The organism is Microbispora bryophytorum, from assembly GCF_043197435.1.
GTDB classification, from domain to species: domain Bacteria; phylum Actinomycetota; class Actinomycetes; order Streptosporangiales; family Streptosporangiaceae; genus Microbispora; species Microbispora bryophytorum.
This window is the reverse complement of sequence record NZ_JBICTF010000013.1, coordinates 115344-160527: the sequence shown is the minus strand read 5'-3', so window position 1 is coordinate 160527 and position 45184 is coordinate 115344. Positions and strand designations below refer to the sequence as shown.

Below are 45184 nucleotides of genomic sequence, written 5' to 3'. Positions count from 1 at the left end.
CAAAGGCGCGGTCACCGCCCACCACGCCACCGATGAACCCGACCCGGTCACCTACTCGGGCAGAGGTCGCCCGCCCCGGCCGCACCGCTACCCGAACAGGCCGATCAGCCTGCGCGAGCACGTGCTGGCCGCCGGACGGCAGACGGCGATCACCGTGACCTGGCGCACCGGCTCCAAAGGAGCCATGACCTCCCAATTCGTCATCCTGCCCGTTCGCGTCGCCGGACGTCGGCCCCACCCGGCAGGTGACGGCACACTGCCCGTCAATGTCCTGATCGCGCAATGGCCCGCCGGCGAGACCGAGCCGATCAAGTACTGGCTGACCGACCTGCCCGCCGACACCCCGCCCGCCACGCTGATCGCCCTGGCAAAGATCCGCTGGCGGATCGAGCACGACTACCGCGAGCTGAAGACCGGCCTGGGCCTGGACCACTTCGAGGGCCGCTCCTGGATCGGCTGGCACCGCCACGTCACCTTGGTCACCGCCGCTCATTTGTTCTGCACCGAACTGCGCTTACACGACCCAAAAGCCGCGGCCTGACCCTCTACACGATCCTCAAAGAACTCCAGCTGCTTCTGGCTACCTGGACCGGCCGCTGTCCGACATGCTCACAGCGACCACCCTGATCACCTAACAAAGCACTACTAGCGGATCGACCCCCGAAGAAGGCGGTGGGCGTGCACTGGCATGCACGCCCACCTGCGGGGCCGGTCCGATTCGGCATCACACCCAACCCTCCAGCGCATCCTCCCATCGCCAGCGGATGTGAAGAACAGGAGTGCGGCAATGAACGCCGTCAATCCGCGCAGGTGGCAGGCGCTGATCGTGCTCGCCGCGGCGCAGTTCATGGTCATCATGGACACCTCGATCATCGGTGTCGCCTTACCCGACATGCAGCGCGACCTGGGTTTCTCCCCGGACGCGCTGCAGTGGGTCTTCAACGCCTACGTCATCGCCTTCGGCGGCCTGCTGTTGCTCGGAGGTCGTCTGTCCGACCTGTTCGGCGCCCGGAGGATCTTCACCGTCGTTGCTGCTCATGCGCAAACGCGCGTCGTCGGCGCCCGTCGCCGCGGACGCCCAGGCAGCGCAGGTCCAGGTCACTCCGAGCGGGCCCATCCCCGGGTAAGACGGGCCCGCGAAATACCCTAGGGGGGTAAGGTGTTAGATACAGAGAGGACGGAACTCAGCAGAGCAGGGCGGGGAGATGGCCGGATACACGGGGACCAAGGAAGACCACCTCAGGCGGCTGCGCCGGATCGAGGGGCAGGTCCGCGGACTGCAGCGGATGGTCGACGAGGACAAGTACTGCATCGACATCCTCACACAGGTCTCGGCCGCCAACAGAGCGCTCCAGGCGTTCGCCCTGCAACTGCTGGGCGAGCACATGGCGCACTGCGTGGCCGAGGCCGTCGCCAAGGGCGGCACCGAAGCCGACGTAAAGATCAAGGAAGCCTCCGAGGCCGTCGCCCGTCTCGTCCGTTCCTGATCGGCTATCACAAAGGAGAAGCGTCATGACCACCGCCACCTACACCGTCACCGGTATGACCTGCGGACACTGCGTCAGCTCGGTGAAGGAGGAGATCGGCGAGGTCCCCGGCGTCACCGGCGTCGAGGTGGATCTCGCCACCGGGATCGTCACCGTCGAAAGCGACAGCCCCCTCGACACGGCCACGATCAGGGCCGCCGTCGAGGAGGCTGGATATGAAGTGGTGGACAAGCAATGAACACACCGGCCCGCCTGGGCACATATGTCCTCGGTCTCGCCGTGGTCTTCGCAGGGGCGTTCGGCGTCGGCGGCGCCGTGGGCGCGACCGGACGGGCGCCCGCGAACAACAGCCATGGAGATCACGCGACCCCTCCACCGGCCGCGCGGAAGACGGAACACGTGCCGGGAGGACTCCAGGTGTCCCAGAGTGGCTACACCCTCACCCCGCAGACCACGATCGTCACCCCCGGGACTCAGACCGAGTTCCGGTTCACCGTGGACGGCCCCGACGGCCGCCCGGTGACCGCCTACGAGACCCAGCACGACAAGAAGCTGCACCTCATCGTGGTCAGCCGGGATGGAGTCGTCTTCCGGCACCTGCACCCCGAGCTGTCGGGCGACGGGATCTGGTCGGTGCCGCTGACGCTGCCCGACGCCGGCGCCTATCGGGTGTTCGCCGACTTCGTCCCCCAGGGCGGGGAAGGCCTGACCCTCGGCGCGGACCTGTACGCTCCCGGCGACTACGCACCCCGGGCCCTGCCGGCGCCCAGCCGTACGGCTACGGTCGAGGGATACACCGTCCGGCTCGACGGCACCCTCACACCGGGTGCGGCGAGCAGGCTCACCGCCGAGATCACCAGGGACGGCAAGCCCGTGACCGACCTGCAGCCCTACCTCGGGGCGTACGGACATCTGGTCGCGCTGCGCGTGGGCGACCTCGCCTACCTGCATGTGCACCCCGACGGCGCTCCGGGTGACGGCGTCACCCCCGCAGGCCCCGGCATCACCTTCTACGCCGAGGTTCCCAGCCCCGGCGACTACCGGCTCTTCCTCGACTTCCAGCACGACGGAACCGTGCACACCGCCGCCTTCACCGTACGGGCGGAGAGACCCTCAGGGGCAGTCCCCACCGCCACGGCGGACCACGGATCCGAACACGCCCACTCCGGCCACTGACAGCGAGTATGACGCGGAAAGGAGGAGCGATGGCCTCCATAACCGGTGACCGGCCGTCCGGCGCGGTCGAGCTTTCGATAGGCGGCATGACCTGCGCGTCGTGCGCCAACCGGATCGAGCGCAAGCTCAACAAGCTGGACGGTGTCACGGCCACGGTGAACTACGCCACGGAGAAGGCCAAGGTCACCTTCCCCGCTGATGTGGATCCACTCCTGCTGGTGGCGGAGGTGGAGAAGGCCGGCTACACGGCCAGGCTGCCCGAGCCGCCCGCACCCGAGCAGGCGGCTGAGGAACCGGGAGACGAGCTCGCTCCCCTGCGGACCCGCCTGCTGGTGTCGGTGGTGCTCGCGGTGCCGGTGATCGCGCTGGCGATGATCCCCGCCCTGCAGTTCACCTACTGGCAGTGGCTGTCGCTGACGCTCGCCGCCCCCGTCGTGGTCTACGGCGGCCTGCCGTTCCACAAGGCCGCCTGGACCAACCTGCGACACGGCGCCGCCACCATGGACACCCTCGTCTCGCTCGGCACGATCGCCGCGCTGGGCTGGTCGCTGTGGGCGCTGTTCCTGGGTGATGCGGGCGTGCCCGGGATGACCCACGGGTTCGACCTGACCATCACCCGCAGCGACGGCTCGGGCAACATCTATCTGGAGGCCGCCGCCGGGGTGACCGCGTTCATCCTCGCCGGACGCTACTTCGAGGCGAGGTCCAAGCGGCGGGCTGGAGCGGCGCTACGCGCCCTGCTTGAAATGGGCGCCAAGGATGTGGCGGTGCTGCGCGACGGCCGCGAGGTGCGCATCCCCGTCGACGAGCTGAAGGCCGGAGACCACTTCGTCGTACGGCCCGGCGAGAAGATCGCCACGGACGGCATCGTCGAGGAAGGCGCCTCGGCCGTCGACGCCTCGATGCTCACCGGCGAGTCGGTCCCGGTCGAGGTCCGGCCGGGCGATTCGGTCACCGGGGCGACGGTCAACGCCGGCGGGCGGCTGGTCGTGCGAGCCACCCGGGTCGGCTCCGACACCCAGCTCGCCCAGATGGCCCGTCTGGTGGAAGACGCCCAGACCGGTAAGGCGCAGGTGCAGCGCCTGGCCGACCGCATCTCCGGGATCTTCGTCCCGATCGTCATCGCCCTGGCCGTGGCGACCCTGGGCTACTGGCTCGGCACCGGCGAAGGGGCCGGGGCGGCCTTCACCGCCGCGGTCGCCGTGCTGATCATCGCCTGCCCGTGCGCGCTGGGCCTGGCCACGCCGACCGCGCTGCTGGTCGGCACCGGCCGGGGCGCCCAGCTCGGCATCCTGATCAAGGGCCCGGAGGTGCTGGAGTCGACCCGCGCGATCGACACGATCGTGCTGGACAAGACCGGCACCGTCACCGAAGGAAGGATGACCCTCGTCGAGGTCCACCTGGCCGACGGGCAGGACCGTGACGAGGTGCTCCGCCTGGCCGGGGCCCTGGAACACGCCTCCGAACACCCCATCGCCCAGGCCGTCGCCCGGGGCGCCGCCGAACGCGTCGGCGACCTGCCTGCCCCGGAGGACTTCGCCAACGTCGAGGGCCTGGGGGTGCAGGGCATCGTGGACGGCCACGCCGTGCTGGTCGGCCGGCCCCGCCTGCTGGAGGACTGGTCCCAGCACCTGCCCGCCGGCCTCGCGCGGGCGCTGGAGCAGGCGCAGGCCGCCGGCCGTACGGCGGTGGCGGTCGGCTGGGACGGCCAGGCCCGCGCGGTGCTGGTGGTGGCCGACGTCGTCAAGCCCACCAGCGCCCAGGCCATCGCCGATCTGCGGGCGCTGGGGTTGACGCCGGTGCTGCTGACCGGTGACAACCGGGCGGTCGCCCAGGCGGTCGCCGCCCAGGTGGGCATCGATGAGGTGATCGCCGACGTGCTGCCGGCCGGCAAGGTCGATGTGGTCAAGCGGTTGCAGGCCGACGGCAAGACCGTGGCGATGGTCGGCGACGGGGTCAACGACGCCGCGGCGCTGGCCCAGGCCGATCTCGGGCTGGCCATGGGCACGGGCACCGACGTGGCGATCGAGGCGGCCGATCTGACGCTGGTGCGGGGTGATCTGCGGGTGGCGGCCGACGCGATCCGGCTGTCGCGGCGCACGCTGCGCACGATCAAGGGCAACCTGTTCTGGGCGTTCGCCTACAACGTCGCGGCCCTGCCGCTGGCCGCCGCGGGACTGCTCAACCCCATGATCGCCGGAGCGGCGATGGCCTTCTCCAGCGTCTTCGTCGTCAGCAACAGCCTCAGACTGCGCCGCTTCCGTTAGGTCGACCGCCGCGCCTACGCCGGCTCCGGGCCGGAGGGATGAGCGGGAAAGACCCCGTGGCGGCCGGCGCCGGCGGCGAAGCGGGCGGCGCCGGCCACGCCCTCGCGCTCCACGATCGGAACGCCCGCCGCCCCCTCGGCGCGCAACGCCTCGGCCAGGGGCAGGTCCAGCGCGGCGTAGGTGGAGGCCCGGTCGGTCAGGACGCATTCGAAGGGGAACGCCGCGATCTGCCCGGCCAGCTCACGGGCCGCCTCGACCGCCCGGCCCGGCTCGACGACCCGGTTGGCCAAGCCGATCGCGAGGGCTTCGTCGGCCCCCACCGGGCGGCCGGTGAGGATCAGGTCGAGGGCGCGGCCCAGGCCGACGATCCGCGGCAGCCGGACCGTGCCGCCGTCGATGAGCGGCACCCCCCAGCGACGGCAGAACACCCCGAGCACCGCGTCGGACTCGACGACCCGCAGGTCGGCCAGCAGCGCCAGCTCAAGGCCACCCGCGACCGCGTATCCGCCGATCGCGGCGATCAGCGGCTTGCCCAGTCGCATCCGGGTCGGCCCCATCGGACCGCTGCCGCCTCCCTCGGGATCCAGTTCGTTGCGCCGCTCGGGGTCCCCGGCCGCGGTCAGATCGGCGCCCGCGCAGAAGGTGCCGCCGCTGCCGGCCAGGATCGCCACCCGCTGGTCCTGGTCGGCCTCGAACTCCGCGAACGCCGCCCGCAGTTCCCCGGCCATGACCCGGTCGACAGCGTTGCGCCGGTCGGGCCGGTCCATCCAGATCGTGGTGATCGGTCCCTCGACCTCCACCCGCACGTCACCCATCGCTACTCCCGTCCCGTCACGGCCTGCGCGGCCCAGCAGTGGAAACGAGACCACGGTAGAACGCCTGACGGGAGCTCAGGGCTGGCGCAGCGGGTGTGGGGGGCGGACACCGTCGAGCGCGGGCAGACGTCGTCGACGAGGGCGACCGAGGAGAGGACAGCGCCCTGTGGTCAGGCCGACGTCAGGCCGACGTCCGGACCGGGCCGGTCCACTTGAGCTCGGGCAGGTTGACCACGATCGCCTCCTGGGAGCTCCGCGCGATGACGACGACGGCCTCCAGGTCGGGGTCGGGGTTCTCCTCTCGATGCGGCACGAACGGCGGCACGAATATGTAGTCGCCCGGTTTCGTATCGATGCGCACCTCGTGCGGCTCGTCGGCGTCGACGTCGAGGAACACGAACGACGGTGTGCCGCTGACCACGTAGATCGCGGTCTCGGAGTCACCGTGGTGGTGGTTGGCGGAGACGGTCGCCGGCGCCACCTGGGTCTGGCCCATCCACAGCCGTGTCGCACCGACGGTGGCGCCGCTGATGGCGGCCTGGCGTCGCATGCCGCCCGTCTGCGCCGTGTCGGATGTCAGGCCGGCCGGTGCCACGTGGTGCAGCCTCCGGTGGAACGGATCCTCGGGAAGGATGATGCTCACCGTCTGTCCTCCTATGTCGGCAGGCGCCCCTGCATGCACTCGGGGCACGGGCGTGGCGCCGGTCGTCTTCCGTTGCCGCCGTCGCCCCCGCCCGAGCCGCTCACTCCCTCTCGCCGACGCCCCTGGCCAGGGGCGCACGCCAGCGGTACCGCATGGCGAGCATACGGAACGCGAAGGCGAGCACCGCCGAGGACAGAGTGGCGACGAACCCCTGCACCCCCAGCGTGAACAGCAGGGCCATCGACGCCGAGCCGAGCATCGCCGGCACGGCGTAGAGCTCCCGGTCGTAGAGCAGGGTCGGTCTCTCGCCGGACAGGACGTCTCTGATGACGCCGCCGCCGACCGCCGTGCAGACCCCGAGGAACACGGCGTGCATCGGCGCGAGGCCGTAGTGCAGCGCCTTGGAGGTCCCGACGGCGCAGAACAGGCCGAGGCCCGCCGCGTCGAAGACCAGCACCCCGGGCATCGCCCGCTCGACCTGGGGATGCCAGAAGAACGCGATGACGGCGGCCACGATCGGCACGAGGAGATATGCCGTGTCCCGCAGCGCGGCGGGCTGCACACCGATGAACAGGTCGCGCACGATGCCGCCGCCGACGGCCGTGAAGAACGCGAGCACCGCGATGCCGACCGCGTCGAGCCGTTTGCGTACGCCCGCCAGCGCGCCGGACAGGGCGAATACGAAGGTTCCGGCGAGGTCGAGCACGGGGGTCACAAGTGCACAGTCTCCCACAAACCGGGCGAATCACTGCGTCAAGATCAGAAAGCCGAGGACCCGAGGCGCCCGCCGGGAAGGCCGGAACCCGTGCGGGCGGCGACCGCGCCGCTGACGAGCGCGGCGGACACGGAGATGCCGCTCCGCGCGATCCCCGGGGGCCGGCCCCGATCCTGCCGCGGTTCTGCCGCGGTCCGGTTCCGGAACCGGTTCTGCTGTGGTCCGGCCCCGGTTCTGCCGCGGTTCTGCCGTTGTCCGGCCCTGGTCGGGCGTGCGCGTTCCGACGAAGCTCAGTCGCGGGCGAGCAGCTCCAGCGTGTCGACGACACGGTTGGAGAAACCCCACTCGTTGTCGTACCAGGCCACCACCTTGACGTGCCTGCCCTCGACGCGGGTGAGGGCGGCGTCGAAGATCGCCGACGCCGGCTGGCCGGTGATGTCGCTGGAGACCAGCGGCTCGTCGGCGTACTCGAGGATGCCCTTGAGCCTGCCGTCCGCGGCGGCACGGTAGGCCGCGAGCACCTCGTCGCGGGTGACCTCGCGGGAGACGGCCGTGTTCAGCTCGACGATCGACCCCACCGGGACCGGCACGCGGATCGAGTCGCCCGACAGCTTGCCGTCGAGGTTCGGCAGCACCAGGCCGATGGCCTTGGCGGCCCCCGTGGTGGTGGGCACGATGTTGACGCCGGCCGCGCGGGCGCGGCGCAGGTCGCGGTGCGGGCCGTCCTGCAGGTTCTGCTCCTGCGTGTAGGCGTGCACCGTGGTCATGAAGCCGTGCTCGATGCCGGCCAGGTCGTCCAGCACGGACGCCAGCGGAGCCAGCGCGTTCGTGGTGCACGAGGCGTTCGAGACGATCACGTGCCGGGCGGGGTCGTAGACCTCGGTGTTCACGCCGTAGGCGAGCGTGACGTCGGCGCCGTCGGAGGGGGCGCTCACCAGCACGCGCCTGGCGCCCGCGTCGATGTGCGCGCGAGCGGCACGCGCCGCGGTGAAGCGGCCGGTGGCCTCCAGCACGATGTCGACGCCGAGCTCGGCCCACGGCAGCTTGGCGGGCTCGCGTTCGGCGAGCACCGTGATGCGACGGCCGTCGACAACGAGGTCGGTGCCGTCGACCTCGACGGAGCGGCCGAGGCGGCCGAGCGCGCTGTCGTACCTGAGCAGGTGCGCGAGGGTCTCCGGGGCGGTGAGGTCGTTGACGGCGACCACTTCGAGGTCGCTGTCACGTTCGAGCAGAGCGCGGAGGGTGTTGCGTCCGATGCGGCCGAATCCGTTGACGGCGATGCGAGTCATGGGCGTTCCTTTCGTTCGCGCTCCATGATCGGCTTTCGGATGCCGGGCCGACAGTGGCCTGAACGACAGCGCACGCAAGGATCCAGCCAGAAGTTTCGCCACCGATCGCAAGGATCTCGCCATGTCCTCCCCGCGCGCGCCAGGGCCGCGAGCCTCAGGCCGAGAAGGTGTGGCGATACTCGGTGGGAGAGGTGCCGAGGATGCGCTGGAAGTGCAGGCGCAGGTTGGCGCCGGTGCCGAGCCCCACCCGGTCGGCGATCTGCTCCACGCCCAGGTCGGTGCGTTCGAGCAGCTCGCGTGCCAGGTCCACGCGCGCCCTGAGCACCCACTGCATCGGCGTGTAGCCGGTGTCCTCCGCGAACCGCCGGGAGAAGGTGCGCGCCGACACCCGCGCGTGGCGGGCGAGGGTCTCCAGGGTCAGCCGTTCGGACAGGTGCGCCAGGGCCCACTCGCGGGTGTTCGCGAACAGGTCGCCGAGCGGCTCGGGGACGCTGCGGGGAACGTACTGCGCCTGACCCCCGCTGCGATAGGGCGCGGCCACCAGCCGTCTCGCCACATGGTTGGACAGCCCGACGCCGTGGTCGCGCCGCACCAGGTGCAGGCACAGGTCGATGCCGGACGCCGCGCCCGCCGACGTCAGCACGTCGCCCTCGTCCACGAACAGCACGTTCTCGTCCACCCGAACGAGCGGGTGCTTGCCGGCGAGGGCCTTTGTGTAGTGCCAGTGGGTCGTCGCCCGCTTTCCGTCGAGCAGGCCCGTCGCCGCCAGCGCGAACGCCCCCGTCGAGATGGCCGCGAGCCGGGTTCCGCGCTCGTGGGCGGTCATGAGCGCGCCGACGACCGCGACCGGTGGTTCCGTGGTCGCCGGCTCCCGATAGCCGGGGATGAACACGGTGTCGGCCTGCTCCAAGGCGCCGAGGCCCTCGGCCACGTGATAGGAGAGGCCGTCGCCGCCGGTCACCAGTCCGGGCGCGGCGCCGCAGACCCGCACCTCGTACGGCATGCTCGGCCGGTTGGAGAACACCTGCGCGGGGATGCCGACGTCGAGCGGCTTCGCGCCCTCCAGCACGAGCACGGCGATGCGGTGGTTCTTCCGGCTCATCGGCCTCCTCCGGCTCTCCCTCGGTCCGGCGGCCATCCCTCACGCCGTGACCGCCACGGCACCTGTCGCAAGCATCCTGCCATCGGCCCGCATCCTGACGTCAGACAGGCGTGGTCAGGCAGCCGTGGCCGGGCAGGCGTGACGTCAGACTGGCGCGGCGGCAGGACGTGGAGACGGCCAGACGTGGAGAGGCCAGACGTGGCGACGGGGCGGGGACGGCGGGGCGCGGTGGCGGGTGTCGTGGCGTGGTAGGTGGCGTGGTGGGCGTGACGGGGCGTGGTGGGCGTGACGGGGCGTGGTGACGGGCGGATTTCTTCGCGGCCGTTGACATAGCCTGCTTTTCCTACATAGTTAGTGGGTAAAGCGTAAAGCCCCTCTTCGAGAGGTATGCGACCACGTGAAATTCCTCGCCATCACCCTCATCGCGCACGGGCCCGACCCGCTGACCGGCGAGACCAGGTCCACCACCGAGCGGTTCCGCGACGTGGTGGACACCGCCGTACTCGCCGAGGAGCTGGGCTTCGACGGCTTCGGAGTGGGGGAGCGGCACGAGCGGCCCTTCATCTCCTCCTCGCCGCCGGTCGTGCTCAGCCACATCGCCGCCCGGACCTCCCGCATCCGGCTGTTCACCGCCGTCACCACGCTCAGCCTGCTCGACCCGGTACGGGCGTACGAGGACTACGCGACGCTCGACCACCTGTCGGGCGGACGCCTTGAGTTGATCATCGGCAAGGGGAACGGGTCGGCCCAGGCGCGGCTCTTCCACGTCACATCGGAGGACCAGTGGGACCGCAACCGGGAGGCGTACGAACTGTTCCGCAGGCTCTGGCGGGAGGACAGGGTCACCTGGGAGGGCCGGTTCCGGCCGTCCCTCACCGACGCGGAGACGTGGCCGCGCCCGTTGCAGCGGCCGATCCGGGTCTGGCACGGCAGCGCCACCAGCAAGGAGTCGGTCGACCTGGCCGCCCGCTACGGTGACCCGCTGTTCTCGGCGAACGTCACCAACCCCATCGAGCCGTACGCCGAGCTGGTCGACCACTACCGCGAACGGTGGGCGCACCACGGGCACGACCCCGCCGACGCGCTGGTGGGCGCGGGCAGCGCCGGCTTCTACGCGGCGCGCACCTCGCAGGAGGCGATCGCGACCTACCGCCCGATCTACGACGCCCGCGTCGCGCTGTTCCGCCGATCGGGCGTGGAACCGGTCTTCCACTCGCTGGAGGACGCCGTCGAGCGCGGCTCGATCCTCGTCGGCAGCCCCCAGCAGATCATCGACAAGGTTCTCCGCTACCACGAGCGGCTGGGCCACGAGGTCATGCACATCAGCGCGGACGCCGACGGTCTGACCCGGGCGCAGCACCGGGAGGCGCTGGAGCTGTTCCAAGGCGACATCGCCCCCGTCCTGCGCGCGGAGATCCCGAGCCGGCCGTTCCCCGCCGTGCCGGTGGTTCCGCAGAGCGCCGGCGCGACCCGGCAGGAAGGCGCCGTTACCCGCAGGAGCACCGTGACTCATCAGAACACCGCCGTGACCAACCAGAGCGCCGTGACCAACCAGAGCGCCGGGACCCGTCAGAGCACCGTCACGAGCACCGGAGCCCCGGCATGAGCGTCCCCGAGCCGACAGCACAGTCCACAGCGCAGCCAGTGAGCACAGCGCAGCCAGTGAGCACAGCGCAGCCAGTGAGCACAGCGCGGCCGGTCAGGCGGCCGGTTCCCCTGTCGATCCTCGACCTGTCCCCGATCCCGTCCGGCAGCGGAGCGGGAGACGCGTTGCGCAACAGCATCGACCTCGCGCGCCACGCGGAGCGTCTCGGGTACCTCCGCTACTGGGTGGCCGAGCACCACTTCGCGGCCGGTGTCGCGAGCTCGGCCCCGGCGGTGCTCATCGGCCTCATCGCGGCCGCGACGAACCACATCAGGGTGGGTTCGGGCGCGGTGCAGCTCGGCCACCAGACGCCTGTCGCGGTGGTCGAGCAGTTCGGCCTCGTCGACGCGCTCCACCCCGGCCGGATCGACCTCGGGCTCGGCCGTTCCGGGCAGCGCAGGGCGGAGATCGTGGCTGAGGCTCCCCAGGCTCCTCAATCCGCGCAGGCGCCCCAAGCCGCGCAGGTTCCTCACGCCGCGCGGGCTCCGCAGGCCGCCCGGGCCGCGGCGCCCAGCGAGTCCCGCGTGGTGGACGGGCTGCTGATCCCGCCCGCGTTCTCCTTCGCCGAGCTGGCCCGCTCTCCGCAGCTCGCCCTCCAGGCCGCGCTGCTGCAGCAGCCGGGCGCGCGCACCCCCGACTTCGCCGAGCAGGTCGACGAGGTCGTCGCCTTCTTGGAGGGCACCTACCGGTCGCCCGACGGGATCGCGGCGCACGCCGTGCCGGGTAAGGGCGCCGAGGTGGAGCTGTGGATCCTCGGCAGCAGCGGCGGACAGAGCGCGAAGGTGGCGGGGGAGCGCGGGCTTCCGTTCGCCGCCAACTATCACGTCAGCCCGGCGTCGGTGCTGGAGGCCGTGGAGGCCTACCGCGAGGCGTTCACCCCCTCCAAGGTGCTGTCCGAGCCGTACGTCGTCGTCTCCGCGGACGTGGTCGTGGCCGAGGACGACGCGACGGCCAGGGAGCTGGCCAAACCGTACGGCCTCTGGGTGCGCGCCATCCGTACGGGCCAGGGGGCGATCCCCTACCCGACGCCGGGTGAGGCGGACGCGCATGTCTGGAGCGAGGCGGACAGGGAACTGGTGGCCGACCGCGTGGACACCCAGTTCGCGGGTTCGCCGGAGACGGTCGCGGAGCGGCTGCGCGTGCTCCAGCGGGTCACGGGTGCCGACGAGTTACTGGTCACCACCATCACACACGGGCACGCCGACCGCGTTCGCTCGTACGAGCTGCTCGCCGAGGCGTGGCATGGAAGACGCACGCCAGGGGCGGGGTCGTGACCGTCTCCGGCGTCCGCGCGGCGCGGTCCGGCCCGCCCGCTGCGCAGGCCGGGGCGTTCCACGCGGGCACGGCAGGAGGAGCCGGCGCCGTACGGCGCTGGATTGCAACCAGAGCTGCAACCAGAAAAAATCATGACGCGCGCGGATGCAATAGCCTCTCCGTTCGATCATCCTGGAGCCGAGTGCCCCAACGGAGGCATGACTTTGCCGGCATCGGCTCGCCCAGGCTTGTCATCCTCAGGGCACCCACGTGAGCCTGGGACCGGAGGCGGCTTGTGACGAGGCAGACAGCGGCCGAGCACGACGATGAGGTCGCGGCGCCGGAGGGCGGGCGTTTCCTCTACTCGATATGCCGGTGGACCACCGCGGTGATCCTGCTGCAGTACGGCTTCGCCAAGCTCTTCGGTTCCCAGTTCACCGTGCTCGACTCCGAGCTCGACAAGCCGATGGGCGCGGTGAGTGGATTCTGGCTGACCTGGTACTACTTCGGTTACTCACCGCTCTTCGGCAACCTGATCGCGCTTTTGCAGATCGGCTTGGGCATAGCGTTGGCGTTCCGTCGCACCACGCTGCTTGGTGCCGCGGGCGCCGCACCGTTGCTCGCCGGGATCACCGTGCTCAACGTCTCCTACAGGATCGCCCTCGACGCCCTGCTCGTCGCCCTGGTCGGGGCCGGCTGCGCGGGCTATCTGTTGTGGAAGCACCATCGTGAACTGCTTGCGGTGTTCTGGAACGACCAGAATCGGATCGCGCCCCGTCCGCGACGCATACGCCCTCGGTGGGCACACGCTGTGCTCGTGACGCTCCTGCTCGCGGTTCCGGCTTCGTGCTCGTACTACGTCGCCAACTACAACAACCGGTCGCCCACTCCGCTCGACGGCACATGGAACGTGACGGCGGGCACCTTCCAGCCCCCTGGGCTGCCCGGTCCGGCCGAGCGCGTCTACTTCGAGCACAACCGCGCCTACCAGGTCGTCCTGCGTAGCGGACAGACATGGCAGACCCACCACTTCGAGGTTGATCCGGCCACCGCCACGATCAGGATCTGGCAGACGTGGCTCTACAAGGGCGAACAGCTGCTGTCCGGCCGGTACGACCTCACCGATGACCGGCTGGTGGTCACCGCCACGGATCTGACCTCCGGACGATCGTTGCTCTGGGAACTGCGCCGTATGCCTCCCGAGCAGCTCCGCCGCGGCCCGTAATCGGTGGCGTGACTCCGGGGGACCGAACCATGGCCCCGCGGTTGATCGGCACGAATACCCGTAGCCCTCCGGCGACAGCGCGCTGTGCGAGATTCGAACCTGCGACCGTCGGATCAGAAGTGGATCACCGCTTCTTGCTGCGAGACCACGCTGACCTGTGGATGGCTCTCAGGTAGTTGAGGCGCGGAAAAGAGCACGCCAGCGCGCGAAGGAGACACTCGGCGTGGTCGGCGAGCCGGGGTCGGGCAAGACGACGCTCGCGCGGCTGGCCCTCGGGCGGCCAGCGGCAGCGCGTGGCCATCGCCCGCGCGCGGCGAGGGTCAGTCTTCGGGGATCGTGATGCCCTCCAGCACCAGCCGCAGGAATCGCGGGCTGCTGTCTCTGCCGGAGGCGGCCTGCTCGCGCACCCAGGCCGCGCCGCTGAGGAGGTCGAACAGCTCCTCGGGCGTGAGGTCGGGCCGCACCCTGCCGGCCGCCTGGGCGGCGCGCAGCAGGTCGGTGCCGCCGCGGCGCATCGCGGCGCACATGGCGTGGGAGGGGGTGCCCTCGTCGTACATGCTCCGGGCGAGGATGCCGACCAGGCCGCGGAAGGTGCTGAAGTGCACGACGGCCTCGCGCATCCACTCGATCAGCGAGTCGAGCGGATCCGGTCCGCCGGCCAGCCGTTCGGCGTGCGCGACGAGGCTCTCCAGGCCGTCGCGGGTGGCGGCCTCCACGAGTGAGGCCCGGGTGGGGAAGTGCCGATACAGGGTGCCGATGGCGACGCCCGCCTGGCTCGCGACGTCCTCCAGCGAGGTGTCGGCGCCCGAGGTCTCGAACGCCTTGCGCGCCGCGGCGAGGATGGCGTCGTAGTTGCGCCGGCCGTCCGCGCGCTTCGGGCGCTGGGCGATGTAGGGCTTCGCGTCCATCGGTACCTCCCGCTTAACTTCCTGAGGCTACCTCATCTTGAATCTTGACCATCAACCTGAGGAGTCCTCAGGAAATTCCGTCGCCTGACCTGAGGAGGCCTCTCGGCATCTGGCGGACCGTGGAACTCCGCGGTTCGTCGGAGTCGCCGCCCTGCTCGTCGTGGCCGCCTCCTGGTATCGCCCCCGGGCGCGGGCCTGACGGGGGCCGTCCCGGTGATCCCGCGTGAGGGGCGAGCGGTCCGCGCCGGCTCGCCCCCCGCGGATTCATGCCGCGTAGCGGCTGGCGGGACGGGCCAGGCCGAGCCGTCCGCGCAGGTCCACCGTCTCGTACGCCGTCCGGAACGCGCCCGCGTTCTGCAGGGCGGGCACGAGACCCCTGGTGATCGCCACCAGGTCGTGAGGGAGCTGTCCCGGCCGGAGCCGGAATCCCTCCAGCCCCGCCTCCCGCCACTCCAGCAGCAGCCCGGCGAGCTCCTCGGGGGTGCCGGTGAAGACGTGGGCGTCCCAATCGAGTTCGGCGCTCTTGAGTTCGGCGCCGTCGAGGTCGTCCAGCCGGGCCTTCCGGCCGTACGCGTCGCGGGAGTCGAGGAAGACCACCAGGTCGGCGAAGATCCGCAACGGCGGCTCGGTGCGTCCGACGGCCGCCTCCGCCGCCCGGACGCTCTCGACGATCGCGGCGGCGTCCTCCCGGTCGCGTGGCGTGACGTACACGACGTCGCTAGACCGGGCCGCGAACTCGTACGACAGCGTGTCGTGGGCCAGGGAGGTGACCGGCGGCTGGCCCTGCGGGGAGCGCGGCGTGATCGAAGGACCCTTCACGCTGAACCACTCGCCGCGGAAGTCGATGTGGTGGAGCTTGTCGCGGTCGACGAACCGGCCGGTCGCGACGTCGCGGATCTCGGCGTCGTCCTCCCAGCTGTCCCACAGGCGGCGGACCACCTCGACCGCGTCGGCGGCCTCGGCGAACAGGCCCAGCACGTGCTCGCCGAAGACGGGATCCCGGTCGCCGGAGTAGTCCTGCGGCGGGAACGGCGGGCGGCGGCCGAAGTGTGCCACGTGGTCGGGGCGACCGGAGATCTGGGGCCGCCAGCCGGCCCTGCCGCGGCTGACGTGGTCGAGCGAGGCGATGCCGATCGCGACGTGGAAGGGCTCGGTGTGGGTCATGCCGGTGGTCGGCACGAGGCCGATCCGTGAGGTCAGCGGGGCGACGCGTGAGGCGATCAGCACCGCGTCGAGCCGCCCGCGCACCTGGTCGAGTCGCCCGTCGGGCTCGTTGAGGCGGGAGGACTGGAGCCCGAGCGCGTCTTCGAAGGTGACGAAGTCGAGCAGGCCGCGCTCGGCTTCCGCGACGAGTCCGGCCCAGTAGCCGGGGGTGAACAGGCGGTCGGGCCGCGCGCCTTCGGCCCGCCACGCGGCCGGGTGCCAGCCCGCGCCGTCCAGCGCGACGGCGAGATGCAGGGTCATGAGGTCTCCTCGATGCGGTCCTGGGTGCGGGGGGCGAGGCCGAGGTGGTCGCGGAGGGTGGGCCCGGTGTAGTCGGCCCGGAACACGCCCTTCTCCTGAAGCAGGGGGACGACCTTGTCGACCAGGTCGTCCAGCCCGCCGGGAGTCAGATGGGGCACGAAGATGAAGCCGTCGGCCGCGTCGGCCTGCACGAAGCGATCGATCTCGTCGGCGACCGACCGCGGGGTGCCGATGAAGGTCTGCGGCGCGGAGACCTCGATGGCGAGCTCCCGGATCGACAGGTTCTTCTCCTCGGCGAGGGCGCGCCACTTGGCCACCAGCTCGCCACGGTCTCGGCGGAACGCCGCGTGGCCCTTGGACACCCCCTCGTCGAGGTCCGGCTCGACGTCGGGCAGGGGGCCGTCCGGGTCGTATCCCGAAAGGTCGCGGCCCCACACGGCCTCCAGGAAATAGAGCGCCGTCTGCGGGCCGACCTGCGCGCGGCGGATCTCGACGGCCCGTTCCGCGGCCTCGGCCTCGGTGTCGCCGAGCACGTACGTCACCGCGGGAAGGATCTTCAGCTCCTCCGGCCGCCGGCCGTAGGAGGCGAGCCTGCGCTTGACGTCACGGTAGAAGGCGCGGCCCTCCTCCAGCTTGCTGTGCCTGCTGAAGATCACGTCAGCCGACGACGCGGCGAACTCACGGCCCTTGTCCGAGTCCCCGGCCTGGATGATCACGGGGTGGCCCTGCGGGCCCCGCGGCACGTTGAACAGTCCCGAAATGTCGAAGTGCCGTCCCCGGTGCCGGAAAGGGGTGACGCCGCCGGGCCGCAGGAACCGTCCCGCCTCCGGATCCGCGGCCACCGCGTCCGACGCCCACGAGTCCCACAACTCCCTGGCGGTCTGCAGGAACTCCTTGGCCCGGGTGTACCGGTCGGCCTCGGCCAGGAAGCCGCCCCGGCGGAAGTTCTCCCCGGTGAAGGCGTCGAAGCTGGTCACCACGTTCCACGCGGCCCGGCCGCCGCTCAGGTGGTCGAGCGTGGCCAGCCGCCGCGCCACCTCGTACGGTTCGTTGAAGGTGGAGTTCACCGTCGCGGCGAGCCCCAGGTGGGTGGTGACGGCGGCCAGGGCGGACAGGACCGTGAGCGACTCCGGGCGTCCCATGACGTCCAGGTCGTGGATGCGTCCCTTCGCCTCGCGCAGCCGCAGTCCTTCCGCCAGGAAGAAGAAGTCGAACTTCCCGCGTTCGGCCGTCTGGGCGAGGTGGCGGAACGAGTCGAAGTCGATCTGACTGCCCGACGCGGGGTCGGACCAGACCGTGGTGTTGTTCACGCCGGGGAAGTGCGCGGCGAGATGGATCTGCTTGGTCACGGGGGACTCCTGACGTCTCGGCCGGCGTGCAGCTAAACCAACTAATACAGTAGGTATATAGGGTTTTGCCGTCAATCAATCGGCCTCGTGCTCATGCGACCGGCACGTCGGCAGGCGCCCGGAGGGTGGCGAACGTGGTCCGCCGGCGGAGGCGGAAGCCGAGCTTCTCGTACACCCGGATCGCCGTGGTGTTGTTCGCGGCGGCGTGCAGGAACGGGGTCTCGCCGCGGGCGCGGATGGCGGCGGCGACGGCCGGCACCAGCCGTGACGCCAGCCCCTGGCGGCGGAAGGCCGGGTCGGTGCAGACCGCGCTGATCTCCGTCCAGCCGGGTGGGTGCAGCCGCTCCCCGGCCATCGCGACCAGCGCGCCGCCGCGGCGGATGCCCAGGTAGACGCCCATCTCGATGGTGCGCGGCCGGAACGGTCCCGGCTGCGCGCGTGCGACGAGGTCCAGCATCTCCGGCACGTCCGACGCCCGCAGGCGGACCGCCTCGTCGTCGGGCACGGGGACCACGTCGTCGCCGACCAGTTGCACGCCCCCGCCGTGCGCGACCACCTCCCACCCGTCCGGCGCCGCGGCGGCCTCGCCGGTGACCGGGACCGTCGCGCCGGGCCCCGCGAGCGCGGCGAGGTCGCTCCAGTCCGCCGGTCCGGGGTCGTCGGGCAGCGCGAAGAACGGCGAGACGTCATCCGGGTAGCGCAACGCGCTGCCGTGCCGTTCGGCGAAGCGCGCGTGCGGGCCGGTCAGCGACGCCCACACGGGATTGTCCAGGAGGTGCCGGTCGCTCATCGCGGCTCTCCTCGGGACGCGTCGTGGCCGGTGCTCACGCGCTCGCCTCCATGGTCATCTCGTCGCGGGGCGCGGCCGCCGGCGCCGCCAGATGCGGGGAACACGGATTCCTTCGGCATCGGGCCTCCTGTCACTCGTCCTCATCCGGGAGGCATCCTACGCAATTACCTACTAAACAAGTAGGTCTTGACGGTATTGCGTACCTGTGCCGAAGATGGAGGCACGTCGGACGTCCGCGATCAGCGCGGTCGCCGGGAGGGTTGATCCATGACTGCCGAGCTCTTCGCGCTCAATCACGACCACTCACCGCACGCCACGGAGGCACGATGACCGCGCCCGCCGTGCTGGAGGAGGCGGCGGCGGAGACCGCCGGCTCGCTGACCGTGCTCAAGGCGCGTCACCCGGGACGCTGGATCGCCGGCGCCGCGGTGGCGGTGCTGCTGGCGATGGCGGTCAACGCGCTGGTCACCAATCCGGCCTGGGACTGGCCGGTCGTCGGCGCATACCTGTTCCATCCCTCGGTGGTGCACGCGGTGCTGTTCACCGTGGAGCTGACCGCGCTCGGCATCGTGCTGGGTTTCCTGCTGGGCACCGCGCTCGCGCTGATGCGGCTGTCCCGCGTCCCGCTGCTCGCGTCGGCGGCCTGGGGCTACGTGTGGCTGTTCCGCTCGGTGCCGCTCATCCTGCAGCTGCTGTTCTGGTACAACCTCGCCGCCCTGTACAAGCAGATCTCGTTCGGGGTGCCGTTCGGGCCCGCGTTCTTCTCCGTCGACTCGATGGACCTGATCGGGCCGGTGACGGCCGCCGCGCTCGGCCTGGCGCTGCACCAGGCGGCGTACGCCGCGGAGATCGTCCGCGGAGGCCTCCTGTCGGTGGACCCGGGCCAGCTGGAGGCGGCTGCCGCGCTCGGCATCCCGCGGGCCAGGCAGATCTTCCGGATCCAGCTTCCTCAGGCCATGCGGTCGATCGTCCCGGCGGCGGGCAACGAGATCATCGGCCTGGTCAAGGGCACCTCGGTCGTTTACATCATGGCGTTGCCCGAGCTGTTCTACCAGGTTCAGGTGATCTACAACCGCAACGGCCGGGTGATCGCGATGCTGCTGGTGGCCGCGATCTGGTATCTCGTCCTCACCACGGTGCTGTCGGCCGCGCAGCACTACGTGGAACGCCGGTTCGGCCGGGGCCTCGCGCAGGCCCTGCCGCCCACGCCCCTGCAGCGGATGCGCGGGATCCTCGCCCTACGGCGGCCGACGCGGCGACCGGGCGGGGACGGGCGGCGATGAGCACACCCATGGTCGACGTGCGCGGCGTGCACAAGAGCTACGGCCCTCTGGAGGTCCTGCGCGGGGTGGACCTGCAGGTTCACCCCGGCGAGGTGACGGTGATCATCGGTCCGTCCGGGTCGGGCAAGTCGACGCTGCTGCGCAGCATCAACCACCTGGAGAAGATCGACCGCGGGTACGTCGCCATCGACGGCGAGTTCGTCGGCTACCGGCGGTCCGGAGACCGGCTGTACGAGCTGCGAGAACGCGACATCCTGCGCCGGCGCACCCAGATCGGCTTCGTCTTCCAGAACTTCAACCTGTTCCCCCATCTCACCGTCCGGGAGAACGTGACCGAGGCCCCGATCTCGGCGCAGGGCCGCCCACGCGGCCAGGCCGAGGCGCTGGCGACCGAGCTGCTGGCGCAGGTGGGCCTGTCCGACAAGGCCGAGGCCTATCCGCGGCAGCTGTCCGGGGGACAGCGGCAACGCGTCGCGATCGCCCGGGCCCTGGCCCTGCGGCCCAAGGTCGTGCTGTTCGACGAGCCCACCTCGGCGCTCGACCCCGAGCTGGTGGGCGAGGTGCTGGAAGTGATGAAGGCGCTCGCCCGCAACGGCACCACCATGATCGTCGTGACCCACGAGATCGGCTTCGCCCGCGAGGTCGCCGACACCGTGGTCTTCATGGACGCCGGTCAGATCGTGGAGCACGGACCGCCCCGGCAGGTGCTCGACCGGCCGAGGCACGACCGTACGCGCGCCTTCCTCAGCAAGGTGCTCTGAACCCTGAAGGACGATCGCATGTCACCATCCCGATCATCCGTGCTCGGCGTGTCCGCTCTGCTGCTGACGGCCGCCTGCGGCACGGCTCCCTACGACGGCGACGCGGCCGCTGCCGCGGCCCCGCCCGGCGTCTTGAAGATCAACACGAGTCCGGAGCAGAACCGGATCCGGGCCGCGAAGGTGGAGGCGATCGCCGCCGAGGTGCCCGCCGCGATCCGGGCCAAGGGGGAGTTCCTGATCGGCACCTCCACCTTCGAGCCACCACTGTCGTTCGTCGCCGACGACGACGTCACCCCGATCGGGGTGGAGGAGGACATCGCCTCACTCGTAGCCGACGTTCTCGGCCTGAAGGTGCGCATCGAGGCCACCTCGTGGGAGAACCTGTTCCTCGCGGTGCGGTCCGGCAAGTACACGGCCGGCTTCTCCAATATCACCGTCACCGAGGAGCGCAAGGACGTCTACGACTTCGCCACCTACCGGCTCGACCAGGTGGCATGGGAGGTGCCGAAGGACAGCACGATCACCGCGATCGCCGAGCCGGCCGACGTGGCCGGGCTCAGCGTGGCCGTGGGCTCCGGCACCAACCAGGAGAAGATCCTGCTGGGCTGGGACAGGCAGAACCGCGCCGCCGGGCGGAAACCCGCTCAGATCCAGTACTACAAGCAGGCGGCCGACACCTATCTGGCGCTCAGGTCCGGCCGGATCCAGGCGTACTTCGCACCCAACCCCACCTCCGCCTACCACGCCGCGGTGAGCGGAGACACGAAGATCGTCGGCACCTACTCCGGCGCCGGGCCCACGCTCCAGGGGCTCATCGCCGCGATGACGCGGAAGGGAAACGGCCTGGCCAAGCCGATCGCCGACGCCCTTAACGCCCTCATCGAGGACGGCACGTACGCCAAGGTCCTCGCCCGCTGGGGCCTGTCCGGCGAGGCCGTCCCCGAATCCGTGGTCAACCCGCCCGGCCTGCCCCGCGAGCAGTAGGCCATCTCGGCGCCGGCTCACGCCGCGCAGCCCTCGCGGGGCCGGGCCGGAGGGGTTCCCCTCAGCTCAGCGGCGGGGCGGCGGGGTGCGCGGGGGACCGCCGGGCCGTACCCCAGCCGGATGATCATCTGGATGTGCCCGCGCCGGTGGTGGGGATCGCTGCGTCGGCGCATGTCGCGGAGGTCGAGCGGCTGGTTGAGGAACGAGGCCGAGACGCCATGGACGGTCGCGGTCAGCAGCAGGCGCTGCAGGGCCTGGCCGGCGCGCAGCCAGTCGGCGGGGCCGTCGCCCGAGGTGGTGAGCACGGCCAGCCGGGGATTCGACTCGAAACGGACCGCCCGGCGCTCCCCGCGCGTCCCGAAGTCGCGGACGGGCGCAGGGTCGTCTGCGCAGCCGGGCCCTCGCACGTAGGACGGCAGGCCGTCGCGGCGGTTTCCGCTCATCGTCCACGCCCGCAGCTCGGCCTGGTAGTCGCCGTCCTTGCCGAGCTCGTCGTCGGCGACGGCGATGTGTTCCAGCAGGTCCGCCGCGGCGTGCCGCTCCAGCGTGACCAGGCGCGTCCCCTCGCAGGCCGCCGCGTGGCGCAGGTCGGCCAGCACGTGCGGGGGAACCGGCCGTTCGCCGAAGGGCTCCCGGTTGGTCCGGCGCAGGCCGATGCGGTCGTACAGTTCGCGGGTTCGCCCGGAAGCCGGGGCGTACGGCGACACGCGGACGGCGGCCAGGAGCTGTGGTTCATCCGCGGTGTTGGGCAGGAGCCAGATCAGCGGCCGGTGACCGGCCGTCCGCACGGCGAGCCGGAGGTTGAACAGAGCGGCGCCACAGCTGACGTGCAGTGAACGCCCCCGGGGGTCGCTGACGCGCAGCCGCCGGTCGGGGTCGGCCAGCAGTTCGGCGAACTCCCCGCGGACCGCTGCGAGCCGCCAGGGCTGCGTGTTGAGCACCGAGGGCGCCTGCCCGGCGGCGGTGAGCAGCCGGTGAAAAGCGCGTTCTGTGGCGAAGGGAGAGTGCACGGCGCACCTTCTTCAGGGAGGGTCTTCTGCCTTCAGGGAGGGTCTTCTGCGTGGGCTCGCCGTCGGATGAGGGAAGCACGCCCGGCGGCCGGGCCACGCCGGCGCCCACCCCCGGGGGGCCGGGGGTGGGCGCCGGGAGCCGGATGGGTTACTTGAGGATCGGGAAGCGGCGGACGAGTGGGGTGGCGGCCCATTGGGTGCCGAGTCCGAGGGTGGTGCCGGCGCCGGTGAGGGCGAGTCCGATCAGGACGATGGCGTAGACGATGTGTTCGTCCATGAAGGGGTTGGTGGTCAGGGGCAGTTCGGCGGCCCACATCATGAGCAGGAGCAGTCCTGCGGTGGTGGCGGCGATGCGCATGCCGATGCCGAGGATGAGGGCGGTGCCGATTGCGGCGAGGCCGGTCATGAACAGCCAGTCGACCCAGGGCTGGCCGGCGAGGGTGGTGAACAGGCCGCCGAGGGTGTGGTCGGCGGTGCCCTTGAGGAAGCCGGCGGTGGGGCTGGCGCCGTTGGTCCAGGCCTTGGCGGCGGGGGTGGCCAGGCCCCAGCCGAACAGCTTGTCCAGGAAGGCCCACAGGAACACCCAGCCGATGGCGACGCGGGCGGCGGCCCACACGTAGCGGACCGGGCCGGCGGTGGTTGCCGGTGTGGTCGGCTGTGTGGTCACCCGGGGCGCGGGGGTTTGGGCCGTGACGGGGGGAGTGGCGGCGTGCACGTGGTCGCCGTGGTCGCGCCTTTCGATGGTGGCCATGACCGGCCCCTTTCAACGTTCTTGCTCTCTTGGTGACGTCTCAAGGAAACCGCGATCACCGGGTGTGCCACAGGAGCCGTACGGCATGCTCCGGCCGTCCCGAAGTCCCGTGATCGCGGGACCTTCGGCCCACGTCCGGCAGACGGGGCTATCGGGGCCCCGGCCGAACAGGGGCGTCACCCCCGCCCGGCGCGGCAGCGGCGGGCTCAGCTCCGGGGCGAATCGCCGGTGCCGATGAGGGCCCGGCCGCTGCGGAGGAACGAGGCGGCGACGGTCGCCGGCTGGTCGAGATATCCGGCGACCATGGCGCCGTCGCGGATCAGCATCAGGTCGTCGGCGACCTCTCCGGAGTTCTTCAGACCGAGCGGGGCGATGAGCTGTTCGAACGTCGCCTTGTTCCAGCGGCGATGCGCGTCGACGGCCTTGCGGATCGGGCTGTCCGGGTCGGGGTATTCGGCGGCGGCGTTGATGAAGGGGCAGCCGCGGAAGCCGGGCGCGCAGGCGATGAGGCCGATCGCCTCGGCGATCACCCGCAGGGTGGCATCGACATCGCCCTCGCCCTGCTTGATCGCCGCACCGATGCCGTCCCGTTCGAGTGCGGCGCGGCGTTCGAGGTAGGCGACGACGAGGTCGTCCTTGCTCTTGTAGTGCCGGTAGAACGTCACCTTCGTCGTGCCGGCGAGGTCGATGACCTTGTCGACGCTCACCGCGCGGAGCCCGTGTGCGTAGAACAGCTCGGCCGCCGCTTCAAGGAGGCGCTCACGCATGGGGCTGCTCACGCTTGGGATCATACGCGGTCCCTCCTCCTCACCCCTTGTGCCGGACCCGACCGCCGAGCTACTGTCAGCGCGGTAGAGTTACTAGTCATTCTACCTACTCCGATCGAGAAGAGAGACGATGACCACCGTCACTGATGTGAACACCCGTCGCACCGCCGTGGCGTTGCGCAACCTCTACGTGGTGCGATTCGGATTCGCCCTCATCTGGGCGGTCCTGCTGTTCCTTGCCGGGCCCTCTGGCCCCGTGAGCGTGGCACTGCTCGTGATCTACCCGCTGTTCGACGTCGCCGCGGCCATCGTCGATCTGCGCTCCTCGGCGACCGCGCGCCCCACCGCGGCCCTGTACGTCAACCTGGCCCTCAGCCTGCTCACCGCCATCGGTCTGGCCGTCGCGGCCACCTCCGGCGTGCCCTCCATGCTGCGCGTCTGGGGCGCTTGGGCGATCACCGCCGGAATCGTGCAGCTCATCGTGGCCGTCAGCCGACGCGGGCTCGGTGGTCAGTGGGCGATGATCCTCAGCGGAGCGATCTCCACGATCGCCGGGACGGCGTTCATCCTCCAGGCCGGTACGCCGGCCGCATCGCTGACAAGCCTCGCCGGGTACGCGACCGCCGGCGGCGTCTTCTTCCTCATCTCCGCCCTGCGTCTGAACGGCACCGCGAAGAGCACCTGATCCCCGTCCCGCTGCCGGAACTGCCGGCCGCCCACCATGGTGTCCCCGAACCCGCGCCGCGCTGCGCAGTGGCGAGTGAGTCCTCCAGCCCCCGGGAGCGCGTCGCGGACGTCACCGGCGTCGACAAGCGGGGCAGGCCGCGGACACGTGGGCGACCACCGGCTCGCCGCGAACGGTCCGGTACGCCTCACGGGCGGTGGCGCGGATGAGTTCCGGGCACGTGGAGGCGGCGAGGCGGACGGACACGTAGACGTGCGCCATGCCGTCCACCTCCGTCAGGCGGACGTCGTCCACCAGGTCGGTGAACGCCTCGCGCAGGGCGTCGCGCACGGCGAGCCGCGCGAGGGGAGCCGTGGCCTGGTCATGGTCCTGTTCGTCCTCCTGGCGGCGGGGAATCGGACGGGGTCGTCTGCTCGGGATCGTCATGACTCAACCGTCCCGCCGGCCGCCCCTGCGCGGGAACAGCCGAAGGTCCTCATCCCCGGCGCATACGGCGGCACATCCGATCCGGCGGATGCTCTGCCCGCTCAGCGCGGCGTACACGGAGATGCTCAGGCCGACCCCGTTCGAGGCGTCGGTGCTGGTCGCGCTTCCGGTCGTCGCTGGGACGGATCGTGCTCGGTGTGCTGACCGATCGGTACGGCGGGCGACCTCGTTGGCTGTCCACGCTCCGAGGACAACGGCGTGCAAGAGGTCTTTTGGCCTCTCATTGCCCCTGTCTCATTAGGCTTGTCGAGGGGGTTCTTCGATGGCCGATGTGGTGGACCGGCTGATCAGCGCACTGAACACCCATGATGTGGATGCGGTGATGCGCTGCTATCTGCCCGACGCGGTCGCGACATGGCCGGATATGGAGGCGGGCAACCCTCAGGAGATCGGCTCCTACTGCACGCAAATGTGGGAGGCATTTCCCAATCTCCGCTTCACACGGTGGGAGAAGACCGCATGCGGTGATGCGATCGCGACGGAGATGGTGGCCTGCGGTACCCAGACGGGGCCGTATCTCCTGGTCGGAGGTGAGGTGCTGGAGGCGACGGGCCGTTCCGTCAGCGCACGCTGCTCCTGCTTCTGGAACGTGGTCGACGATCTGATCGCGAGTCAGCGCTTCTACTACGACCAGTTGCAGGTGTACGCGCAACTCGGCATGTGTCTGCCACCCGTCTTCGACCGGTCCGGCTAGGGCGTCGAGGAGATGCCGGCGCCGGTCGAGAAAGACACGCCCTGCGCGGGCCCCGAGCCTGATCGAACGCTCCGCGTGGGTCTTGGCGGGGCTGGATCTCCGTAGCACGATCGGGGCATGCGGTCCGCGGCCGGCGGGAGGTCTGGATGGCGACCGTCCTGCTCCCCGGCGACCCGCGCAGGCTTGGCGGCTACTGGCTCGCCGGCCGCCTGGGCGAGGGCGGGCAGGGCGTCGTGTACGAGGCCTACGACGAGGCCGGCCGCCGGGTGGCCGTCAAGGTCCTCCGCTCGGCGGGCGGGCCGGGCGACGCGCGGGCGAGGGCGCGGTTCGCCAAGGAGGTCGCCGCCGCGCGGCGGGTCGCGCCCTTCTGCACGGCCAGGGTCATCGCCGCCGATCTGGAGGGCCCCCAGCCGTACATCGTGAGCGAGTTCGTCGCCGGGCCGAGCCTGCGCGCGGCGGTCGCACGGGACGGGCCGTACGGGCCGGAGGAGCTGCACCGTCTCGCCACGGGCATCGCGACGGCGCTGGCCGCCATCCACGGGGCGTCGGTGGTCCACCGCGACCTCAAACCGGACAACGTGCTGATCGGCCCCGAAGGCCCGCGGGTCATCGACTTCGGCATAGCGCGGACCTCCGACATGTCGCTGACGACGACCGGGCACGTCGCCGGCACGCCGGCCTTCATGGCCCCGGAAAGCGTGCTCGGAGCACGGGTGGGCCCGGCCGTCGACGTCTGGGCCTGGGGAGCCGTGACGCTGTTCGCCGCCACCGGCCGGGAGCCGTTCGCCGAGGGGGCCGCCCGTCTGCCCGTACCCGGCGGCGGTCCGGAGGCGGCGGGGCAGGCGCTGACCGGGGTGGCGGCCCTGCTGCACCGCATCCTGGCGGCCGACCCCGACCTGACCGTGCTGGGGGAGCCGCTGCGCGGCCTGGTGGCCCGGGCGCTCGACAAGAACCCGGAGGCCAGGCCCGACGCGGACACCGTTCTTTCGACGCTGCTCGGGCACCCGTCGCCGCGCGGCGAGGCGCTGCTGGCGGAGGGCACCCGTACGGCCGAGGGCCTGGGGCCGCTCCGGGCCCTCGCGCCGCCCCCACTCGCGGCCGTGGCCGAGGAGGCGTACGGCGCGCTCGTCCCGGCCGACCAGGCGCTGGTGCCGCGGATCCTGCTGCGGATGGTCGCGCCGGGAGAGGGGAACGACGACTCTCCCCGGCCGGTGCCCGAGGACGAGCTCCTCGACGGCGTGGTCGACCGGGAGACGGCCGGCCGGGTGCTGTCGGGTTTCGCCCGCGCCGATCTCGTCGTCCGGGAGGGCGAGACGGTCGCGCTCGCCGCGGCCGCCCTGCTGCGGGCCTGGCCCCGGCTGCGCGGGTGGGTCGACGCGGATCGGGCGGGCCTGCGGGTGCAGCGGCCGCTGACCGAGGCCGCCCGGACGTGGGACCTGAACGGGCGGCGTCCCGGCGACCTCTACCAGGGGACGGCGCTGGAGACGGCGGTCGGCTGGGCGGCCACCGCGCGCCACCACGTCACGCTGAACACGCTGGAGAAGGCGTTCCTCGACGCGTCCCGGGCCCTCGCCCGAGACCGCGCCCGGCGGCGCCGCCGCCTCACCGCCGTGCTCGCCGTGCTCGTGGCCGTCGCCGCGGCCTCGGCCGGGCTGGCCCTCGACCAGAAGTCGTCCGCCGAGCGGCAGCGGGACGTGGCCGTGGCCCGGCGGCTCGCCGCCCTGGCCGAGACCTCGCGCTCGTCCGATCCCACCCGGGCGATGGCGCTGAGCGTGGCCGCATGGCGGCTGGCCGGGGTGCCCGAGGCGCGGGCGGCCCTCTACAGCTCGCTCGCCCAGCCGCTGCGGCGGATCGACCCGCCGCCGCCCGTCACCGCCGATGCCCGGTTCGACCTGAGCGGGGACGGCCGGCTGCTCGCCGTCGCCGACGCCGGCCGGGCGGTCCTGTGGGACGTGGCCGCCCACCGTGTGGCCGGGGGCGCCCAGGGCGTCGCGGTGGCACCCGACGCCGTCGCGCTCAGCCCCGACGGCCGCCGCCTCGCGGTTTCCGGCGGCGGCCGTCTGCGTGTGTGGGACCTGTCCACCGGCCGTCCGCTCGGACCGGCGTTCGGGAACGGCGCGCTGGAGATGACGTTCGGCCCGGACGGCCGGCGCCTCGCCGTGCTCGCGCCCGGCCATCGAGGTCAGGTCTGGGACGCCCTTCGCGGCGTCGAACTCCTCGACGTGCGCGACGAGCGTGCGGTGGGGGTCGCGGTCTCCGCGGGGCGCGCCGCCGTGCTGCTGGACGACGGCCGGTTCCGGCTGTACGAGCCGGCGGCGGTACGTTCCGGCTCGGGGGGTTCCGGCTCGGGGGGATCCGACTTGGAGCACTCCGGCTCGGAGCACTCCGGCTCGGAGCACTCTGGCGGGGCACGGAGACTCCCGGCTCCCGCGGGCGGCCGGGGGGACGCCGTCGCCTTCAGCCCCGACGGCCGCACCCTCGCGGTCGGCCGCGGCGGGAACGTCGCCTTCTGGGACCTGTCCACCGGCCGCCGCCGCGGCGCCGTCCTGGAGGGCGCCTCCGCCGAGTGGCTCGCGTACGGCGACGGCGGTCGCCTCGTCCTGACCTTCGACCGCACCGGCGTCGGCCTGTGGAGCGCGGACGGAGGCGGCCTGCTGGCCTACTCCACACCGGAGGACACCACCGGCATGCCGGACATCAGGGTCGCGACGGGTGAGGCGGGCGGGCCGGTGCTGCGCTACCTGCTGAGCGGCGGCCGCGTCGCCACGGTGGACGCGGCGGCGGGCGCCCGCTCGACGGCGGTGTCCCCGTCGGCGGTCGCCGCGGCCTTCGCCCCGGGCGCGCGGACGCTCGCCGTCTCACCGCCCGGAGCAGGGCCGGTGTTGTCGGACCCGGTCTCGGGCGCCCGCCTGGGGCCGTCCCTCGGCGGCACACCGGCCGGGGCGCTCGCCTTCGCCTCCGACGGCCGCACACTCGCCTCCGTCCCCTACGCCTCCGTCCCGCACGCCTCCGTCTCGCAGGCCTCCGCCTCCCGGCCGGACGAGGCGCGAGGCTCCGGCGATACCGCGACCGTGAGCCTGAGCCTGAGCCTGTGGAGCGTGCCGGACGGCCGCCCGCTTCGCCGGATCCCTATCGGGCGGGCCGCCTCCGTGGGCGGGCTGGCCGCCGGAGGCCACGTGCTCGCCGCGGCGCCCGTCGCCGGCGACTACGAGCCCGTCCGGGTGTGGGACCTGTCCAGCGGCCTGGAGGTTCCCGTCCCGCGCAGGACCGGATGGGACGTCATGGCGGTCAGCCCGGACGGCCGGGTCCTCGTGGTCGGCGGGCGGGACGCCACCCTGGTCGACCTGGTCGCCGGCACGTCCACCGGCCGTCCCTTCGGGCCGGTGCTCGACGGCGTGCGATCGATCGCCTTCAGCCCCGACGGCTCGGTCATCGCCACCGGCTTCCACGAGGCGGGCGTGGCTCTGTGGGACGCCCGCACGCTGCGACGGGCGGGGACGCTCGCGCCGGAGAAGGGGCGGTTCGACGACGTGGTGGCCCTCGCCTACTCGCCGGACGGGCGGCTGATCGCCACCGGAGGCACGAGCGGGGAGGTCCGGCTGTGGGACGCCGCCGCCCGGTCGCCGCTGGGCCTGCCGTACGCCGTCCACGCCGGCCCGGTGCTCGCGCTCGCCTTCGGAGCGGACGGGCGCTACCTCTACAGCGCCGGAAAGGACGGAACCTTGCGGCGCTACACGATGGACCCGCAACGGGCCGCGGCCGAGGTGTGCGCGCGGGCAGGCGGCGGGCTGGGAGATGACGATTGGCGGCGCCTCGTGCCCGAGGCGCCCTACCGGAAGGTGTGCTGAGCGACATGACGATCATCGACCACCTGCTCGCGCGGCTCCTGCGACGGCCCAGAGGCGACGGCGCCCCCACGAAGATCAAGCCGGTGGAGACCGAATCGGTGGAGATCGAGTCGGTCGAGGTCGATCCCGACCCCGTCCCGATCGGCGGCGAGGACCAGGTCGTGGCGACCTTCGAGGTGGTCACCAGCGGGCCGTCCGCCGAGGTGACGGGCGACCTGGTGGCTCCGGACGAGTCCCGCGCCGAATTGCGCTTCGAGAGAGAGGAGCGCACGACCTTCGAGGAGCGGTGGCGGTCCCGGCACGCGTTCGGCCGGGACGCGGCGGCGGGGACCTGGCGCGTCGTGGTCGGCGCCGGCGGCGGCACCGAGGAGCGGGAGTTCGAGGTCAGCGCCGAGGAGGGGCTGCGGCGGTCGAGGATCGACGGCTTCGAGCTGTCCCCCGACCCGGTCGACGAGGGGAGCCCCCTGACCGTCTCCGGCCTCCTTGAGGTGGTGACCGGGAAGGAGGACTGGGGCGGGCTTCCCGGCCGGACGGTCGCCCTGCTGTTCCGGCCCGACGACATGCTCGCCCGCAGGGAGGTGGCGCGCGTCGTCACCGACAGGTCGGGCCGGTTCGACGCGACGGTCACGGCGACGGAGTCCGGCTTCTGGTCGGCGGAGTTCCGCGGAGACGCCAGGGAGGCCAGGGACTTCAGGGAGGTCAGGGCGGTCAGGGACGCCGGACGCGTCACCGCCGCGAGGAGCGCCGAGGTTCATTCGGCCGTGAGCGCCGCCGGGGCGCAAACCAAGATCACCTATTCGGCGAACCCGAAGAGCGGCCGGCGGAACAGGAAGGCGACCCACGCCGGCACGCTGTTCGTCCGGGTGCAGCCCGCCGGGCAGCCCGCCCGGTGGGACCCGCTACCCCAGCAGCGCGTCCGTCTCTGGTTCGACCCGTCGGGGACGGGCGCCGACGCGGTGAAGGGGACGGCGACGACGGGTTCGGACGGCAGGTTCACCCTGCGGAAGAAGGTGCCGTCGACCGGCGAATGGCAGGTCCGCTTCGACTCACAGGCGCCGTCGCAGCGCCGTTCGTGCAAGTCGCCGGTCCGCAGGCTCACCGTGAGCTGAGCCGCACGCCGGTCGGCGGAGCTTCGGGGCCGGGCCCGCAGGTTCAGACGGGCCCGGCGTCCGCCAGGAGGCGTTCCAGGGTGCGCCGGCCCATCCGGGCCATGACCGGGTTGGTCTCCAGGTAGTACCAGACGAGCCCCATCGCCTGCGCGAAGGCCCACGCCTTGCCCCGCTCCCACTCCAGATCGTCGCACTTCAGGCCGAGACGGAGCATCCGGCGTGGTTCCGCCTCCAGCAGGTGCCAGGCGCCCACGAGATCGAGGGCGGGATCGGCCGGCCCGAAGCCGCCGGCGTCGAGAATCCCGGCGAGCCGGCCGTCGGACACGAGCACGTTGCCGGGAATGAGATCGCCGTGGGTCATCACGTCGGCCGCTTCACGCGGCAGGCTACGGAACCCCGCCCACATCCGGCGCAGCCGGGGAACGTCCAGCAGTCCTTCACTGCGCTCGAAGCAGGTCTCCATCCACGCGTCGTGCGACCGGAGGTCGCCTCCCCGCCCACTGCCGGAGAACGTACGGCCGCGCGTGCCGACTGCGCGCAGGTCGGCGATGAGATCGGCGAGACCGTGGGCGAACGCGACCGACTCGCCGGGGTCCTCGTCGATCGCCACGGCGCCGGGCAGCCATGTCTGCACCGACCACGGAAGCGGATACCCCGCACCGGGCTCGCCGAGCCCGACCGGCTCGGGTGTGGGAAAGCGAGTGCCGCCCGCCAGTTCGCGGGCCGCCTCCGCCTCGGACTCCAGCCGGCGGCGCGTCGCGTCGACCGGCTCGGGCTGCAGGGGAAACCGGGCCGCGAACCGGTCGCCGATGCGGAAGATGGCGTTGGTCGTCCCACAGGCGGCGATGCCGGTGACGGGCAGGCCCCGCCACTGCGGGAACTGCTCGCCCACCAAGACGCGCACGGTTTCCTGTGTCACGGTCAGCTGGTCGGCGTGCATCTTCACGCCGGGGAGCGTTCCGCGTTTCGTCCTGTCCCGCAACCTGTTTTCGGCCGCCGAGCCGGCTGGCCCGCGCCGTCGTCACCGCCCCGCCCGACGCCGCCCGCCGCAGCCCGCCCGGTTACCCCGACAGGCGGCCTCACGACCTCGGACAGTGCTCTTCCGAACGGCGGGAAAGCGGCAGGCGTCCGGCCCGCTGCCCCCGGGTGTCCGTATCGCCTACGGCTATTTCTCGGCCACAGATGGCTGGCCGGCGTTTCAGCCGTGTTAGGCCGGGAGTCATTCCCGCTGTCAACCATTCCCAGTGGACGTTCGCCTCGACGCCACCACTGGGAGCATCATGGGTCCCGCCCTCAACCGCCGCGCCTTCCTGCTCGCCTCCGGGATGACCGCCTCGGGCGTCGCGCTGGAGATCGCGCTTTCCTCCACCCCGGCCGCCGACGCGGCCGTGACGCCGTCGACCACGAGAACCACGACGACCTCGACGACCACGACGCCCATGACGACGGTCCACACCGTCGCCGGACCGCGCGGGGCCGGCGGATACCGCAGGCTGTCCGACGGCCCCGGCTGGCGGCGGGTGACCCGCACCGAACTGGCCGACGCCAAGAAGGACAGGGCCGAACGCCGCACGCCGCTGGCCTGCTTCGTCCAGTTCACCGATCTGCACATCACCGACGTGCAGAACCCGCAGCGCTATGAGTTCCTGCGCGCCGGCGACATGGGCTCCTGGCGCCCGCAGGAGGCGTTGACCGCGGTCGGCGCCGTCTCATTGATCGAACAGGTCAACACCCTGCACCGCGGACCGGCCACCCGGGCGCCGATCGGGTTCGTCATGACCACCGGTGACAACACCGACAACAACTCCCGGATCGAGCTGGAGTGGTTCCTCACCGCCATGACCGGCGGCCGCTTCACCCCCAACACCGGCGACCCCGGCGCGTACGAGGGCGTGCAGAACTCCGGCCTGGGCCTCTACTGGCAGCCCGATTCCGGCACACGCGACATCGACAAGCGGGCGGGCTTCCCCCACCTGGACGGCTTCCTGGAGGCGGCCATCCGCGAGGTGAGCAGCCCCGGCCTGGCCGTGCCGTGGTATTCCACCGTCGGCAATCACGACCAGCTCTTCGGCGGCGCCTACTCCGGAGCCGGCGGCTTCTTCGCCGACCTGGCCACCGGCTCGCGCAAGCTCTTCGATCTGCCCGCCTCCGAGGCCGGCGCCGTCTACCGGGCACTGCGCCGGGGCGACCCCACGGGCGCCAGCTTCCGCGCCCTGTGGAAGCGCTACCGGGGCAGGGCCCGTACGGTCACCGCCGACGAGCGCCGCGCCCCCTTGAGCCCGCACGCCTACATCGCCGCCCACCTCGACCCGGCGTACACCGGCCCGGGACCCGTCGGCCACGGCTACACCCGCGACAATCTCGACAGCGGCCGGCTGGACTACTCCTTCCGGATCGCCGACGGGGTGGTCGGCATCAGCCTGGACACCACCGACCGCGGCGGCGACTACCGCGGATCGGTCGGCACCCGGCAGCTGGCCTGGCTGGAACGGACCCTGAAGGCCCACGCCGGCGACACCGCCCTGATCTTCAGTCACCACCCGAGCTGGGCCATGACCAACCTCGCCCCCAATCCGGCCCGCCCGCACGACAGGCGCCACGGCGGGCAGGAGCTGCTCGCGGTGCTGAGGAAGCACCGCAACGTGGCCGCGTGGATCAACGGGCACTCCCACCTCAACAAGATCGTCCCGCAGGGCGGCTTCTGGGAGGTCTCCACCGCCTCCCACGTCGACTATCCGCAGCTGGCGAGGGTCGTCGAGCTGGCCGACAACCACGACGGGACGCTGTCGCTGTTCACCACGCTGGTGGAGTCGGCCGCGCCGCACCGCACCGACTTCACCGATCTGTCCCAGGGCGGCCTGGCCGCGCTCTACCGGGAGCTCTCGTTCAACTCCCCGGGCATGCGGAGCGGGCTGGCGGGCCTGCCCGGTGACCGCAACACCGAGCTCCTGCTGAAGAGGCGCTGACGGCGCGCCCGCGACGTGATTGACCTCGGCGACCTCCCGCCGCCGTCACAGCGTGACGGTCGAAACGGCGGCGTCGGGGTCGCCCGCGTGGGACGCCGCCTCGATCACGGCCGTCGGGGAGGCGGGGACGAACCCGGTGGGCGTCCACCTCCGCAGGGGCCGGGCCGACGCGGGGACGGTGACCCGGGCCGATGCCCCGGCCGGGAGGTCGACGGTGGCGAACCCGAGCAGGACCCGGGTGGGGAAGTCGTCGGCGGCCGCGTCGATGCCCGTGGGCCGTCCGTAGAGCTGCACGACGTGGCGGCCCGCGCGCGAGCCGGTGTTGGTCACGGTCACGACGCCCGTGAGGGAGTCACCCTCGGGAGCGTCCACGGTGAGGTCGGCGAGGGCGAAGCTCGTGTAGGACAGCCCGAACCCGAGCGGGAAGGCCGGCGCGTGGCCGTCCCGGTCCAGCAGCCGCTGGCCGAACCACTTGTCGTAGGTGATGGCGGTGGCGTCGCGGTCGAAGGACGGCAGGTGCTCCTCGGCGGCCGGGATCGAGTACGGCAGCCGTCCGGCGGCGTCGACGTCGCCGAGCAGCACGTCGGCCAGGGCCCGGCCCCCTTCGGAGCCGGAGTACCAGGAGACCAGCACGGCGGGCACGGCGTCGCGCCATTCCTCGGTGATGACGGCCCCGGCGGTGACGATCACCACGACGGTGCGGGGGTTGGCCGCCGCCACGGCCCGGATGACGTCGGCGTCGACGGGCCGCAGCCGCAGACTCGCGCGGTCGCCGCCGGCGCTTCCCCCGTTGATGGAGTCCACCGCGCCGGGCTCGGCCAGGAAGGCCGCGAACGACTGCCCGGCGGGGTCGTCGCCGGGCGGGGGGAACAGCGCGAGCAGGCCGGGATCGGTCAGCACGTCCCCGCCGATCCACTCGCCCTCGTCCGCGGCGGTGTAGCCGGCGACGACGACGGCGACATCGGCCTGCCCGGCAGCGGCGGCGGCAGCGGCCGGATCGTCGTCGGCGACATGGGTGATCCGGGCCCCCGGGAGCGCCTCCGTCAGACCCTGCAGCGCGGTGATCACCTCCGGTGCGCGCACGTCGGAGGAGCCGTTGTCGCCGGTGTTGGCCACGTCCGCCAGGCGCCCGATGACCGCCAGGGAGGTGAGCGCCTCCCGGCGCAGGGGGAGCAGGGGCACGTCGCCGACCGGCTCGTTCTTGAGCAGCACCATGCCGCGGGCGGCGACCTCGCGCGCCAGCGCGCGGTGCCCGGGGTTGAACACCACGTCGAGCGGGGGCTCGGGCTCGGTGAGGGCGGCGTAGTGGCGCACCTGGGTGCGCAGGATGCGGCGGGCCGCCCGGTCGACGTCGTCCCAGCTCGCCCTGCCCGCCTCCAGGTCGGCGGACAGGTGCTCGGCGCGCTGCTGGCGGAAGGGCTCTTCCACGTCCAGCCCGGCGCGCAGCGAGGCGGCGGCGTCGCGCAGGCCCCAGATGAAGTCGGAGACGGTGACGCCCTCGAAGCCCCACATGCCGCGGAGCACGCCTTCCATCAGGTGCTCGTTCTGCCCGGCCCACTCGCCGTTGACCGAGTTGTAGGCGGTCATGACGCCCGACACGCCCTCTTCCACGATCCGCCGGAAGTGCGCCAGGTAGACCTCGTGCAGGGCCGCGTCGTCGGCGGTGACGTCGACCTTGAACCGGGCGTTCTCCATGCTGTTGAGCGCGTAGTGCTTGACGACGGCCATGGCGTTGCGCTGCACGCCCCGGGTCAGCGCCGCGCCGAACTCGCCGAGCAGGATCGGGTCCTCGCCGTACGTCTCCTGGGCCCGGCCCCACGACGGGTGGCGGGGCAGGTTCACGCACACGCCGCCGAAGAAGTTGGCGCCCTGGGCGCGAAGCTCAAGCCCGATGGCGGTGCCGACGCGCTCCTCGAGCTCGACGTCCCAGGTGGCGCCGCGGGCCATGGAGACCGGGAACGCGGTCGACTGCCCCATCACCACGCCGCGCGGGCCGTCGGAGAACAACAGGCCGGGGATGCCCAGCCGTTCGACGCGGCCCATCGGGTAGGGGGTGAGGTTGTACCCGTTGGTCATCATGTCGGCCATGCCCTGCCAGAACGGCAGGTCCCCGTCGAGCAGCCACAGGCGTTCCTCGCGGGTCGTCTGCGACAGCAGCTCGTCGACCGCCTCGTCGAGGGGCCGCCCGGTGCGCACTGCGGCGACGGCGGCGGAGAATGCGGTCGGGGAGGAGGGCGTCGACATGCGCACACAACTCTCTGAACAGGCGCGACAGCGCTATCTACCAAACGGTAGATAACTTAGGCTGGTATCGTGATCGAAAGCAACCCCCGCCCCCGAGGAGCCAGGACGGCATGACCCCCTCGCCGGTACGGCGCCGGCTGCCGCCCGCCGAACGCCGAGAGGAGATCCTCAAGGCGGCCACCGAGCTGATCGCGGCCTCCGGATTCAAGGGCGTCACCCTGGAGGCGTTCGCGGCGGCCTGCGGCATGACCAAGGCGGGGCTGCTGCATCACTTCCGTTCCCGGGAGGAACTGCTCATCGCGGTCCTCGAACGCCGCGACACGCTCGACCTCGCAAGCGTGGCCGACACACTGGAACCGGCGCCCGACGCGGCCGTCGCCCGCGCCGTCATGTCGGGGTTCGTCCGCCGCAACCTCGCGCAGCGCTCGCTCGTGCAGCTCTACACGGTGCTGTCGGCCGAGGCGCTGGACCCCGCGCACCCCGCGCACGCGTATTTCCAGACGCGGCTCAGCGAGGGCCGCGCCATGCTGGAGTGCTACCTGCTGGCCTGGCATCCGCGGCCCGGTCAGGCCGCGGTGGACCTGCTCGCCTTCCTCGACGGCCTGCAGCTCAACTGGCTGCGTGACGGCGGCATCGATTTCCTCGCCCAGTGGGAGGCCTTCGCCGACCGGTTCTTCGCCGCCTGACCTCCCCGGGGGTGGCGGTTGTCGGCCGTATCGATGTGAAGCCGCAGGTAGAGGGTGTCTCACGATCTTCCGGAGTGGCGTAATCGCGCCGTTATCCGCATATCCCTACCTGAACAGTAGGCTTATGCCTCATGGAGTTGGCGGACGCGAGACGGCGCCGGGCGGACAGGGCCCGCCAGGTCGCCGACCTGCTGCGGCGGGAGGTCGTACACGGCGGATTCGGCGGTGGTCACCTGCCGCTTGAGTCCGCCCTCGCCCGGGAGTTCGGGACCTCCCGCAACACGATCAGGGAGGCTCTGGACCTGCTGCGCGACGAGGGCCTCATCGAGCGGTGCCCGGGAGTGGGCACCACGGTGGCCGCGGAGAAGTACCCGCACGGCCTGCACCGGCTGCTCGGCCTCGCCGAGACCCTCCGGGAGCACGGTGAGGTCACCAACGAGGTCCGCGCGATGGGGCTGACCACGCCTCCGGCCGCCGTCCGGCAACGGCTCGGCCTGCCACCCGGCGAGCCCGTCGTCTACATGGAGCGGCTGCGCAGGCTCAACGGGCTGCCGCTCTCGCTTGACCTGACCTACCTCGTCCGCGAGGTGGGGGAGCCGCTCTTCGACGCCGACCTCGTGCACAACGACGTGTTCGTGCTGCTGGAACGGGTCGCCGGCCGGCCGCTCGGCGTGGCGGAGCTGACGATCGAGGCCGTGAGCGCCGACGCCCACACCGCCGCCGTCCTCGACGCGCCGCGCGGCGCGGCGCTGCTGATGGTCGAGCGCCTCACCCATCTGTCCGACGGCCGTCCGGTCGACCTGGAGTTCGTCAGGTTCCGCGGCGACCGCCTCACCATGCGTGGCCATCTCTGGAGGAACACCGATGACCCTGGTCAATAGCCGCGTCGACGTGCCCGTCACGATCGACGAGTCGCTGTGCATCGAGGGCTGCACGCTGTGCGTGGACGTCTGCCCGCTCGACTCGCTGGCCATCCACGAGATCAGCGGCAAGGCGTACATGCACGTGGACGAGTGCTGGTACTGCGGCCCCTGCGCCGACCGGTGCCCGGCGGACGCGGTCACGGTGAACATCCCCTACCTGCTCCGATAGAAGGACACCCCCCAATGCGTAAGCTCATCGCCGCCGTGGCGCTGCTGGCCGCGGCCGGGTGCTCCGTGTCCGCGGGCGCCGACGACGGCAGGCAGACGGTCGTCGTCGGATACCAGTCGAAGACCATCAACACGGTGACGGCCGGGACGCTGCTGCGCGGCCTCGGCTACCTCGAAAAGCGCCTCGGCGACGGATACCGGGTCGAGTGGCAGGACTACGACACCGGCGCTCCGATCACCGCCAAGATGGTGGCGGGGAAGATCGACATCGGGTCGATGGGCGACTACCCGCTCCTCATCAACGCCTCCCGCACCCAGGGCGTGCCCTCCGCGCGGACCGAGCTCGTCTCGGTGACCGGCTACAACCTGCGCGGCGGCCTGAACGCGGTCGTCGTGCCCCCGTCGTCCGACGTGCGGACCCTGGCCGGCCTGAAGGGGAAGAAGGTCTCGGCCAGCTCGGGCTCGGCCGGGCACGGCACGCTGGTGCAGGCCCTGGAGCGGGCCGGGCTCGACCCCGCGACGGACGTGGAGGTCGTGAACCAGCAGCCGCCGGTGGGCGCGTCCGCGCTGCAGTCGGGCAACGTGCAGGGATACGCCCAGTTCGTGGCCTGGCCGGGGCTGCTCGTCTTCAAGAACCAGGCCAGGCTCGTCTACGACGGCTCGGCGCTCGGCGTGCCGACGTTCCACGGCGTCGTCGTACGGCAGGCGTACGCGAAGGAGCACCCCGACGTGCTCCAGGCGTTCCTCCAGGCGCAGATCGACGCGACGAACTACCTCCACGAGCATCCCGTGGAGGCGGCCGAGGCGGTCGCCGAGGCCACCGGCCTGCCGCCCGAGGTGGTCTACCTCTACAACGGGCGTGACGGCATCGCCTCGTTCGATGTGACCGTGAAGCCGGAACTGGTGGCCGCCCTGCGGCACGACGAGAAGTACCTGAAGATCATCGGCACCGACTTCACCGACGTCGACGTGACGAAGTTCGCGAACGACTCCTTCATCAGGAAGGCGTACGGCGCCTCCTACGACGCGGGCACCGCGAGCACCGCCAACGCGGCGAGGATCACCGGGACCGACGAGGCCTGCGGGACCGCCGTGGGCGACCCGGCGAAGGCGGGCGAGCTCTGGCTCGCCGGGGAGGACCGGCTCCGCCCCGCGGCCACCCCCACCTGCCTGCTGCGCCAGATCGCCGCCGCCACCTCGGCCGGCGGGACCGTGCGGGCCGCCTACGTGCCCGACGCGGCCACCGGCACGCACTGGTTCGCGGACAGGTCAATCTGGGTCCGCGACCCCTCGGCGGGCGAGAACGAGCGGTTCGCGCCCTTCACCACCGCGGACGGCGCGCAGGCGTACGTGAAGGAGCACCCCCGGGCGCGGATCGTCGGATACGACGAGGCGCTGAAGGCCGCGGCGGGGGAGCCGAAGGCGGCTGCGGGGGAGCCGAAGGCGGCTGGGGAAGGTGCGTCGCGATGAGCACTCCGGCGCTGGACGCGACACTCGGCCCCGCCGCCCCCGCCCCCGCCGCCCCCGCCGCCGCGGGCGCGGACGCCGCATCGGCGGGCCGGACGAGAACGGCGGCCGGCCTGCGCAGGTGGGCGGTCAGGTCGGCCTCCCTGGCGGCCGTCGTCGCGGTGTGGCAGTGGCTGACGACCGCGGACGCCCGCGTCGGGCTGCGGTTCGACCGGCTGCCCTCGCCCGCCGAGGTCGCGGCCGAGCTCGGCCGGCAGCTCGGCACCAGGATCTACTACCTCGACCTGGCCCAGAGCATGATCCGCATCCTCACCGGATTCGCGCTGGCGGCCGTGGCCGGCATCGCCCTGGGCGTCCTGGTCGCGCGGTCCCGATGGGCCGGTGACGTGCTGCTTCCGCCCATCGAGGTCGTCCGGCCGATCCCGGCGATCGCCCTCGTCCCGATCGCGATCCTGGTGTTCCCCACCGACGAGCAGGGCATCGTGTTCATCACGTTCGCCGCGGCGTTCTTCCCGATCATGGTGAGCACGCGGCACGCCGTACGGGCGCTGCCGACGCTGTGGGAGGACGCGGTCCGCACCATGGGCGGCGGGCGCGCGCACGTGCTGTGGAACGTCGTCCTCCCGGGCACGTTGCCCGGCGTCTTCGGCGGGCTGTCCGTCGGCATGGGCGTCGCCTGGATCTGCGTGATCTCCGCCGAGATGATCTCCGGGGAGTTCGGCGTCGGCTACCGCACCTGGCACGCCTACACGGTCGTCGACTATCCAGCGGTGCTCGTCGGCATGGCCTCGATCGGCGTGCTCGGCTGGGTCGCCTCGGCGTCGATCGAACTGCTCGGCCGGCGCCTGACCCGGTGGCTGCACAGTTCTGATCAAGGGGCTGATCAAGCCACTGATCAAGGGGCCGATGAATGGGCCGATGCGAGGGCGCATGCGGGGGCCGGCGCGGGCGCGGAAGGCGGCGCCCGATGAGCGCACGCACCGCCGGATCGGCCGTGCAGGCCGCACGGGTGGGCGCCGGGCTCGCCATCCGGCTGGAGGGCGTGGCCCTCGGTTACGGGCGGCACGCCGTGCTGGAGGACCTGCGCCTCGACATCGCCCCCGGCGAGGTCCTGGTGATCGTCGGTCCGTCCGGGTCGGGCAAGTCGACCGTCCTGCGGGCGATCGCGGGACTGCTGGCACCGCGCGCCGGCCGGGTCCTGGCCGAGGGCGTGCCGGTCACCGGGCCCTCCGCCGACCGCGCGATGGTCTTCCAGGACGACGCGCTGCTGCCCTGGCGCACGGTCCTGCGCAACGTCGAGCTGCCGCTGCGCATCCGCGGCGTGCCGAGGCGGCAGCGCAGGACAGCCGCCGCGAGCTGGATCGCCCGCGTCGGCCTCGCCGGTTGCGAGGACCGGCTGCCCCGGGAGCTGTCCGGCGGCATGCGGCAGCGGGTGCAGCTCGCCAGGTCCCTGGCGGGCGCGCCGCGCGCCGTGCTCATGGACGAGCCCTTCGGCGCGCTGGACGCGCAGACCCGGGGCGAGATGCAGCGCCTGCTGCTGGACGTGCTCCGCGACACCCTCGCCACGGTCGTCTTCGTCACCCACGACGTGGACGAGGCGCTGCTGCTCGCCGACCGGGTCGTCGTGCTCGGCCGCGGCGGCATCGGATGCGTCCTGCGGGTGCCGGACCCGCGCACCCCCGACATCGACCGCGCCGGGCTGCGCGCCCGCATCATCGAGGAGCTGTGAGAGTGGACATCCCTTCCCCGGCGGACCGTACGCATCTGGAGTGCGAGGTCCTGGTGGTCGGCGGCGGCACCGCCGGGACCATGGCCGCGATCACCGCCGCCGAGCGCGGCGCCGACGTGATCCTGCTGGAAAAGGCGCACGTGCGGCACAGTGGGGCGCTGGCGATGGGCATGGACGGCGTGAACAACGCGGTCATTCCCGGCAAGGCCACCCCTGAGGACTATGTCGCCGAGATCACCAGGGCCAACGACGGGGTGGTCAACCAGCGCACGGTGCACCAGACGGCCACGCGCGGCTACGACATGGTCCAGCGGCTGGAACGCTACGGCGTGAAGTTCGAGAAGAACGAGCACGGCGAGTACGCGGTGCGCCGGGTCCACCGGTCGGGCAGCTACGTCCTGCCCATGCCGGAGGGCAAGGACGTCAAGAAGGTGCTCTACCGCGTGCTGCGCCGCCGCGACATCCGCGAGAAGGTGCGTATCGAGAACCGGGTGATGCCGGTCCGCGTGCTGACCAGCGAGGGGCGGGCCGTCGGCGTCGCCGGGTTCGACACCCGCTCGGGCCGGTTCGTCACGGTCGCCGCCGGTGCGGTGATCCTGGCCACCGGCGCGTCCGGACGGCTCGGCCTGCCCGCGAGCGGCTACCTCTACGGCACCTACGAGAACCCGACCAACGCCGGCGACGGATACGCGATGGCCTACCACGCGGGCGCGGAGCTCAGCGGCATCGAGTGCTTCCAGATCAACCCGCTGATCAAGGACTACAACGGCCCGGCCTGCGCGTACGTCGCCAACCCCTTCGGCGGCTACCAGGTCAACGCCGAGGGGGAGCGGTTCGTCGACTGCGACTACTGGTCGGGCCAGATGATGGCCGAGGTGGCGAGGGAGATCGCCTCGGCCCGCGGCCCGATCTACCTCAAGACCAGCCACCTGCCCGACGAGACGCTCACCGCACTCGAGAACATCCTGCACACCACCGAACGCCCCACCCGGGGCACCTTCCACGCGGGACGCGGGCACGACTACCGCACCCACGACGTCGAGATGCACATCTCGGAGATCGGCCTGTGCGGCGGCCACTCGGCCTCGGGCGTCTGGGTGGACGAGAACGCCGCCACCACCGTCCCGGGCCTGTACGCCGCAGGCGACCTGGCCTGCGTGCCGCACAACTACATGATCGGGGCGTTCGTGTTCGGCGACCTCGCCGGGGCCCACGCCGCCGAGCACCACCGCAGGCCGGGGGGACTGCCGCAGGACCAGATCGCCGCCGCGCACGAGCTGATCTACCGCCCGCTGCGCAACCCCGACGGCCCGCCGCAGCCGCAGGTCGAGTACAAGCTGCGGCGGTTCGTCAACGACTACGTCGCCCCGCCGAAGACCGCCAGGAAGCTGGACATCGCGGTGGAGACGTTCGAGCGGATGCGCGACGAGATCGCGGCCATGGGCGCGAGAACCCCGCACGAACTGATGCGCTGCGCCGAGGTGACGTTCATCAGGGACTGTGCCGAGATGGCCGCCAGGTCCTCGCTGCTCCGCACCGAGAGCAGGTGGGGCCTCTACCACGAGCGCGCCGACCTGCCCGAGCGGAACGACGACGAGTGGCTCTACCACCTCAACCTGCGCAAGAACGCCGACGGCGCGATGGAGTTCGTCAAGCGCCCGGTCGAGCCCTACCTCGTGCCCGTCGAGGGCTTCGCCCCCCGCCCGGCCGAGCCCGTCCTGGTCGGGGCGTACGGCCAGGCCGGCCCGGCGCGGCGCAGGGCGGGCGGGCGGCTCGCGGTGGAGGCGATCGGGCGCTCGCCGCGCATCCTCGAACTCCTGCGGCTCGCCGACGGCGAGCCGGTGCTGGACCAGATCACCCCTTACCTGGCGGAGGCCGACCCCAAGGTCCGCAGGGCGGCCGTCGCGACGCTGACCGAGACCGCGCCCCGGGGCGTGGAGACCGCGCTGACGCGGGCCCTCGCGGACCCGCACGGCACGGTGCGGCGCGCGGCCGCCACCGGTCTGCGCGAGCTGGTCGAGGTGCTGCCCGCGACCGAGGGGTTCGGCGCCGCGCTCCGCGCCGTCGCCGGTTACCCGGAAGCGGGCCGGGACGGAGCGGGCCAGGACAGAGCGGGCCGGGACGGAGCGGGCCAGGACGGAGCCGGCCGGGACAGAGCGGGTCAGGGCGGAGTCGGCCAGGGCGGAGCGGGAGATCCGGTGGTCCGCGCGGCTGTCCTGGACGTCCTGCGGGCGCTGCGCCTCGGCGACGCCGCGCTGTTCGAGGCCGCGCTCGCCGACGCCGACACGAGGGTGCGGATCGAGGCGGTCAGGGGCCTGGTCGCGCTCGACGACGCGGAGCGGGTGGCGCTCGCCGCCGGCGACTGGGACCGCGAGGTGCGCGTCTGGGCGGCCAGGGGGCTCGGCGTCGTCGGCCTGCCGGGCGGCGCCCCCGCCGTCGCGCAGCTCGCCGCCGACCCCGACCCACTCGTCCGGGCGGCGGCCCTGGAGGCGCTCTCCGGGCTGGGCCGGGTTCTCCAGCAGGATCCGGGCCTCGCGGAGACGGCCGTACGGGCCCTGGCGGATCAGGCCTGGCAGGTGAGGGTGGGCGCGGCGCGGGGACTGGCCGCCGCCGACCCGGCCCTCGCGGTGGAACCGCTGGTGGCGGCGCTGCCCGACCCGCACCTCGACGTGCGCAAGGCCGCGGTGCTCGCGCTGTCCGCCTGGGCGGCGCGGACGGAGGTGGCCGCGGCCCTGCGGGGTGCTCTCGGCGACTCCGACGCCGACGTCCGGGCCTACGCCCGCAAGGCGCTGGACGCCGCGCGGGCCGAAGGGGTCGCCGAAGGGGCGGAAGGGGCCGAAGGTCCGAGCGCGGTCCCGGCGGGAGCGCGGGCATGAGCGAGCGCGGCGAGCGCATCGGTCGGCACGACGCGCCGGGCTCCATGCTCCCCCCAGCCGCGAGGCGAGGGGGCCGCCGCATGAGCGAGCGCGGCGAGCGGATCGGTGGACGCATCAGCGGACGCATCAGCGGACACGGTGCGCCCGGCGTGCCCCCGGACCCCTTCCCCGGGGACACGCACTGGTACGACCTGCCGGACGACGACGCGGCGCCGGAGGAGGACGAGGGCGCCGTGTCCGGCTGGTTCGGCCGGTGGCTCAGGTGACGGTGAAGCCGCTGAACAGGACCGTGGCGAGCCCGAGGGCCAGCAGCACGTTGGCCACGGTGGCGGCGGCGAAGACGGCGACCGGACGCCAGCCCGCCTCCCGGAGCGAGGCCACCCGGAACTCCAGGCCGATGCTGACGAAGGCCAGGATGAGGAACCAGGTGCGCAGGTCGTTGGCGACGCCGACGACCGCCTTGCCCTCGGCCGCGCCGACCGTGGTCAGATACCACGTGGTCACCACCGAGGCCGCCAGGAAGCCGAGCACGAACTTCGGGAACCGGCGCCACAGCTCGCCCGCGCCCGGCCGTTCGGCGCCGGGACGGCGCTCGACCCGGAAGGCGAACCAGGCGGTCAGCGCGACCACCACGACGCCGATCAGGGCGTTCTGCGTGACCTTGACGATGGTGGCGACGGCCAGCGCGTTCTCGCCCGCGAGGGTGCCGGCCGCGGTCACCGCCGCCGTCGTGTCGATGTTGCCGCCGATCCAGGCGCCCGCCACCTCCGGGCTCAGCCCCAGGGCCGAGGCCAGTGCGGGGAGGACGAAGATGGACGGCAGGGCGAACGCGATCACCAGGCTCGCGCTGTAGGCGAGCTGCTCGCGCCTGGCCTGTACGGCTCCCGCCGCCGCGATGGCGGCGCTGACGCCGCAGATGGACACCGCGGCCGACAGCAGCGCGCGCAGCCTGTCGTCCAGTCCGAGGCGGCCGCCGAGCCACCAGGTGAACAGGAACACCGCGCTGATCAGCACGATGCCCTGGACGATCGCGGGACCGGCCGCGGTGACGATCACCCTCAGGTTGATCGACGCTCCGAGGAGCACCAGGCCGGTCTTGATGAAGAACTCGGTGCGGAAGCCGGCGGCCAGGCGGTCACGCAGCCCGGTCGCGGTGAGCACCGCGTTGCCCAGCAGGCCGAGGGCGATCGCGTAGACGGGGAACTCGATCGTCTTGGCCAGGCCGGAGCCCGCGAACCACTCGGGCACGCCCTTCTCCAGGGCCCGGGTGCCGGCGGCGAGGACGAGGACGGTGAGGACGCCGAGGGTGGGCCAGTGCCACGCCGTGGCCCTCGTCGTGGCCCGCGTCGTGGCGGGAAGGGCCGTTTCGCTGCTCATCACGGAACCAGCCCCGTCGGGATCACGCCGGTGATGACCAGCGCGAGGAGGACGAGGCCGACGACGGTGGCGGCCCAGTCCTCGTTGATCGCGGCACGGGTGTGCTCGCCGACGGTCGGGGGGTCTTCGTTGCTCACGCCGGACGCCTTTCTCGGGAGTCGAGTGCTCGGCTCGACTGTGGAGCGCTAATACCCATTAAGTCAATAGGGAATACAGGAAAGGCTTGGAGCAGATACTTGCT

At 72.2% G+C, this 45184-nt stretch carries 42 protein-coding genes; 25 read left to right on the top strand and 17 right to left on the bottom strand.

The annotated features are described in order from the left end of the window. The 6 genes from ACGFIB_RS33640 to ACGFIB_RS33615 form a co-directional block, all read left to right on the top strand. On the top strand, nucleotides 1-541 hold a 541-nt coding region (locus ACGFIB_RS33640), incomplete at its 5' end, for a transposase (RefSeq protein WP_393377257.1). 246 nt (nucleotides 542-787) lie between these two features. After that, a complete protein-coding gene (locus ACGFIB_RS33635; protein ID WP_357267141.1) occupies nucleotides 788-1150 on the top strand; it encodes an MFS transporter in 363 nt (120 codons plus the stop codon). 55 nt (nucleotides 1151-1205) lie between these two features. Further along, nucleotides 1206-1487, top strand: coding sequence for a metal-sensitive transcriptional regulator (locus tag ACGFIB_RS33630; RefSeq protein ID WP_357252391.1), 282 nt, complete (start codon nucleotides 1206-1208; stop codon nucleotides 1485-1487). 25 nt (nucleotides 1488-1512) lie between these two features. Continuing rightward, entirely contained in the window at nucleotides 1513-1725 is a 213-nt protein-coding gene (locus tag ACGFIB_RS33625) for a heavy-metal-associated domain-containing protein (protein WP_142575839.1), read from the top strand. Beyond that, complete coding sequence (locus ACGFIB_RS33620) at nucleotides 1722-2663, top strand: hypothetical protein (RefSeq protein ID WP_393377255.1); 942 nt, start codon at nucleotides 1722-1724, stop codon at nucleotides 2661-2663. Before ACGFIB_RS33625 ends, ACGFIB_RS33620 begins: the two co-directional genes overlap by 4 nt. 29 nt (nucleotides 2664-2692) lie before the next feature. Beyond that, on the top strand, nucleotides 2693-4930 hold the full coding sequence (locus ACGFIB_RS33615) for a heavy metal translocating P-type ATPase (RefSeq protein ID WP_393377252.1): 2238 nt from the start codon (nucleotides 2693-2695) through the stop codon (nucleotides 4928-4930). A gap of 14 nt (nucleotides 4931-4944) precedes the next feature. On the opposite strand, the gene ACGFIB_RS33610 is transcribed toward ACGFIB_RS33615, so the two are convergent. The 5 genes from ACGFIB_RS33610 to ACGFIB_RS33590 form a co-directional block, all read right to left on the bottom strand. Then, the gene (locus ACGFIB_RS33610) at nucleotides 4945-5745 is read right to left on the bottom strand and encodes a crotonase/enoyl-CoA hydratase family protein (RefSeq protein ID WP_393377249.1); all 801 of its coding nucleotides are present in this window, start codon (nucleotides 5743-5745) and stop codon (nucleotides 4945-4947) included. 181 nt (nucleotides 5746-5926) lie between these two features. Then, the gene (locus ACGFIB_RS33605; RefSeq protein WP_357267149.1) at nucleotides 5927-6388 is read right to left on the bottom strand and encodes a cupin domain-containing protein; all 462 of its coding nucleotides are present in this window, start codon (nucleotides 6386-6388) and stop codon (nucleotides 5927-5929) included. Nucleotides 6389-6488: 100 nt separating this feature from the next. Further along, entirely contained in the window at nucleotides 6489-7103 is a 615-nt protein-coding gene (locus ACGFIB_RS33600) for a trimeric intracellular cation channel family protein (RefSeq protein ID WP_142575844.1), read from the bottom strand. A gap of 290 nt (nucleotides 7104-7393) precedes the next feature. Beyond that, the gene (gene gap, locus ACGFIB_RS33595; RefSeq protein ID WP_393377246.1) at nucleotides 7394-8392 is read right to left on the bottom strand and encodes a type I glyceraldehyde-3-phosphate dehydrogenase; all 999 of its coding nucleotides are present in this window, start codon (nucleotides 8390-8392) and stop codon (nucleotides 7394-7396) included. A gap of 154 nt (nucleotides 8393-8546) precedes the next feature. Beyond that, on the bottom strand, nucleotides 8547-9494 hold the full coding sequence (locus ACGFIB_RS33590) for a GlxA family transcriptional regulator (RefSeq protein ID WP_142575846.1): 948 nt from the start codon (nucleotides 9492-9494) through the stop codon (nucleotides 8547-8549). Nucleotides 9495-9891: 397 nt separating this feature from the next. Between ACGFIB_RS33590 and ACGFIB_RS33585 the strand changes: the two genes are divergently transcribed. The 3 genes from ACGFIB_RS33585 (at nucleotide 9892) to ACGFIB_RS33575 (ending at nucleotide 13618) form a co-directional block, all read left to right on the top strand. Next, nucleotides 9892-11100, top strand: coding sequence for an LLM class flavin-dependent oxidoreductase (locus ACGFIB_RS33585; protein ID WP_357252412.1), 1209 nt, complete (start codon nucleotides 9892-9894; stop codon nucleotides 11098-11100). A 74-nt stretch (nucleotides 11101-11174) separates the two neighbouring features. Next, the gene (locus ACGFIB_RS33580; protein WP_393377244.1) at nucleotides 11175-12413 is read left to right on the top strand and encodes an MsnO8 family LLM class oxidoreductase; all 1239 of its coding nucleotides are present in this window, start codon (nucleotides 11175-11177) and stop codon (nucleotides 12411-12413) included. 275 nt (nucleotides 12414-12688) lie between these two features. Then, nucleotides 12689-13618, top strand: a complete 930-nt coding sequence (locus ACGFIB_RS33575; protein ID WP_357267155.1) for a hypothetical protein — start codon at nucleotides 12689-12691, stop codon at nucleotides 13616-13618. Between the two features lie 320 nt (nucleotides 13619-13938). Here the strand turns inward: ACGFIB_RS33575 and ACGFIB_RS33570 are convergent, their stop codons facing one another. From ACGFIB_RS33570 to ACGFIB_RS33555, 4 genes are all read right to left on the bottom strand, one after another. After that, a complete protein-coding gene (locus tag ACGFIB_RS33570; RefSeq protein WP_393377242.1) occupies nucleotides 13939-14526 on the bottom strand; it encodes a TetR/AcrR family transcriptional regulator in 588 nt (195 codons plus the stop codon). 264 nt (nucleotides 14527-14790) lie between these two features. After that, a complete protein-coding gene (locus ACGFIB_RS33565) occupies nucleotides 14791-15990 on the bottom strand; it encodes an LLM class flavin-dependent oxidoreductase (RefSeq protein WP_393377239.1) in 1200 nt (399 codons plus the stop codon). Continuing rightward, nucleotides 15987-17339, bottom strand: coding sequence for an NtaA/DmoA family FMN-dependent monooxygenase (locus ACGFIB_RS33560; protein ID WP_393377237.1), 1353 nt, complete (start codon nucleotides 17337-17339; stop codon nucleotides 15987-15989). Before ACGFIB_RS33560 ends, ACGFIB_RS33565 begins: the two co-directional genes overlap by 4 nt. A gap of 91 nt (nucleotides 17340-17430) precedes the next feature. After that, nucleotides 17431-18129 carry a GNAT family N-acetyltransferase gene (locus tag ACGFIB_RS33555; RefSeq protein WP_357267163.1) on the bottom strand — a complete coding sequence of 233 codons (699 nt, stop codon included), beginning with the start codon at nucleotides 18127-18129 and terminating at the stop codon, nucleotides 17431-17433. Between the two features lie 326 nt (nucleotides 18130-18455). Between ACGFIB_RS33555 and ACGFIB_RS33550 the strand changes: the two genes are divergently transcribed. The 3 genes from ACGFIB_RS33550 to ACGFIB_RS33540 are packed head-to-tail and all read left to right on the top strand — an operon-like array spanning nucleotide 18456 to nucleotide 21157. After that, a complete protein-coding gene (locus tag ACGFIB_RS33550) occupies nucleotides 18456-19412 on the top strand; it encodes an amino acid ABC transporter permease (RefSeq protein WP_357252428.1) in 957 nt (318 codons plus the stop codon). Next, on the top strand, nucleotides 19409-20173 hold the full coding sequence (locus ACGFIB_RS33545; RefSeq protein WP_357252431.1) for an amino acid ABC transporter ATP-binding protein: 765 nt from the start codon (nucleotides 19409-19411) through the stop codon (nucleotides 20171-20173). The genes ACGFIB_RS33550 and ACGFIB_RS33545 overlap by 4 nt, the downstream gene beginning before the upstream one ends. Before the next feature lie 18 nt (nucleotides 20174-20191). After that, nucleotides 20192-21157 (top strand): ABC transporter substrate-binding protein, encoded by a 966-nt coding sequence (locus tag ACGFIB_RS33540; protein WP_393377233.1) that lies wholly within the window; start codon nucleotides 20192-20194, stop codon nucleotides 21155-21157. 17 nt (nucleotides 21158-21174) lie between these two features. Here the strand turns inward: ACGFIB_RS33540 and ACGFIB_RS33535 are convergent, their stop codons facing one another. The 3 genes from ACGFIB_RS33535 to ACGFIB_RS33525 all read right to left on the bottom strand — a co-directional run bounded on the left by ACGFIB_RS33535 (nucleotide 21175) and on the right by ACGFIB_RS33525 (nucleotide 23697). After that, entirely contained in the window at nucleotides 21175-22167 is a 993-nt protein-coding gene (locus ACGFIB_RS33535; RefSeq protein WP_393377231.1) for an Acg family FMN-binding oxidoreductase, read from the bottom strand. 148 nt (nucleotides 22168-22315) lie between these two features. Next, entirely contained in the window at nucleotides 22316-22918 is a 603-nt protein-coding gene (locus ACGFIB_RS33530; RefSeq protein ID WP_393377229.1) for a hypothetical protein, read from the bottom strand. Nucleotides 22919-23124: 206 nt separating this feature from the next. Next, nucleotides 23125-23697 carry a TetR/AcrR family transcriptional regulator gene (locus ACGFIB_RS33525; protein ID WP_393377226.1) on the bottom strand — a complete coding sequence of 191 codons (573 nt, stop codon included), beginning with the start codon at nucleotides 23695-23697 and terminating at the stop codon, nucleotides 23125-23127. 118 nt (nucleotides 23698-23815) lie between these two features. Between ACGFIB_RS33525 and ACGFIB_RS33520 the strand changes: the two genes are divergently transcribed. Next, nucleotides 23816-24370 carry a hypothetical protein gene (locus ACGFIB_RS33520; RefSeq protein ID WP_142575502.1) on the top strand — a complete coding sequence of 185 codons (555 nt, stop codon included), beginning with the start codon at nucleotides 23816-23818 and terminating at the stop codon, nucleotides 24368-24370. 111 nt (nucleotides 24371-24481) lie between these two features. On the opposite strand, the gene ACGFIB_RS33515 is transcribed toward ACGFIB_RS33520, so the two are convergent. Continuing rightward, a complete protein-coding gene (locus tag ACGFIB_RS33515; protein ID WP_393377223.1) occupies nucleotides 24482-24796 on the bottom strand; it encodes a hypothetical protein in 315 nt (104 codons plus the stop codon). 322 nt (nucleotides 24797-25118) lie between these two features. Between ACGFIB_RS33515 and ACGFIB_RS33510 the strand changes: the two genes are divergently transcribed. The 3 genes from ACGFIB_RS33510 (at nucleotide 25119) to ACGFIB_RS33500 (ending at nucleotide 30507) form a co-directional block, all read left to right on the top strand. Further along, nucleotides 25119-25550, top strand: coding sequence for a nuclear transport factor 2 family protein (locus tag ACGFIB_RS33510; RefSeq protein ID WP_142575500.1), 432 nt, complete (start codon nucleotides 25119-25121; stop codon nucleotides 25548-25550). A 146-nt stretch (nucleotides 25551-25696) separates the two neighbouring features. Then, nucleotides 25697-29398: a protein kinase domain-containing protein gene (locus ACGFIB_RS33505; protein WP_393377220.1), complete on the top strand. Its 3702-nt coding sequence runs from the start codon at nucleotides 25697-25699 to the stop codon at nucleotides 29396-29398. 5 nt (nucleotides 29399-29403) lie between these two features. Continuing rightward, nucleotides 29404-30507 carry a hypothetical protein gene (locus ACGFIB_RS33500; RefSeq protein WP_393377217.1) on the top strand — a complete coding sequence of 368 codons (1104 nt, stop codon included), beginning with the start codon at nucleotides 29404-29406 and terminating at the stop codon, nucleotides 30505-30507. A 43-nt stretch (nucleotides 30508-30550) separates the two neighbouring features. Here the strand turns inward: ACGFIB_RS33500 and ACGFIB_RS33495 are convergent, their stop codons facing one another. Beyond that, nucleotides 30551-31447, bottom strand: coding sequence for an aminoglycoside phosphotransferase family protein (locus ACGFIB_RS33495; RefSeq protein ID WP_393377378.1), 897 nt, complete (start codon nucleotides 31445-31447; stop codon nucleotides 30551-30553). A 340-nt stretch (nucleotides 31448-31787) separates the two neighbouring features. Between ACGFIB_RS33495 and ACGFIB_RS33490 the strand changes: the two genes are divergently transcribed. After that, on the top strand, nucleotides 31788-33473 hold the full coding sequence (locus tag ACGFIB_RS33490) for a TIGR03767 family metallophosphoesterase (protein ID WP_393377215.1): 1686 nt from the start codon (nucleotides 31788-31790) through the stop codon (nucleotides 33471-33473). Nucleotides 33474-33518: 45 nt separating this feature from the next. On the opposite strand, the gene ACGFIB_RS33485 is transcribed toward ACGFIB_RS33490, so the two are convergent. Next, complete coding sequence (locus ACGFIB_RS33485; protein WP_393377213.1) at nucleotides 33519-35717, bottom strand: beta-glucosidase family protein; 2199 nt, start codon at nucleotides 35715-35717, stop codon at nucleotides 33519-33521. Between the two features lie 110 nt (nucleotides 35718-35827). Between ACGFIB_RS33485 and ACGFIB_RS33480 the strand changes: the two genes are divergently transcribed. From ACGFIB_RS33480 to ACGFIB_RS33445, 8 genes are all read left to right on the top strand, one after another. Beyond that, nucleotides 35828-36403: a TetR/AcrR family transcriptional regulator gene (locus tag ACGFIB_RS33480; protein WP_393377210.1), complete on the top strand. Its 576-nt coding sequence runs from the start codon at nucleotides 35828-35830 to the stop codon at nucleotides 36401-36403. 131 nt (nucleotides 36404-36534) lie between these two features. Further along, nucleotides 36535-37284, top strand: coding sequence for a GntR family transcriptional regulator (locus ACGFIB_RS33475; RefSeq protein ID WP_142575494.1), 750 nt, complete (start codon nucleotides 36535-36537; stop codon nucleotides 37282-37284). After that, nucleotides 37268-37495 carry an indolepyruvate ferredoxin oxidoreductase subunit alpha gene (locus ACGFIB_RS33470; RefSeq protein ID WP_393377207.1) on the top strand — a complete coding sequence of 76 codons (228 nt, stop codon included), beginning with the start codon at nucleotides 37268-37270 and terminating at the stop codon, nucleotides 37493-37495. The genes ACGFIB_RS33475 and ACGFIB_RS33470 overlap by 17 nt, the downstream gene beginning before the upstream one ends. Nucleotides 37496-37509: 14 nt before the next feature. Further along, nucleotides 37510-38964 carry an ABC transporter substrate-binding protein gene (locus tag ACGFIB_RS33465; RefSeq protein ID WP_393377205.1) on the top strand — a complete coding sequence of 485 codons (1455 nt, stop codon included), beginning with the start codon at nucleotides 37510-37512 and terminating at the stop codon, nucleotides 38962-38964. After that, nucleotides 38961-39932 (top strand): ABC transporter permease, encoded by a 972-nt coding sequence (locus ACGFIB_RS33460; RefSeq protein WP_393377202.1) that lies wholly within the window; start codon nucleotides 38961-38963, stop codon nucleotides 39930-39932. Before ACGFIB_RS33465 ends, ACGFIB_RS33460 begins: the two co-directional genes overlap by 4 nt. Beyond that, nucleotides 39929-40690, top strand: coding sequence for an ABC transporter ATP-binding protein (locus tag ACGFIB_RS33455; RefSeq protein ID WP_393333369.1), 762 nt, complete (start codon nucleotides 39929-39931; stop codon nucleotides 40688-40690). The genes ACGFIB_RS33460 and ACGFIB_RS33455 overlap by 4 nt, the downstream gene beginning before the upstream one ends. 2 nt (nucleotides 40691-40692) lie before the next feature. Further along, nucleotides 40693-43566: a fumarate reductase/succinate dehydrogenase flavoprotein subunit gene (locus ACGFIB_RS33450; RefSeq protein WP_393377199.1), complete on the top strand. Its 2874-nt coding sequence runs from the start codon at nucleotides 40693-40695 to the stop codon at nucleotides 43564-43566. After that, a complete protein-coding gene (locus ACGFIB_RS33445; protein ID WP_393377197.1) occupies nucleotides 43563-43832 on the top strand; it encodes a hypothetical protein in 270 nt (89 codons plus the stop codon). The genes ACGFIB_RS33450 and ACGFIB_RS33445 overlap by 4 nt, the downstream gene beginning before the upstream one ends. On the opposite strand, the gene ACGFIB_RS33440 is transcribed toward ACGFIB_RS33445, so the two are convergent. Continuing rightward, nucleotides 43825-44943, bottom strand: coding sequence for a YeiH family protein (locus ACGFIB_RS33440; RefSeq protein WP_393377195.1), 1119 nt, complete (start codon nucleotides 44941-44943; stop codon nucleotides 43825-43827). The genes ACGFIB_RS33445 and ACGFIB_RS33440 overlap by 8 nt on opposite strands. Then, nucleotides 44943-45080, bottom strand: a complete 138-nt coding sequence (locus ACGFIB_RS33435; protein ID WP_167748475.1) for a hypothetical protein — start codon at nucleotides 45078-45080, stop codon at nucleotides 44943-44945. Before ACGFIB_RS33435 ends, ACGFIB_RS33440 begins: the two co-directional genes overlap by 1 nt. Nucleotides 45081-45184 lie beyond the last annotated feature (104 nt).

Excerpts from the sequence above, each read along its gene's own strand:
- ACGFIB_RS33635 (WP_357267141.1), top strand. The coding sequence starts at position 788 with ATGAACGCCGTCAATCCGCGCAGGTGGCAGGCGCTGATCGTGCTCGCC.
- ACGFIB_RS33630 (WP_357252391.1), top strand. The coding sequence starts at position 1,206 with ATGGCCGGATACACGGGGACCAAGGAAGACCACCTCAGGCGGCTGCGC.
- ACGFIB_RS33625 (WP_142575839.1), top strand. The coding sequence starts at position 1,513 with ATGACCACCGCCACCTACACCGTCACCGGTATGACCTGCGGACACTGC.
- ACGFIB_RS33620 (WP_393377255.1), top strand. The coding sequence starts at position 1,722 with ATGAACACACCGGCCCGCCTGGGCACATATGTCCTCGGTCTCGCCGTG.
- ACGFIB_RS33615 (WP_393377252.1), top strand. The coding sequence starts at position 2,693 with ATGGCCTCCATAACCGGTGACCGGCCGTCCGGCGCGGTCGAGCTTTCG.
- ACGFIB_RS33610 (WP_393377249.1), bottom strand. The coding sequence starts at position 5,745 with ATGGGTGACGTGCGGGTGGAGGTCGAGGGACCGATCACCACGATCTGG.
- gap (WP_393377246.1), bottom strand. The coding sequence starts at position 8,392 with ATGACTCGCATCGCCGTCAACGGATTCGGCCGCATCGGACGCAACACC.
- ACGFIB_RS33590 (WP_142575846.1), bottom strand. The coding sequence starts at position 9,494 with ATGAGCCGGAAGAACCACCGCATCGCCGTGCTCGTGCTGGAGGGCGCG.
- ACGFIB_RS33570 (WP_393377242.1), bottom strand. The coding sequence starts at position 14,526 with ATGGACGCGAAGCCCTACATCGCCCAGCGCCCGAAGCGCGCGGACGGC.
- ACGFIB_RS33565 (WP_393377239.1), bottom strand. The coding sequence starts at position 15,990 with ATGACCCTGCATCTCGCCGTCGCGCTGGACGGCGCGGGCTGGCACCCG.
- ACGFIB_RS33555 (WP_357267163.1), bottom strand. The coding sequence starts at position 18,129 with ATGAGCGACCGGCACCTCCTGGACAATCCCGTGTGGGCGTCGCTGACC.
- ACGFIB_RS33550 (WP_357252428.1), top strand. The coding sequence starts at position 18,456 with ATGACCGCGCCCGCCGTGCTGGAGGAGGCGGCGGCGGAGACCGCCGGC.
- ACGFIB_RS33545 (WP_357252431.1), top strand. The coding sequence starts at position 19,409 with ATGAGCACACCCATGGTCGACGTGCGCGGCGTGCACAAGAGCTACGGC.
- ACGFIB_RS33540 (WP_393377233.1), top strand. The coding sequence starts at position 20,192 with ATGTCACCATCCCGATCATCCGTGCTCGGCGTGTCCGCTCTGCTGCTG.
- ACGFIB_RS33530 (WP_393377229.1), bottom strand. The coding sequence starts at position 22,918 with ATGGCCACCATCGAAAGGCGCGACCACGGCGACCACGTGCACGCCGCC.
- ACGFIB_RS33520 (WP_142575502.1), top strand. The coding sequence starts at position 23,816 with ATGACCACCGTCACTGATGTGAACACCCGTCGCACCGCCGTGGCGTTG.
- ACGFIB_RS33515 (WP_393377223.1), bottom strand. The coding sequence starts at position 24,796 with ATGACGATCCCGAGCAGACGACCCCGTCCGATTCCCCGCCGCCAGGAG.
- ACGFIB_RS33510 (WP_142575500.1), top strand. The coding sequence starts at position 25,119 with ATGGCCGATGTGGTGGACCGGCTGATCAGCGCACTGAACACCCATGAT.
- ACGFIB_RS33505 (WP_393377220.1), top strand. The coding sequence starts at position 25,697 with ATGGCGACCGTCCTGCTCCCCGGCGACCCGCGCAGGCTTGGCGGCTAC.
- ACGFIB_RS33500 (WP_393377217.1), top strand. The coding sequence starts at position 29,404 with ATGACGATCATCGACCACCTGCTCGCGCGGCTCCTGCGACGGCCCAGA.
- ACGFIB_RS33495 (WP_393377378.1), bottom strand. The coding sequence starts at position 31,447 with ATGCACGCCGACCAGCTGACCGTGACACAGGAAACCGTGCGCGTCTTG.
- ACGFIB_RS33490 (WP_393377215.1), top strand. The coding sequence starts at position 31,788 with ATGGGTCCCGCCCTCAACCGCCGCGCCTTCCTGCTCGCCTCCGGGATG.
- ACGFIB_RS33485 (WP_393377213.1), bottom strand. The coding sequence starts at position 35,717 with ATGTCGACGCCCTCCTCCCCGACCGCATTCTCCGCCGCCGTCGCCGCA.
- ACGFIB_RS33480 (WP_393377210.1), top strand. The coding sequence starts at position 35,828 with ATGACCCCCTCGCCGGTACGGCGCCGGCTGCCGCCCGCCGAACGCCGA.
- ACGFIB_RS33475 (WP_142575494.1), top strand. The coding sequence starts at position 36,535 with ATGGAGTTGGCGGACGCGAGACGGCGCCGGGCGGACAGGGCCCGCCAG.
- ACGFIB_RS33470 (WP_393377207.1), top strand. The coding sequence starts at position 37,268 with ATGACCCTGGTCAATAGCCGCGTCGACGTGCCCGTCACGATCGACGAG.
- ACGFIB_RS33465 (WP_393377205.1), top strand. The coding sequence starts at position 37,510 with ATGCGTAAGCTCATCGCCGCCGTGGCGCTGCTGGCCGCGGCCGGGTGC.
- ACGFIB_RS33460 (WP_393377202.1), top strand. The coding sequence starts at position 38,961 with ATGAGCACTCCGGCGCTGGACGCGACACTCGGCCCCGCCGCCCCCGCC.
- ACGFIB_RS33455 (WP_393333369.1), top strand. The coding sequence starts at position 39,929 with ATGAGCGCACGCACCGCCGGATCGGCCGTGCAGGCCGCACGGGTGGGC.
- ACGFIB_RS33445 (WP_393377197.1), top strand. The coding sequence starts at position 43,563 with ATGAGCGAGCGCGGCGAGCGCATCGGTCGGCACGACGCGCCGGGCTCC.
- ACGFIB_RS33440 (WP_393377195.1), bottom strand. The coding sequence starts at position 44,943 with ATGAGCAGCGAAACGGCCCTTCCCGCCACGACGCGGGCCACGACGAGG.